This is a genomic window from Nitrosomonas sp., from assembly GCF_040256045.1.
In the GTDB taxonomy this organism is placed as follows: Bacteria; Pseudomonadota; Gammaproteobacteria; order Burkholderiales; family Nitrosomonadaceae; genus Nitrosomonas.
This window is the reverse complement of the sequence record NZ_JBDZWD010000011.1, coordinates 1-52,701: the sequence shown is the minus strand read 5'-3', so window position 1 is coordinate 52,701 and position 52,701 is coordinate 1. Positions and strand designations below refer to the sequence as shown.

Below are 52,701 nucleotides of genomic sequence, written 5' to 3'. Positions count from 1 at the left end.
CGTAACTACTTCACTAACTCCGGCTATGAATCTAACTAAACGAGAAATGCTCTAGTGGGATTGGTCTTTGGGGAGAACGTAGCCTGCGGGATACACCTTATTCGATCAGTGTTGTGCCCTCTGATCTTATAGAGAACGTCAACGCCCAAAATATGAGCCAGATCTTTAAAATGAACCCCTTAACTCAAGAGCCAATCGTTCAGAATTTTACTGGTGTACCTGAAGTCACCATACGTGGATTTCAATCATTCAACCCGATTTATGATAGTATACCCCTTGCTCTTGCGAACGGCTCAGCCATATCTGTCATCGAGATTGAACGGGTCGAGATTCTTAGCGGAACCTCGGGTTTTCTCTATGGTGGTGGACGAGTAGGGGGAGCAGTGAACTATGTCACTAAAAGCCCGACCAGTGTCCCACTCAGAAGGCTGACATTCGGTAATTACGGTGGTACCCAGTTTTATGGCCATGCCGATATCGGCGGGAAATTTGATGACCGGGATCGCTTTGGTTATCGGGCTAATCTGCTCTATCAGGGCGGAGATACGGCTATTGGTGAACCAGTCAACCAAAAAGTTGCCAACATTGTGCTGGATGGCCATCTTACTGATACCCTCTATGCTGACGTTAAATATACTTATAACGACTACAGCAAAGAGGCAACGCAACCCTGGTTTGCTCTGATGGAAAGAACTTCTATCGATACCAGTAAACGTCACTCCCCAAAATGGGCATCCAACGACCTGGAAAGCCATAAGGCTTATACTAGCTTACGCTGGGATCCCAGTAAGCATTTTACCCTCAGGAGTGCCTTTTTCTATCAGGATACTCGTATGAGAGTTAATCAAATAGGATTAATTGAACAGATGGATAGGACCTTTATTCCCAATATGTCCAACTCGCCTTGGAGTAAATTTGAAAATTATGGAGGGTATATTTACCTGGATACCCGATTTTCAACTTTTGCTATCGACCATAAGCTAACTTTCGGCTATTCCTCTACTTTTCATGAAATGTTTTTGCGTGGTAATGATACGGTTTATCAAGATGGTACAAATCTTCCGCTGAGTGAACTTAAAAACATGTCTGAGCCGGATTGGGGAGAATCTTTCGGGAAGGGGACGATGTCATCCGCCTGGGTTGGTCGATATGATAATGTCCTGATCGGAGATAACATTACCTTTAACAACCAATGGTCTGCGATGGTTGGATTCAACTATGCTACTACGGCAAATAAAACCGGTGGTGTTATCTATGGTGACAGTAACTATGAAAAATCTGAACTGACTCCCACCGTTTCACTGCTATACAAACCAATTGAAGAGGTAACCACTTATGCCTCCTATATGGAAGCGCTTGAAAGAGGTACAGTAGTGGGTAATACCTACGCCAATCGTGGAACAGTGTTGCCTCCATTGGTTAGCAAACAATATGAAGTTGGTCTGAAATATGATCTCAATCCTAATTTGTTATTAAGTACCGCGCTGTTCCGAATCGAGAAAGCTAATCAGTATTCGGATCGTGCAACACCAATTCCAAGTTATGTTCAGGATGGTTTACAGGTACACAATGGGGTAGAGCTGGTCTTAACTGGCAAGCTCACTGACAATCTGACCATCATGGGGGGGTAGCTTGATGGATATCAGCGTAGAAAAATCTAATAATCCTGCTCTGGAAGGCAAAAAACCAACTAATGCTGCGTCAAGGATGGGCAAGATTTATGCGGAATATACACTTCCATGGGTTGAAGGGCTGAGTCTGACCGGGGGTATTTACTATACCGGGGAGAAATATGGCAATGCTGCCAATACCGATAAGATTCCAAGCTATACCTTGTACGATATCGGAGCGCGTTACACCACCCGTGTACTCAATAAAGCACTGACCGTACGCTTGAATATTATCAATTTGACCGATAAAAACTACTGGCAAGATATCTATTATTTAGGTGTGCCGAGAACTGTTGCATTTTCCGCCAGTATGATGTTTTAACGCTTTAGTTTCATATCCCCACATCCGGGCTCTATTCTGAGCCCGGTATGTTTAATAACTCATAATCGCTACCTTTACCTGTCATCTCAGTATAGAAGCAGCTCGCGCTGGCATTAGCCTGAATGCCCCGGTATCGAAAAAGCTATCAGAAAATTTTCATACGTAAGAATGGGCTAATCAAGTCAATATAACAGCCAATTATTCCGTTTGATGTTTAACGTTTGACGTTATATCATTGTGTTTATGATCAAAACCTTCGCCACGAAAGAAACAGCTGCTTTATTTGCTAATGAAAAGATCAGGCGACTGCCACCAGAAATCCTCCAGGTTGCTCGTCGAAAAATGGCGCAGTTACATCGTGTTTCATCAATTGAGGAACTGCGTATCCCACCTGGAAACAGGCTTGAAAAATTGTCTGGTAACCGGAATGAACAATGGAGCATCCGCATCAATGATCAATGGCGAATTTGTTTCCGATTCGAAGCAGGCGATGTATTTGATGTCGAGATTACCGATTATCATTGAAAAATTATATTTATGACTATCCATATCGAAGAGTTGGAAAACATGGATTTCAGTGATGTGGCTGAAGGTGGAAAATTGCACCCTATTCACCCTGGCGAGATTCTGCGCGAAGAATTTCTGATGCCGTTAAAAATCACTCCTCATGCACTTTCTTTGGCATTGCAAATTCCGGCCACCCGTATCAACGATATCGTACGGGAGCGTCGTGCAATTACTACCGATACCGCCCTCAGACTGGCGCGGTATTTTGGTAATACCGCTGAATTCTGGATAGGTCTTCAAATCGATTACGATATGACTATTACCCGCGATTCCTTACGTGGGGCATTGAATAGAATTCAACGATTTGAACCTACCCATATCAGTTAATCCCTGCCCCGCTCCATTCCCCACCCAATGCTTTGAACAGGTTGATGGCGTTCGATAAAGAAAGCTGCCTGAGCTGGACGAGTGCCTGTTCGGAATCAAACAGGCTGCGTTGCGCATCCAGTAGTTCCAGATAATTGGCTACTCCTTTTTCATAACGCCGGGTTACCAGTTTCAGGCGTTCACGATCTGCATCGGTTGCATTGGACTGAGCATCGATCTGTTTTTTGATCTGCTCTCTTGCCAGCAATGTATCGGCAACTTCCCGGAAGGCAGTCTGGATGGCTTTTTCATATTCAGCCACGGTAATTTCCATACGTGCACGGCTGACATTCAGATTAGCCTGGTTACGCTTGTGAGTAAAAATCGGAAATATGATTTGGGGCGTGAATGCCCAGGCATTGATGCCGTTACTGAGCAACTTGGTGAAATGCTCATTGACCAGACCGATATTGGTGGTCAACTGCAAGCGCGGAAACAAGGCAGCACGCGCAGCCCCGATATTAGCATTGGCAGCTTTCAGCTTGTGTTCAGCGGCACGAATGTCCGGGCGTCTTTCCAGCAAGTCGGAAGGCAGACCTGCCGGGATCGGTGAAAATGCCAGCGTATCGAGTGCAGCAGTGTTACCAGGTAAGGTGACTGACTGATCTCCCATTAATAACAGTAAAGTATTGATGGCTCGGGTATGTTCCCGATCCAGTGCCGACACACTTGCACGTGCGTTTTCCATCTGCATTTTGGCTGATTTCAGATCTACAGCCGTATCGATACCGGCATCGAAACGGCGCCTGATGCGAGTATAGCTGGCTTCACGTGCAGCCAGCGTATTCTCTGCCAGTAATTGACGTTCTGATAAAGCACGCTCATCGACATAGGCCGCCGCTACTTCTGCAATCAAACTCGTTTGGGCTGTCTGCTGAGCTTCTCGGGTAGCCAGGTAATCTTCCAGTACCGCTTCAGAAAGACTTTTTATCCGGCCAAAGAAATCGATTTCAAAATTACTGATGCCGATACCGACACGATACATATCGACGTCGAAGGTTTCTCCCTTCGCAAAAATCAGGCGACTGCGGTCATAGCTGCCAGTGGCATCGATTGTGGGTAATTTCGCCGATCGTTGAATATCATATTGGGCACGCGCTTCTTCGATACGTAATGCTGCGATACGTAAATCACGGTTCTGTTCCAGCGCGATATTGATCAGGTTCTGCAAAACCGGGTCAGTGAAATACTGTTGCCAGCTTTCGGGCGCAGCATCCGTTGTATTCGTATCATCAGCGGTATAACTGGCGGGAAGTGGTGCTGGCGGCCGGCTGTATTCAGGGATCAGCGAACAGCCGCTGAGCAACAGAACTGCTGCCGAAACAGGCAGCTTCATAGCTGACTTGAAAAAGCTACCATTTTTCATGACTAAGAAACCTCTGATTGAATCAATAAATGTCATTATGAATACCGGCACCGTCATTGCCGTCTTTGCGAACACCGAAGGGGTGAAGCAATCCAGCAGCGATGATGAAAACACTGGATCGCCACGGCCCCGAGGGCCTTGTGATGACGGAATAAATCCGAAGTTGCCTGACAGATATTTTTACGAATGATGTCACGAATGCCTGATATAACGACCTATCACGGCAAAAAACAGGGGCACCAGAAATATTGCCAGTGCAGTTGCCATGACATTCCCTCCGAATACACTGGTGCCGATCGCAGTCTGGGCACCCGATGCTGCACCGGTTGCCAGTGCCAGTGGCAGTACCCCGGCACCGAAGGCCAGTGAAGTCATGATGATCGGGCGTAAGCGTAAACGGGCGGCTTCCAGCGTTGCATCGATCAGGCTCATACCATTGGCGTAAAGTTCTTTTGCCACTTCGACGATCAGAATGGCGTTCTTCGCAGAAAGCCCGATCATTGCGATCAGGCCAACCTTGAAATAAATATCATTCGGCATGTCGCGCAGCGTTACCCCCAGCACAGCACCTAGCACGCCCAGTGGTACGACCAGAATGACCGCTAAGGGAATCAGCCAGCTTTCATACAAGGCAGCCAGCGCCAGAAATACGATCAGCACGGATAGCCCGAACAGGAACGGGGCCTGATCGCCGGAAAGCCGTTCTTCCAGTGACTGGCCAGACCAGTCGAAGCCTATCCCGTTCGGCAACTTGGCTACGATGCGCTCGATTTCCTGCATGGCATCCCCACTGCTTTTGCCGGCTGCCGCATTACCATTGATAGTAAAGGAAGGAAAACCGTTGTAGCGTGTGAGTTGCGGTAAACCCATCCCCCACTCCAGTGAAACAAAGGAGGACAGCGGCACCAGCTTACCCGCAGCATTTCTTACCCGCAGTTTACGAATATCATCGAGTTCGATACGGTTCTTGCCGTCGGCCTGAACAATGACGCGCCTGACCTGATTCCCGTGCATGAAGTCACCGATATAATCCGAGCCGAACATGACAGCGAGTGTGGTATTGATTTCATCCATCGTGACACCCAGCGCTTGTGCCTTGCGCCGGTCGATATCCAGGTTGACGACCGGTGCTTCTGTCAGGCCGGCGAACATCAGATTGGTCAGTATCGGATGTTGTCCGCCTTCGGCCAGTAACTGGTCGCGTGCCGCTGCCAGTGTTTTATATCCGACATTCCCGCGATCCTGCAGCCGCAGATCAAAACCATTGGATGAACCCAGTTCAGGTAATGGTGGGGTATTCAACGCAAATACCGTCAGATTGGGCCGTCCATAAAAATGCATATTGACACGTTCGACGATCGATCGCACGTGCTGGTCGGCCTGTTTGCGCTCTTCCCAGTCCTGTAATGTCGCAAAAATCATACCGCTGCTGGCCCCCGTGCCATAGAAACTGAAGCCACCGACTTCATAGACATATTTCACCGGTTCGTTTTCCTGCAGATACCGGCTCACTTCGCCAAGAGTATTCATGGTTTCATGCATCGTGGCACCTTGCGGCAGCATGACCATGATCATGAAATCTCCCTGATCTTCTTCGGGCAGGAAAGCAGTCGGCAAACGGGCGAACAGCAAGGCTACAGCAGCAATGATGATGCCGTACACAACCAGCCAGCGCACAGGATGCTTGAGTATCTGCCCGACACGATGCTGGTACCGATTGGTCAGAGAAATAAATGTCCGGTTGAACCAGCCGAAAAATCCACGTTTCTTTTCATGGTGTTCTTTGTCGACGGGTTTGAGCAGAGTGGTACACAAGGTGGGCGTCAGGGAAAGTGCCAGAAAGGCGGAAAAGGCAATGGAAGTCGCCAGTGACAGGGAAAACTGCCGGTAAATGTTGCCGACTGCACCACTGAAAAACGCCATGGGCAGAAATACGGAAGTCAGAACGACGGTGATCCCGATAATTGCGCTACTGATCTGCTGCATCGCTTTCACGGTGGCTTCATAGGGAGATAAGCCTTCTTCGACGATGATACGCTCAGCATTTTCCACCACGACGATAGCGTCATCCACGACGATACCGATCGCCAGTACCATGCCGAACATGGTCAGTACATTGATGGAAAACCCCAGGGCATACATGACCGCGAAGGTACCGAGAAGCGCAATCGGGACGACCAGGGTGGGAATGAGCGTTACCCGGATGCTCTGCATGAACAGGAACATCACCAGAAACACGAGGACTACTGCTTCGACCAGGGTATTCACTACTTTCTGGATGGAGACTTCGACAAACGCCGACGTATCATAGGGTATCTGGTAGCTGACCCCTGGCGGGAAATATCTGGACAGTTCATCCATGGTATTGCGTATACGTTCTACCGTAGCCACAGCGTTGGATCCCGGTGCCATTTTCACTGCCATCCCCGCGGCATTCTTGCCATTGACACGGGAAAAGAACGAATAATCGCTTCCACCATATTCCACTCTGGCGACATCACGCAGCAGGATGGCGCCTCCGTCTGCTTTTGTCCGTAACGTAATGTTCTTGAAATCTTCCGGCGTAACGAGTGCCTTATCTGCCGCAATATTGGCGCTGATAGGTGCATATTCCGGCACTGCCTTATCACCGATATAACCGACGACCACACGGGCATTATGGCTGCGTATCGCCGAAGCGAGATCGGATGCCGTCAGATCGAGAGAAGTCATTTTTGCCGGGTCCGGCCATATACGCATGGCATATTCCGGACTGAATGACTGTACCTTGCCGACACCCTCGACCCGGCGCAATGCCTGCAATATATTGGCAGATGCCAGTTCTCCCAGCTCGATTTCCGTCAAACGGTTATCGTCAGAAGTAATGGAAACCACCAGCTGTATGTTATCCGCAGATTTTTCAATGAAAATACCGTTGCGGCGCACGACTTCCGGTAAACGTGCTTCCACCATTTTTAAACGATTCTGTACTTCTACGGCAGCCAGATCAGGATCCGTGCCTTGTCTGAATGTGAGGTTAATGTTGGCAGAACCCGGATTGCTGGTGGCTGAGGTATACATCAATCTCGGCGCACCATTCATTTCACGTTCGATAATCGCTGTGACCGATTCTTCGACAATTCTGGCGGAAGCGCCGGGATAAGTGGCTGTTACGTTGATCACAGGTGGTGCAATATCCGGATATTGTGCTACCGGCAAACCACGAATGGAGAGTAACCCGGCAAGAATGATCAGTAATGAGATGACCCAGGCGAATACCGGGCGGTCGATAAAAAATCGCGCCATAAATTCCTGTATGGATTTTTATTGTTTGGAATGATCTGTCTGATCGTCGGTAACGACGGGCCTTACCCGAGTACCGGGTATCATCATGGCCGGGTTACTGATAATCACTTTCTCGCCACCCTGCAACCCGCTGGTGACTAGCCAGTGGTTACCTTCCAGTGTATTCGTCTCAACTTCGACCCTTTGTACTGTGTCTTCAGTATCGACAATCATGACGCTGGATACACCGGAAGCACGAACCAGTGCATCACGTGGAACAGGAATGGCATGGTTGATGATGGCCTGTTCCAGTCGCACCTGCACATAAGCACCGGGTAACAGTTCATATTCAGGGTTATCGAATAATGCGCGCATCGCTACGGTATCGGTCGATATATCCACTGCGAGATCTGAAAAAAACAGTTTGCCGGTATGGTCGTACTCGCTGCCATCCGAAAAAATCAGATGAACCTGGATATCTTTCTGCTCGATGCCCCGAATTTTTCCTGATTTGATGGCACGCTGCATGGCCATGACTTCGGCAGCCGGTTGTGAAAAATTGACATAAATCGGATCGATCTGTTCGACCGTGGTCAATGGTGTCGGCGCATCCTGCCCGACCAGCGCACCCTCCGTTACCAATGCACGGCGTGCCCGGCCATCGATCGGTGAAACGACGGTTGCATAACCGAGATCGAGCCTGGCTTTTTCCAGCCGTGCTCTGGCAGAGAGCAATTCAGCTCTGGCCTGTTTTTCCTCGGCCACTACGGATTGATAATCACGCTCACTGATGGAATGGTCGCTGACCAGATCTTTGTAACGCTTGAGTTTGTCGGCTACATCATGGTAACTGGCTTCAACCTTGGCTAAAGCACCTGATGCTTCATCACGTGCCACTTTCAGCAGCTCGGGATTGATCAGGAAAAGCGGAGTCCCTTTACGCACATCCTGCCCTTCCTTATATAGCCGTTCTGTCACGATCCCGGCCACTCTGGCGCGTACCTCTGCCTGCCGGAAAGCTTCCAGCCTGCCAGGTAATTCAATGCTGACCGGAGAAGAAATCGTCCGGGTGATGATGACATCGACTTGCTGGAGAATTTCATCTGTTGCCGTCTGGTTCTGCTGACTGTTACACCCCGAGAGCCCATAGATCGAGAACAGAACCATCAGAATGTAAAACCGGTTTTGGTAACGAAGCATCGATTTCTCTTTATTGTTTTTGTCGCCGGATAATCCGGACATGATTATCATTCCGGCAATATAGCATATAATCAGTCATGATTGATTAATTAATGGTGACGTATAATGCTGACTATTGATAAGTAGTAGTATTTATCTGAATTTAATTGAGGAATGGTGTGTCAAGAAAAACGAGGGAAGATTCACAGCGTACGCGCGATACGATTCTTGATGCAGCGGAGCGAGTCATTTTGTGCAAAGGCATAGGACGCACGACCATCGGGGATATCGCCAATGCTGCCAATGTTTCGCGGGGAGCGGTTTACGGGCATTATAAAAACAAGATAGATCTATCGATCGCCATGTGTAAACGCGCATTCAGCTCAACGGAAATGCCTGCCCGGATCACAGGAGAATCCGCACTGCAGACACTGTACCGGGAAGGGATTTATTTGCTGCGCTTATATTCGGAACCGGGGCCGGTACAACGTGTACTGCACATCCTGTACGTCAAATGCGATGAAAGTGAAGATCATCTTGCTTTGCTCGATATTCGAAACGAGTGGGAAGCACAGCGTATGGCTGATACAGAAAAACTCATCATTAAAGCTGTTGCCAATGCCGAATTACCACAGACTACGGATATCAAACTGGCCAACCTGTATCTGCATTCTCTGTTTGATGGCATATACAGCACCTTATTCTGGACAAATCGTGTTCCTGAGCATAAATGGGAAATTGCCGAGAAACTTTATCAGGCAGGTTTCTCGGGACTCAGAACCGCTAAAGAATTAAGCTCCAGCAGTAACGTGTGAAAGTATGCCAGAAGCAGTGCAGTGCCTATGCTCGTACTTGCCCGCTTCCGCAGGACGATCAGTTTTATGGCATGATCAACAATGAAAAGGATTGATAGAACTCCGCCTGCCCAAGTACGACACTAAACATTCTGATCTTGCGAGAAGAGTGAAAAAGTACTAGCGGGCAGAGCCACGATCGTGGCTACTGCCCGATAACGATGAGATGTATTGCAGTTAAGATGAGACGACCTTGTATCAGTCAACTTTATTTTTGATTTCAGATGCTTTGTCTTTTGTCGCATCATAAGTTTCACTTGCCCTGTTTTTTGCTTTTTGCTTCAAACATTCAGCATCACTATCCGTGCAGGTGGCTTCCTGTGTGCGATTGATCGCTTTATTGGTTGCTCTTTCAGCATCATTTGTCTTTGTCTCCAGTTTCTCGGTGAGGGTTTCTCCTGCGATGACGGAAGATGACAGGAACATAAGAAATACAGCCGACAGCAGATAGGTTTTTTTCATTTTTCTTCTCCTTTGTTTAAAGTTAGAACATACAAACATCCGGTATAGAGATCTAGTAAGGATCAGATCCGTAAAGAACAGAATTTTGCTGCTTGTGTGAGTCTTACCTGTACTTGAAATCATCGATAAAATCAGAGAATGTTTTGCTGGCAGTATTCCATTTTTCTTCTGCCTCATCCTTTATGTCATCCCAGATACTGTCTGTTTTATCTGCCAGCTGCTCCAGATAAGATGAGAGTTCAGATCGTTTTTCTTCTGCTTCATCTAATTTTTTCTTAAATTCGATTTCGGCATCAACCGCCAGGTTTTCTCCCTTTGCTTTCAGAAGATCGATCTGAGCACTCCACTCTTTTAACTGAGCTTCAGCTTTCTTGATATAAGCTTCTCTATTACTCATGATTTACCACTCCTTTCAAGTTATGGTTGTAATGATTCGCAAGTGCAAACCGTTTTCTGAGTTAATGAATAGGCGCCTGTCACTTACTCTACTCCACAAATTACATACCCGTAAAGCAGAAACACTTAATACAGAAAAATAATCGAAATGGCATATACAGACGCTACTACATTTTTTTGAATCAGGTAAAATTTCAGATATAAAGTTCAATGAATTGATTATTATTTACTGTAACCTGATACAAATCAGCCCGTAGATTGGCCATTTCTGACCGGAAAATGGATGATGCCAGACGCTATTCGATATAAGGACTCAGGAATCATCGATCTGATTCAGAATCAGGGATACACGTTCCTGAAGTGCCGGGATAATTTCTTCCTCGAACCATGGATTACGCCTCAACCAAAGATTATTGCGCGGGCTTGGATGAGGAAGTGGCATGATGTCAGGCCAGAATTTCCGCCAGGATCGAACATTCTCAGTCAGCGTTATCACTGGTTTTCTACCCTGCCGGGTAAAATAGTAAACTTGGGCGTACTGGCCTATCAGCAGAGTCAGTCTGATATTTTTCAAATGCGACAACAATGCTGATCGCCATGCAGGCGCACATTCAGGTCGAGGGGGCAAATCACCGGATTTGCCCGTTCCCGGAAAACACAATCCCATGGGCAGAATTGCGATCTTGCTGGGATCGTAAAAGGTTGTACGAGTCACATTCAGCCACTCGCGCAATCTGTCACCGCTGGGATCATTGAACGGCAAGCCGGTTTCGTGTACTCGTCGGCCCGGCGCCTGGCTGGCAATCAGAATACGGGCAGTTTCATGCAGTTGAAATACCGGCCTCGGGCCCAGCGGTAAATGTTCAGCGCACAAGGTACAGCGGCGTACCTGACTGATCAGAGATTCGAGATCACTCACATTTATCCTGTTATCCACAAAATCGTTCATCATGCATTCCAGAACGGGAAATAACACAGAAAATCACACTGGATCGCTGCTTTGAGAAATATAAAAAATCCTGATTTTTCAAATGTCATCAGAATTTTTTCTTGCCACATATAAAAATATCCACATCTTGCTCTCAGGGATATTGACAACCCCGCAAACCCGCACCAGTATTGATATATAATATAAGTAGTTGTTTTTAAAAAATAAAATTTGTGTATAAAATTTTAGCAGACTTGAGAATCTTGTTTGAAAAGACAACCTTAAGTGACTCATTCCCAAATTGTACACAAACTTATCCACAGGAATTGTGGATAAATAAGAACGACAATTTTGGCTTGAGATGACTTCAGTTTCTTGCAAGAGCAATGGTCATCATTGCTACAATCCCGGCAGTAGTCACTTTGAAAATGAATCATAAATATGTTGCGTAAATCCCTGTTTTTCCTGTCCACATTTGCGATAGTTATATTATTTACAGTCTGGCTGCTTTTAAAAGGCAGCCTGCCTGTTTATGAAGGAGAACAATCCATTCCCGGACTGAGTGATATCGTAACAGTCGAACGGGATGCTCTCGGCACAGTGACGCTGAATGGTGGAAATAGGCTTGATCTGGCGCGTGGACTGGGTTTTATCCACGCACAGGAACGTTTCCTGGAAATGGATCTGATGCGCCGCAAGGCTGCCGGAGAGCTGGCAGAATTATTTGGTACGGTAGCACTGCCGGCCGATCGCAAAGCGCGATTGCACCGTATGCGTGCTCGGGCACAGACCATGCTGCAGACGCTGCCACAAGATCAGCTTCGTTTGCTCGAAGCTTATCGGGATGGCGTCAATAAGGGACTGGACAGTCTCAGAATCAGCCAGTTTGGCTATCTGCTTACACAAACTACACCTCGTGCCTGGCAAAGTGAAGACAGTCTGCTGATCGTACTTGCCATGTACATGACGCTGCAGGGGAACAACTTTGATCGTGAACTGGGATTGTCGATGATGCATGCTTCCCTGCCGGAATCCGCCTATCGGTTCCTGACGGCCAGTGGAGGTGAGTGGGATGCCCCGCTGGATGGCAGTCATTTTGAATGGCCGCCCTACCCCTCTGCTGCCGACCTTGATTTACGTTCTATCAGCAAACCGATTTTATCGGATAACGGTTTCCAGGAATCTCCCTCGGTTGGCAGCAACGGATTTGCCGTGGGAGGACACCTGACGAATGGCGGCGCGCTGGTGGCTAATGACATGCATCTGGCCCTGCGAGCACCTAATTTATGGTTTCGTACCCGGCTGATTTACCCGGATTCCAGACAAGAAAACCAAAAGATCGATGTGATCGGCGTCAGTCTTCCAGGCACGCCGGCTATTGTTGTCGGTTCCAATCGTCATATCGCCTGGGGATTCACCAATTCCTACGGTGATTTTGCCGATTGGGTCAGAGTGAATCTCGATCCGGAGAATTCTGCCCGCTATGTCAGTCATGATGAATGGAAATCTGTAAAAATATGGCGTGAAACATTGCATGTGCGAGGTGCGCCCGATGAAATCCTGGAAATCCGCGAAACCGAATGGGGACCGATCCTTGCGCAGGATTTTGATGGCACTCCCCTGGCACTGGTCTGGGCTGCACACCAGTCTGATGCGGTCAATTTCGATATTATCGATCTGGAACAGGCTGACAACCTGGAAAAAGCGGTAGATATTGTCCGGAACACGGGCATTCCGGCACAAAACTTCATTACCGGAAACAAAAATGGTGATATCGCCTGGACAATCGCCGGCCGTATTCCTCAACGTACGGGCAGCTATGATCCGAGCTTACCAGCAGACTGGAGCAAGCAGTCTGCTGGCTGGAATGGCTGGCTTGCACCTGCTGATTACCCGCTGGTTATTAATCCGCCGGATATGCGCCTTTGGAATGGCAACTCAAGAATGATCGATGGCACCATGTTGAACAAACTGGGAGATGGCGGGTATGAACTCGGCGCCCGCAGCCGGCAGATCCGGGATGAATTATATGCACATCATTACTTCTCACCATCAGATCTACTTGGCATCCAGCTGGACGATCGTGCACTGCTTCTCGCTCGCTGGAAGCAACTATTGGATGAAATATTGCAGAAAATACCATCCACCGTATGGCGCAATGAAATGCAACAAGTGCTGCTTGACTGGAATGGGCATGCTTCTGTGCAATCGGTTGCCTACCGGATCGTACGCAGTTTTCGTCTTGAAGTCATGAAACATGTACTCAGCAGTTTAACTGCCAAAGTAAAATCTGATTACCCCGAATTTGAAATACCGCGCCTGAGCCAGGCCGAACATGCAATATGGAAACTGATAGAACAACGGCCGCTTCATTTATTATCCGCTGATGATAGTGATTGGGACAGCCTGCTGGCAGCATGTGCACGCCGGATAGCAGAACAGATGCAAGCTCAGCCTGGTGGCATGGCGGCACGTACTTGGGGAGAGGAAAATACAGCCGATATCCGACATCCGTTCAGCCGCGCTCTGCCATCATGGATTGCCGCATGGCTGAACATGCCTGCCGACCAGTTACCCGGCGATCATCATATGCCACGTATTCAGGCACCCGATTTTGGTGCTTCGCTGCGTTTCGTCGTCGCACCCGGAGAGGAAGAACAGGGTTATTTCGAAATGCCAGGAGGCCAGAGTGGCCATCCACTTTCTCCTTACTACGGCAGCGGTCATTCCGATTGGGTGACAGGAAGGCAAGTATCGTTCATGCCTGGCGCAGCACAACAGATTTTGTATCTCCGCCCGACTGAATTCAAAGCAGATCATTGACGAGTCACTGCTTTCTTCCTGACTGATCCGGTTTGGCTTAATATCTGCAAAAAAGTGTCGATAAAACTTACATTATCTTTATCTATTTCATTGTCAACTTGCTTGTAAAGGATCAAAGCCTTGAAATACAAAAGATCTCCCCGATTGTTCAGCCAATAACAAACGACCGGTTTAGGTTTCAATATCCCTGGGAGTATTCAATGCAGCAAGATAATTCATTATCCACCCAGAACCTTTAGCAGCGATGACATGAACGCAAACCAGACACAAAAAAAACTGCTCGTAATAGAAGATGATCCAGGGCTTCAAAAACAGCTGCGCTGGAGTTTCGATGATTGCAATGTGGCTGTCGCTTCAGATCGTGAAAGTGCTCTTGCACAAATCCGCCGGCACGAGCCCGCTGTCGTCACCATGGATTTGGGATTACCGCCCGATCCAGATGGTGCAACGGAAGGGCTGGCAACTTTGCAGCAGATTCTTGCCGTAGCGCCTGATACCAAGGTAATCGTACTGACGGGCAATCAGAATCATGAAAATGCACTGAAAGCAATCAATATGGGTGCGTATGATTTCCATCAGAAACCTCTCGATGCTAATGTGCTCAGCTTGATCGTGAACCGGGCCTTTTATTTGCACCGGCTGCAGCGTGAAAATCGTGATTTGTTGAAATCCTCTTCAAGTACAGTCATTCCCGGGCTCATTACCAGTGATCCCGGTATGGTCAAAATATGCCAGCAAATCGAGCGTATCGCGTCTTCCGATGTTACGGTCACTCTGCTGGGCGAAAGCGGAACCGGGAAAGAAGTATTGGCCAAAGCACTTCACCAGTTGAGCAACCGGAACCATAAACGCATGGTTGCAGTCAACTGCGCAGCAATTCCTGAATCTCTGCTGGAAGCAGAGTTGTTTGGCTATGAGAAAGGTGCTTTCTCTGGGGCTGTCAAACAGACACCGGGCAAAATCGAATTGGCACAGGGAGGTACATTTTTCCTGGATGAAATCGGTGATTTGCCGTTGTCATTGCAGGCAAAGCTGCTGAGATTTTTGCAGGAACGTGTCATCGAACGTATCGGCGGCAGAGAACTGATCCCGGTAGATGTACGAATCATCTGTGCAACCCACCAGAATCTGAAAGAAATGATCGAGGCCGGTACCTTTCGTGAAGACTTGTACTATCGCCTGTGTGAAATCAGTATCCATATCCCGGCACTTCGCGATCGTATCGGGGATGCCGTTTTGCTTGCCCACCACTTCAAGAACCAGTTTCGGGCGAAAGAAAAACGTCAATCTCTCAATTTCAGCCAGGATGCACTGGATGCAATCAGCAGCCATCCCTGGCCAGGGAATATCCGCGAAATCGAGAATTGCATCAAGCGTGCAGTCATCATGGCAGAAGGTCCGCAAATCACTGCTGCGGATCTCGGGCTGCAACCGGCAGCTGATACTTTTATGCCCGTTACTCTCCGCGAAGTCAGAGACAAAGCAGAACATGAAATGCTCATCAAAGTGCTGGCACGGGTAAATGGCAATGTTGCCAGGGCAGCAGAACTTCTCGGTGTCACTCGTCCTACTCTTTACGACCTGATGAATCGTCATGGGCTCAAATAGGTTGTAGAATTCAGTTATTTTATGACTTGTACTATATACCTAATTGATGCCTAGCCTTTTTCATGAACTGATTTATCAGTCAGCCGCCCGCAATCCCGATTCTACTGCGTTGATCGATCAGAAGCGGCATCTCTCCTATATTGCATTATCTGAAGCAGTGCAATCGATTGCCAGTGCCTTGCATACACTTGGGCTTGGTCGCGGGGAGCGTGTGGCTGTCTATCTCGAGAAACGACTCGAAACGGTCATCGCACTGTCTGGCGCATCTGCTGCAGGGGGAGCATTCGTTCCTGTCAATCCGCTACTCAAAGCCGAGCAGGTTGCCTATATCCTCAAAGATTGCAATGTGCGGATATTGATTACTTCCATTGAGAGACTTGATCTGCTCAAGCCGGTATTATCGCAATGCCATGATCTGCATACCGTGATTATCACCGGCGATTTGCAAGAAGCACCCCTTCCCGGATTGAATGTAGTTTCATGGCAACAGATACAAACATTTTCAGGTGTTACCCGGCTATCTTGCTGCATCGATAGCGATATGGCTGCAATTCTGTATACTTCGGGAAGTACCGGCAAGCCCAAAGGAGTGGTGCTTTCTCATCGCAATCTGGTAACTGGAGCTGTGAGTGTTTCCCAATATCTGAATAACCGGCCTGATGATCGGATACTGGCAGTATTGCCACTTAGCTTCGACTATGGATTGAACCAACTGAATACTGCGTTTTATACCGGAGCCACCGCTATTCTGATGAATTATCTGCTGCCACGCGATATTCTCACCACAATCAGGCAGGAACAGATAACCGGACTGGCCGCAGTACCGCCATTGTGGTCACAATTGGCACAACTGGACTGGAAAGATGCGCAGAGTCTGCGCTATATTACTAATTCAGGCGGCGCAATGCCCCGTATTACCTTGGCACGTCTGCGCGGTGCACTACCCGATACACAAATCTTTCTGATGTATGGTCTGACCGAAGCTTTTCGCTCGACCTATCTCCCTCCCGAGCAAGTGGACAAACGACCGGATTCCATGGGTAAAGCAATTCCCAATGCTGAAGTCATGGTGCTGCGCGAAGATGGTTCCCATTGCGCGCCGGGTGAACCGGGTGAACTGGTGCACCGAGGGCCGCTCGTTTCACTGGGTTACTGGAACGATGCAGATAAAACAGCAGCACGCTTCCGGCCGCTGACTCCCCGTCAATCCGGATTGACCATTCCCGAACTTGCGGTCTGGTCGGGTGATACGGTACGCATAGATGATGAGGGTTATCTGTATTTCATTGGCCGAAGCGATGATATGATCAAAACCTCCGGCTACCGTGTCAGCCCGACTGAAGTGGAAGAAGTTGTTTATGCAACTGAAAAAGTTGCCGAAGCAGCTGCTTTCGGGGTACCCCACCCCACCCTCGGCCAGGCTATCGTGGTCGTAGCCGTTCCCAGAACCGGATTCGAACTCGACCGGGATATGCTGCAATCAGCTTGCAAACAACATTTGCCTGCTTTCATGCAACCGGGCTTGATCGAATTGAGGCAGACTGGTTTACCCCGTAATCCGAACGGAAAAATCGACCGAAAAATGCTGGCCGGTGAATTTCAGCAGGCTTTTCAGGTAGAAGAATCATGACGCATCCAAAACATGTACCGATGACCCAGTTTCCGATACGCGACCACTGTCTCGTCATCGGTGATATTCCGCTCACGCGCCTGGCGCAACGTATCGGAAGTACGCCTTTCTATGCTTACGATCGCAAACTGATTTCTGCACGCATTCAATTTCTCAGGCAGCATTTGCCGGCGGGTATTCATCTGCATTACGCCATGAAAGCCAATCCTATGCCCGCCGTAGTACAGCATTTGGCCGGGCTGGTGGATGGCATGGATGTAGCTTCGATTGGCGAAATGAAAGTGGCACTGGATGCTGGCATTACCCCCGAAAACATCAGTTTTGCGGGGCCGGGTAAAAGTCGTCAGGAGCTGATGTGCGCCATTGCAGCAGGCATTGTCATCAATGTGGAATCCGAGCATGAGTTGGAAACGATCGCACAACTGACAGAAGAGACCGGTTTCCAGCCCAAAATCGCGGTACGGGTCAACCCTGATTTCGAGCTGAAATCCTCCGGCATGAAAATGGGGGGAGGTTCCAAACAGTTTGGTATCGATGCCGAACGTGTTCCGGCGGTCCTGCAACGTATCGCACAGCTCAGGTTCGATTTTGAGGGGTTGCATATTTTCAGCGGATCACAGAATCTCCGGGTCGAAGCCCTGCGGGAAGCTCATGAAAAAACACTGCAACTGGGCTTACAGCTTGCTTCTACCTCACCCGTACCTGTTCGTACCATCAATATCGGAGGCGGATTTGGCGTACCTTATTTTCCCGGTGAAAACCCGCTGGACTTGAATGCTGTGGGAACCAATCTGCAGCAGTTGCTGGCAAAGATCCCCTCTCAATTCTCAGCCATCCGGTTCGTGGTCGAACTGGGGCGCTATATCGTGGCTGAAGCAGGTATTTATGTTTGCCAAGTGTTGGAAAAAAAAATATCGAGAGGGCAGATTTTCCTTGTCACCAATGGCGGGCTGCACCATCATCTGGCAGCATCCGGAAATTTCGGCCAGGTCATTCGCAAAAATTATCCGGTTGCCATTGGCAATAAAATGAAAACTGATGAAACCGAAATCGTTTCAGTAGTAGGTCCTCTCTGCACACCACTGGATCTGCTCGCTGACCGGATGGAATTATCCAAGGCTGAACTCAGAGATCTGGTCGTCGTGTTCCAGTCGGGAGCTTACGGACTGACTGCCAGCCCAACTGCTTTTCTCAGCCATCCTGCTCCACTGGAAGTTCTGATCTGAGAAAATTTACCAAATTGGTATCTGCTGCGGTGGATGATCCGGTTAATTACCTGAGAACAGCTATCTACCGGTATATTGCGGGTAATGATCAATCGCACGATATATTTGGCAAATGATGATTCGCAACAGCGTAATAGAACAACTGTGTTGAAATCGTATCCGGGGATTGCATGAATTCAACATTGAATAAGGAATGATATGAGTGGAATATGTGGCTGGCTGGGAACAGATCACTCGGCAATCGAGAATCAGCAGATCATTGATCGCATGACTCGTTTGCTGATCCGATTTGATGATACCCCTGTACAGGCAGCGGCACGAGGCAATGCTGCCCTCTCCGTTTCTGCAAAAGCAAGCTATGCACATCTGTATGAAAAAGAAGGGTTGCTGGTTGGGATCTGGGGAAGGATAAAATCCCGAAATGCAGATCTTCAGGCAGCCATCAATGCTAAAGGGATGGCTGCGGCACTTGCAGACCGGTGGCGGCAGAAAAGCAGGCAAGCCTTCTCTGATCTTGCTGGCGAATTTGTTTGTTGTATCGTAGACAATCATGCATGTGAAGTTGCTCTGGCCATCGATCCACTGGGTACACACGTACTTTATTATCAGTCGCTGGGTGACGACGGAATTCTATTTGGTACTTCTGCCGATGCTCTGCTCACTCATCCTCAAGCCAGCGCTGAAATTGATCCGCAAGGGTTGTTCAACTACCTTTACTTTCACATGATACCGGGTCCGGGTACTATTTATCTGACTCAGAAACGCCTGCTTCCCGGCGAGTATCTTTATTTCCATGATGGCTGTACGGAAACCGGCCGTTATACACAGATTCGGTTTGATGAAGATATCAAACGTCCTTTTCCGGAACTTCAACAGGAATTTCTTGCCTTGCTCAGAAAGAGTGTCAGTGAAGTGGTACAGGGCCAGAAAGCAGGTACATTCCTGAGTGGCGGGACAGACAGTTCCACTCTGGCGGGAATACTGACAGAAATTACTGGCGAACCTGCCAAAACCTATTCGATTGGCTTTGAAGCTACTGGCTACGATGAAATGTATTACGCACGTATTGCCGCTCAACATTTCTCAACCGACCATCACGAATACTATGTCACACCAGACGATGTTGTAGAAACAATCCCATTGATTGCTTCGATTTTCGATCAGCCTTTTGGTAATGCATCAGCGCTTCCAGCCTATTACTGCGGACGCATGGCCAAAAATGACGGACTCGATTTGCTGCTCGGTGGCGATGGGGGTGATGAACTGTTCGGTGGTAATGTACGTTATGCAAAACAATACATTTTTTCACTTTATGACAAAATCCCGGCAGCTCTGAGAAATTATCTGCTTTCTCCCCTTATTTTATCTCTTCCAGAAGACAAAGGGCCTAAACTGCTGCGCAAGGCACGAAGCTATGTTGCGCAGGCAATGGTTCCCATGCCTCATCGTATGGAAACTTACAATCTATTAACATACTACGGATTTGAAGCTGTATTTTCACCGGAATTACTGGAAAAGATCGATACGGCATATCCTACTCTGCTGATTGAGCGCGCCTATCAGGATGTATCTCATGCACGCAGCCTGATTAACCGCATGCTTGCCTTTGATTGGAAATTCACGCTGGCAGATAATGATTTCCCCAAGGTTGTCCAGGCCTGTCATCTGGCTGGCGTGGAAGTAGCTTTCCCGTTCGCCAATGATGAAATGCTCGCTTTTTCTCTTGCACTTGCTCCCGAACAAAAACTGAGAGGAACGCAGCTGCGCTATTTCTTTAAACAGGCGCTGCGCGGCTTCCTGCCGGATGAGATCATTACCAAACAAAAACAGGGATTTGGTTTACCATTTGGTGTCTGGCTCCAGGCACATAAACCTTTACGGGAAATTGCTGCGGACAGCCTGAATGATCTCAAATCACGCAACATCATACGCAAAGATTTCATTGACCGGTTGCTTGACCGTCATCTTCATGAGCATGCCAGCTATCATGGCACGATGGTATGGCTGCTGATGATGCTGGAGTACTGGTTCAAGCAGCATCATCCGATAAAAGTTTAATTTTTATCTGATTCTAAACACTTCGCAGCTCATGATTCCTTATCAGTTCCGGCCGTAAATAAAAAGAAGATTAATCCTGATAAAAAGTAGCGATCATTCAATAAATGGGCTCCCGACATTGAAAACAGCCAACCATTAGCTTGTCATATTTTGGCGACACCAGTATAGTAAAGTACGTTTTATTTTAACGACATGTTTATCTGAATTCAGGCCGGATAACATGTAAATATATGAAAGAAATGCAATAAGTAACAATAATGCTGGTCCCAGGAAAAAATATAAAGTCATATCGTTCATATATTCCCTGAATTGGAAACTAATTCCAGTAATAAAATCTGATTTGAATCTCAGACCTTCTTAAATACAGCCTGACCAAGGAAAAGTATGAACGATATCGAAGCAGCTTTTCATCAGTATTTTGAAATCATTGAAGCTAACACACCGGAATTACTTAAAACGGTGTTCGATTTACGCTATCGGATTTTGTGTGTTCACAATGTCATTCCCGGGTTTGACACTAACAATTATCCAAACGAGTTGGAGAGTGATCAATATGACAGTCACTCAATCCATTTTTTATTGCGCCATCGGCCAACCAATACTTTCATTGGCACAACCAGGTTGATCCTGCCCAATCCGCTCGATCCTATGGATAAATTTCCGACAGAGCTCAACACTCATTTTTATCCTGGCTTTGTTCTGGATTCATCGTCTCGGAAACATACTACTGAAGTATCGCGCTTTGCTATTCTCAGCGATTTTTTCAAACGAAAAGGCGAGCGCCATATGCTATCACAATCTACTGAAATAGGATGCAAAGCACAGGAACGCCGTCGCTTTCCGCATCCGATGCTCGGGCTTGTTGTCGGACTTATACAATTATGTGCACGAAATAATATCTACCATTTAATTTCGGCCATGGAGCCAGCTTTAAATAAATTACTAGGTTTTTACAGCTTACAAATGAATCCAATCGGCCCACCAGCCGATTATCATGGTCTTCGTACTCCTTATTATCTTTATCTGCCTGATTTACTTGATCGAATGTATCAGGATCATCGTTCACTCTGGGAGCTTATTACCGATCATGGAAAAATCTGGCCCATGAACTTGACTGGCATACATAAAAAAGAACTTAAATCGACTCATATCAATAATATTTATATATCCGGAAACTGTCGGCATCGATAGTATTCATTATTGTGATGGGATTTTTGGGTTATTGGTTCCGGGGTATTTTTTTTCTCACTTTGTTGGTCACATTTTCGTTCGCAGGTAACGCTCAATCCTTTAACGACTCAGTCGAAGTCATTACCCATCCCGGCATCAACTCGAATTATCTTTCTAAAAATCTGTTACGTTCTATTTTTGGTATGCGTCTCAGAGCTTGGCAGAATGGTCTACCTGTCAGAGTTTTTGTCTTACCGGATGATGCACCGTTACATAGTGTCTTCACAAAACAAAAACTAAATCTTTTTCCTTATCAATTGAGATCGGCGTGGGATCGCATGGTCTATTCCGGAACCGGACAAGCACCGTTTGTCGTACATACTGAAGAAGAAATGCGTGCCAGAATTGCATCAACACCGGGTGCAATTGGTTATTTGAGTGGAAGTATGATTAATGATAGTGTCCAGGTCGTTCATATCGATGAGTAACAGCAGATTTTCAACTATAGCTTTCTTTTTAGGCAGCTCAGCCCTGTCACTGATTTTTCTGGCCAGATCCGTTCTGGCGGAAGAGCTGCCTAAATTACAAAACCTGGATCTTTTCAAACTGAATGGTTTTCTGAGCCAGGGCTACATCAAGACGAATAAGAACAATTTTTTTGGTCACAGTAACGATTCTGGCAGTCTCGATTTCCGGGAAATTGGCCTGACGGCTTCTTTGCGTCCCTCACCAAAACTGCAATTATCCGGTCAATTACTCCATCGCAGAGCTGGAGAAGGCAGCAACGGTGGCATCCACATTGATTTCGGTTTTCTAGATTATAATTTCGCCAATACACCTGCAGCTGAAATCGGCATACGTCTGGGCAGGATGAAGAATCCATTCGGGTTTTATAACGATACACGCGATGTACCATTTACTCGCCCGAGCATACTGCTGCCTCAGTCAATCTATTTCGATCGTACTCGCAATCTTGCACTAGCTTCAGATGGGATTCAGGTATACGGAGAATCGCGCGCGGACTGGGGAAATATTACCGTACAATTTGGAGCTGCTTTTCCCCAAGTAGACGGTCGTGATACTGAGATATCGGTGTTACGATCATTACAACGCCGTGGAGATCTTAAAACAAAGTTATCATATATTGGTCGGATACTTTATGAGCAGGCAGATGGAAAACTCCGTTTGGCAATAAGTGGGGCTCAGGCTAATGTGGGGTATAGCCCAGGCTATAACGATATTCTTCTTAATGGCTCATTCAGATTCTCGCCTCTAATTTTGTCCGCGCAATATAATGCAGAACGTTGGAGCATAACATCCGAATATGCGCTACGCCATCTTTCCTGGAAAGATTTTGGCAATGACGCAGCTTTCCAGCAAAGTTTTACAGGTGAGAGTTTTTATCTGCAAGGTGTCTATCGGTTTTATCCAAACTGGGAAGCAGTACTACGTTATGATTTGCTCTTCACTAACAGAAAAGATCGTAGTGGTAAAAAATTTGCTGCCAGTACCGGTTATCTGTATCCGGCCCACAATCAATATGCCAAGGATCTCACAATAGGATTGCGCTGGAATATTACGCCTGCCATCATGTTGAGTACAGAATATCATCGGATCAACGGAACGGCTTGGCTATCTCCGCTAGATAATCCCGATATGTCCCATACTGGGAAAAACTGGAATCTGTTCGCTGTACAGGCTTCCTACCGTTTCTGAATCATCACTTAATCAAATCCGTTGCCTTCGTGGATTCAGATATTCAAAAAAAAGCCGGTAAAAAAGCTTCAAAAATATTTATCGGATTAAACTGGAAAATTTCACTTCTGAGCAGTCTGATTCTACTGCTTGTGGTAACAATTTTCAGTGTCATCAATTATCAAAGTCTGATTGACAGTATCGATCAGGAAAGAGAAGCAAAGTATCGGCGCTATGCCAGAGAAATAGAAAGCCTGATTGGTCGTAATTCTGAAAATTTGCACGGACTGGTCAGGATCATTCCCTACCTGAAGGATATGGAACCGAGTCTTCTATCAGGAATGGCGGATAAAGTATTCGATACATTTGATCGGTACTGGACGTTGTTTCAGATTCAAAATGATATTGAAGATGTGCGCTTTTATGATTCATCTGATTCGCTCCTGGCAAAGTGGGGTAATTTCGAAGCCAACAACTATCGCGATAACCTCATTCTTGATCATATACGTGAAGTCAACCTGCATGAACAGCCTGCCACTCTGATGATATGTGTGGAGAGCTGCACTCAGTACATAATCGAGCCTTTACTGGTTGAAAGTACACGTGTCGGCACTATCGTCATCGGATCATCCCTGGTCGACGTATTCCTAAATTTCAAACGTGCATCGGGCTCGGATATCGGATTGTTTGTCAAGAACACGCTTATTCCCGCACATGAAGGTGAATCATTCAATAATGGCAGCATGAGTATCCCCGAATGGGATGTTTATATCGCAGCCATGACGGACAGCAAAAAAAATTTTGCTATTCTGAAAAAAGCAGCCATGACCTACCCCGATTTGAAAATCATCGGTCAAGGTATTCAGAATAAATGGAGCAGCCGGTATCATCAGATAAAGCTGCTGCCTCTGCAGGGTATTCGTATAGCTGACCAAGCACAGCTGGTTATTATCACTGAAGTAACCGATACCGTTCGGGCAATTCAGGATTCTATCTGGCGTATCATCGTCATTGGTCTGGGCAGTTTGTTACTTTCTGGAATCATCCTGTTCAGCATACTCACCACATCGTTATCACTGCTTAAGCATATCGCTTCCATCATGCCTCTGCTGGCCGGTGGCGGCTTCGGTAGTTTTCGCAGTACGCTTGCCTCTCGCTGGAAGAAACGTCTCTTCAAAGATGAAATTGATCTCATGCATGATGCATCATTGGCACTTTCTCATAAGCTTGAGAGCCTGGAAGAAAAAATTGCCTACCGCACCAAAATGCTGATCAGCCAGCGTGATGAACTCAGCAAAGAGAAAGATTTCATCGAAAATCTGCTTGATACTGCACAAGTTATCGTCCTGACACAGGATGCCAGTGGAAAGATAGTGATGCTCAATGCTTACGGGGAGATGCTGACTCGCTACAGCGAGAGTGAGCTGCAAGGCAGACATTTTCTGGAACTGCTTGCGTCCGATAGCGAGCAATATAATCTCGATCTGCATTTGCTGGAAATTCGCCAGGGACAGCGTGATCAATTACGACATGAAGCTGTCGTGATATGTAAAGATGATTCAAAACGGCACATTGCCTGGCTTCATTCACGCCTGACGTGGCAATCCAAGGATGATCCTTCGGCAATTCTGTCGGTTGGGCTGGACATTACCGAATACAAACGTGTGGAAGGCCATCTGGCGTGGCTAGCAGATCACGATCCATTGACAAATCTGTATAACCGTCGTCGATTCAGCGAAGAACTGGAGCAGATACTCGGCTGGGCAGAAAGATACCAGCACCCCGGAGCACTGCTGTTTTTCGATCTGGATCGGTTTAAGTTCGTAAATGATACCAGCGGCCATCAGGCGGGTGATACCATGTTGAAAATGGTCGCTGGCATGCTATCTCGCACGATTCGCACCGCTGATATCGCGGGACGGCTGGGTGGAGATGAATTTGCTGTCATCTTGCCGGAAATCACCCCTGAAGCAGCCATCGAAGTTGCAAAAAAGATTCTTGCCCGCCTGGGAGAAACGCAACTGTCATTCAATGGCAGAACCCACAGCATCTCAGCCAGTATCGGGATCGTAATTTTTCCCGAACATGGAAATAATGTCCACGATTTACTGGCAGCTGCTGACCTTGCCATGTACCAGGCCAAAGAAACAGGGCGTGGAACCTGGCATGTGTACTCCAGTATCGATCAGGCACGAGAACGGGTGCACACGCTAGTTTACTGGAAAGAGAAAATTGAATATGCTCATACGAATGACCAGTATCTGCTTTATCTGCAACCTATCCAATCCCTGAGCAGCAGATCGATTCATTATTATGAGGTCTTGCTGCGCATGCGGGATGAAGACGGAACGATCCATTCTCCGGCTGCATTCATCCATGCAGCAGAGCATACCGGACTTATCCACAGGATCGATCATCTGGTACTCCGCAAGGCAATTGCCCTTGCTGCCAGAATCAATCAAGGAACCAGTCGGATCAGCTTGTCTATCAATTTGTCGGCACATGCCTTTAACGATCCGGAACTATTACCCGCCATCAACCAGGCTCTCTCTACCTGCCATATCGATCCAAGTTTGTTGATATTCGAAATAACGGAAACTGCTGCACTGGATAATCTCCCCGGGACACGCAGCCTTTTGCGCGATCTGAAGCAACTGGGTTGTGGATTTGTCCTGGATGATTTTGGCGTAGGTTTCTCTTCTTTCTACTATCTGCGCGAATTACCGGTTGATGCAGTCAAGATCGACGGCACATTCATCCGCAATCTTGCCAGCAACCCGGATGATCAAATACTCGTCAGCGCTCTGTGTACCGTAGCAAAGGGATTTGGTAAAAAGATCACCGCAGAATTCGTTGAAAGCAAAGAAATATTGAGTATCTTAGATAAGATGGACATCGATTTTGCTCAGGGATATTACATAGGCACGCCAGCGCCGGCTGAATATTTCTTTCCTGATCAAACTGATTGAGTGAGAAAAAGAAATACCGGATAAAAAAACCGCCCGGAAGGGCGGTTAGAAAATTTGAATCATATCTCTCTCAGTTTTTGTTGTCTTTTTCTGCCTTGTCTACATTATCGGGCATGGAATCGCGTTCCATTGACATGCTTGGTGGATACTGTGCAGGTTTAGGATCCATACAGGCAGTCAGAAAAGTTGTTATAGCCAGTGCAGCAGCCAATACAAGTGAAAGCTTCATTTTTCGTCTCCCATAAAGTTAAGAATATATAGTCTTTCTATAAGTCACTTGCTGCCTGGCTTCCATTTTTGAAAAACCAGCGCCTGCTATTTTTATCAGAATCAAATTTTATTGTCCAGCAGATTCGAAACCAGCCTGATATCTATTTTCCCGGTGGTATGGGATTACCCCGGGGAAACTCTGCAAAATTATAATTCTGGCTTGTCGCGCTGTATCCTTGCAGGGGCCTGCTTATCCAACAATAATTTCATAATCATGCGTGATCTCCACTGTTGCTTTCAGCATCATGGAAGCAGAACAGTATTTCTCGGCAGAAAGATTGATCGCCCGTTCCACCTGCCGGGGGTCGAGATCTTTTCCCGTAATAATGAAATGCAGGTGAATACGGGTAAACACTTTGGGATCTTCTGTTGCACGCTGTGCCTCCATCCCGACCCGGCAGTCGGTAATTGCCTGTCGACCCTTACGCAGAATATGCACTACATCGAAAGCGGTACAACCACCCAAACCCAGTAATATCATTTCCATGGGACGCGGCCCTAAGTTCTTTCCGCCTGCTTCCAGTGCACCGTCCATTAGTACAGAGTGCCCGCTCCCGGCTTGTCCGAGAAAACTAACTCCTTCCTGCCACACAATATTTGCTTTCATTTACTTTAAAGATAAGTTGATAATGGATGGAAAACCATTTCTTCCAGCAGCCTTGAAGCTGTCATCAGCAGCAAAACAGATTCCGAGATTCAACAATTCCTCCCAGATATCTCCTTGCACTACTCCCTTGATGATCCGATCGATGGCCGCTGCCTGCAACAGTGCTTGTACCAGTAAGGGATAGCGTATGCGCTGAACCGCCCCCGTCATCAGTTTTTGTTTGGCAGGCCATATCCGTAATGCCGTCATGGCCTGTTCGATTGTCATACCCCGGCTGGAGTTTTTAAGCACGTGAATTTTTATCAGCAAACGAATCTGTTCTGACAAAATAGACAGAATCAATGGAGGTGCCGCCCCTTCCCCTTGCAATCCTTCCAGAATGTGGCGATAACGCACCATATCAGCCGCTAGCATGGCTTCTGGTAACTGCAACACATCAAAGCGGGTGACGTCGAAAATAGCATTCTTGACCTGTTCGAAAGTCAGTTGGCCAGGTGGATAGAGTAGCCCAAGTTTATGGATTTCCTGGTGGGCTGCCAGCAGATTACCTTCAATTTTGCTCGCAAAGAATTGCAGCGTATCCCGATCAATCCTCTGGTTCTGCCGGTCGAGGCGCTGTTTTATCCAGTGTGCCAGCCGGTCACGCCCAACCGGTTTTACTTCAATTATCTGACCTGTATGTTCAAGCGCCTTGAACCACTTGCTTGCACGTCCCTGTTTGTCGATTTCCGGTAAAGTAACGATAGTCACAGTATCATGCGGTAACTCCCGGCAGAATGTTTCGATCGCTATGCTACCTTCTCTGCCCGGTTTTCCGGAAGGAATACGTAAATCAAGCATACGCCTTTCACTGAACAGTGAGGATTGCCATCCCCACTGGGACAGATTCCCCCAGTCAAAACGCTGATCGGTAGTCAAGATGGTACGTTCGGTGTAGCCTTGCTCCCTGGCATACGCACGGATCCTGTCGACGGTTTCCATTACCAACAGCAACTCATCCCCGAGTACCCCATACAACGGTGCGATACTTCCATCAAGCTGTCTGGCAAGATGCTCAGGATCCAATCGCATACGCTACCGCTTTATCTGGCAGATGTGACTGCTGAAACCTGACGAAGAATCTGTTGCACGGCATCTTTCTGCATATCCTTGTACAGCATCTCCTCCTCTGCCGCCTTTGCCAGCTCTTGTGCATCCAGGAAAGGAAGAATGCGGGTCAGTCTGATTTCCTGCAGAGATGCCAGTTCAGCATTGTGCGCATCGAGCAGCCGGGCAGCTACCCGATAGATCAGCTCAAACTCACGCACTCTTCCACTCTCCGACAGCGACAGGATTCTTTTTTCCTTGGTTGCATGAACGATCTGAATGATTGCTTCGGATTTCTCAGCTTTATTGACGACCTTGACCCGGGTATGCGTACTGATCACCCGTTCCAGATCGGAACCAATGGTCTGTCCTGCAGGTGCCCTGATGTAAACCCGTTCAAAAGGAAGTTCGGAAACCTGTCCCCGCAGTTTGAAACCGCAAGCAGCCAGCCCGAGTACAAGCGAAACAGCCATCAGAGTTCGGAATGTCGTCATATATAAAACCTCTTTCGCTAAACAACGATATTGACCAATTTTCCCGGCACAACGACGATTCTCTTGACGGGCCGGCCGGCCATACTTTTTTGTATATGTTCGTCTTCCAGAGCCGCTCGTTCAACAGCAGGCCGGTCTGCTTCTCTGGCAATACGTATCTGTCCACGCAATTTGCCATTGATCTGGACGACAATTTCAATTTCATCCTGGATCAATGCCTGATCATCTGCCTGTGGCCAGGGTTGATCGAGCAGTTCAGTACCCGGTCTGAGCTCACGCCACAGTGCATGGCAGATATGTGGAACGATGGGTGAAAGCAGCAATACGATATTTTCCAAAGCTTCCTGCATTAATTGGCGTGCAGCTGGATGAGTACCTTGCACATCGGACAGCTCGTTCATCAGCTCCATGATGGCCGCAATCGCGGTATTGAAAGTATGACGCCGTTCAAGATCATCCGTCACCTTAACGATCGTCTGGTGCAACTGGCAACGCAAATCCCGCAGATCAGCCGGATATTCCTGATACGGTACCGGGGTAGTAGTCGCAGCAGCTTCGCCACCCTGCTGTTTGTGCAGATAAACCTGTCTCCACAACCGCTTGAGAAAACGGAAAGCACCTTCGACACCCGCATCGGACCACTCCAGCGTTTGTGTCGGTGGGCTGGCAAACATCATGAACAGTCGTGCAGTATCTGCCCCATATTGCTCGATGATTTCCTGCGGATCGATCCCGTTGTTTTTCGATTTTGACATGGTGCCGATACCTCCGGATTCAACCGGCTGACCATCCGCCCGCAAAATAGCACCGCTTCTTTTTCCTTCTGCGTCATGCTGTACATCCACTTCTGCCGGATTGAAATACTGGATACGCCCACTGCCGGTTTTACGAAAAAATATCTCATTCAGCACCATGCCTTGAGTCAACAGATTGGCAAAAGGCTCATCGAACGACACCAGTTCCAGATCGCGCATGACCTTGCTCCAGAAACGCGAATACAGCAAATGCAGAATGGCATGCTCGATTCCGCCGATATACTGATTGACCGGCAACCAGTAATTTGCCCGCTGGTCGGTCATGGCAGCAGGCTGATCCGAACAGGCATAACGGATGAAATACCATGAGGAATCGACGAATGTATCCATGGTATCGGTTTCTCGGCGTGCCTGCCGCCCGCAACATGGACAGGTACATTCATAGAAGGAGGGTGTTTTTGCCAGTGGATTGCCCGAACCATCCGGTACCAGATCTTCCGGGAGTACAACGGGTAACTGATCGTCCGCTATCGGCACCACGCCGCAATTATCACAATGGATCAGCGGAATCGGACAGCCCCAGTAACGCTGACGTGAAACTCCCCAATCGCGCAAGCGATACCGCACCCGTTTCTCACCCAGCGCTTTCTGCCCCAGTTCCACTGCAATTGCATCGATCGCCTCCGATGATTTCAAGTCTGAAAACCGAGCTGAATTGAATGTCACCCCATATTCGGTAAAGGCCTGAATGAGCGGTACGGATAACTCGCCATTTTCCGGCCTGATAACTGGTTTGATCGGTAGAGAATGCTGGCGGGCAAAATCAAAATCACGTTCGTCATGTGCAGGTACCGCCATGACAGCACCTTCACCATAGCTCATCAGTACATAGTTGGTGACCCATACCGGCAGGCGCTCACCGGTCAGTGGATGCAGGACATACAATCCAGTGGCCATCCCTTTTTTTTCCTGGACAGCCAGCTCTGCTTCCATCGTGGCACCTTGCCGGCAGGATTCAATGAAGGCTGCCAGATCAGGCTGACTGCGTGCTGCATGCAAGGCGACCGCGTGTTCTGCCGCAACCGCCACATAGGTCACCCCCATCAGTGTATCTGCCCGGGTGGTGAATACCTTCAACGCTTGTGGCATGCCGGAAGCAGTATCAGGTGGGAATGTAATGTCCACACCAAAGCTTTTACCAATCCAGTTAGCCTGCATAGTTTTTACGCGCTCCGGCCAACCTGGCAATTTTTCCAGATCGGCCAGCAATTCATCTGCGTAGCGGGTTATGGCCAGGTAATAACCGGGAATTTCCCGTTTTTCCACCACTGCACCGGTACGCCAGCCACACCCATCAATCACCTGCTCATTGGCCAGCACCGTCTGATCGACCGGATCCCAGTTGACCACCTGTGTTTTCTGGTAGGCAATACCCTTCTCCAGCATGCGCAGGAACAACCACTGATTCCAGCGATAATATTGTGGATCGCAAGTGGCCAGTTCCCGCTGCCAATCGATGGCAAACCCCAGGCTTTGCAACTGGCTGCGCATGTAGGCGATATTGTCATAAGTCCATTTTGCAGGCGGCACCCCTTTCTGGATCGCAGCGTTCTCGGCCGGCAGTCCGAATGCATCCCAACCCATCGGCTGCATGACGTTATACCCTTGCATACGGCGATAACGCGACAATACATCCCCGATCGTATAGTTACGCACATGCCCCATGTGCAGTTTTCCGGAAGGATAAGGAAACATAGAAAGACAGTAATATTTCGGTTTGTCCGGTATTTCAGTCGCATTGAAAATGCCTGTTTCCTGCCAGCTCTGCCGAGCTTGTCGTTCTATTTCCTGGGGGTGGTATTTTTCTTGCATGGATGAATGAGTTTCTGCGGGAATGATAAAATTGCGATTATACCTTTAAGGAACCTCTGATTAAGTTCTCCATGAACTGCTTGCAGGCAAAGTGAAGAGGCAAGTCATTCAGATCTGACAGAAGGCTTCTGGTGAGAAATCTCTTGCCGCCGTGTATTCTTCCCTCAAAAGATAGGGCTACCTTGCTTGCCATCGGTATAATCCGCAGCATGAAAACCGATGATTTCGATTTCCACCTTCCCGATGAGCTGATTGCACAGTTTCCGCTTGCAAACCGGGCAGACAGCCGGATGCTGTATGTAAACGGCAAGCACGCTGATTTGCGTGATGCCACTTTCAGAAATCTGCCTGATTACCTCAAACGAGGCGATGTCATCGTGCTCAACAATACCCGTGTCATCAAAGCCCGTCTGTCAGGCATCAAATCCACTGGCGGTAAAGTTGAAGTCATGGTTGAGCGCATTCTGGACACGCATCGGGCACGGGTACTGATCCGTGCCAGTCACGCACCGGTGATTGGCTCCACACTGCTGCTGGAAGACAAGATAACCGCACAGGTAGAAGCACGCGAGCAGGATATTTATACCCTGCGTTTCATGCATTCGCAGCCGCTGATCGAATTGCTCGATCAATTTGGACATACGCCGCTACCGCCTTATATCGGGCGAAATGCGACTGTTTCCGATGAAAGCCGCTATCAGACCGTTTTCGCGCAGGAAAGCGGAGCCGTTGCAGCCCCTACTGCCGGCTTGCATTTTGATGAAACCATACTGCAAACATTACGTACTCTGGGAGTGAAAATCGCCTATATCACATTGCATGTCGGAGCAGGAACCTTTCAGCCGGTACGCGTGGAAAATATCGATCAGCATGTTATGCATGCCGAGCCATACCATATCCCGACAGAAACGGTGGAGACTATTCGGATGTGCAAATCTGCCGGTGGCAGCGTACTTGCCGTAGGTACCACCAGTCTGCGCGCACTGGAAGCCTGTATGCTGGCTAACGATGGAACACTGGTTGCCGGTACCGGTGAAACCAGTCTGTTCATCACGCCTGGTTTCCGCTTTCGCATCGTGGACCGATTACTGACCAATTTTCATCTGCCTCGCTCCACGTTGTTGATGCTGGTATCAGCTTTCGCCGGGATGGAAACCATCCGCCGCTCCTACCGGCATGCCATTGATCATCATTATCGTTTTTTCAGTTATGGTGACGCCATGCTGATCGACAGCCAGCCATGAAATTTCAACTTCACTGCCGTGACCAGGGAGCCCGCCGAGGAACTTTGACACTTGCCCATGGCGCGATGGAAACTCCGGCCTTCATGCCGGTAGGTACCTACGGTGCAGTCAAAGGCTTATCTCCGGATGAGCTGCACACCCTGGGTGCCGGGATCATTCTGGGTAACACTTTCCATTTATGGCTGCGCCCCGGTCTGGAAGTGATTGAAGCGCATGGAGGGTTGCACCGGTTCATGCACTGGGACGGTCCGATCCTGACCGACTCGGGTGGGTTCCAGGTATTCAGCCTGGGAGCACTGCGCAAAATCAGTGAAGAAGGTGTGCGTTTCCGTTCACCGGTCAACGGGGATACCTGTTTTCTGACACCGGAAGAATCCATGCGGATCCAGCGGATACTGAATTCGGATATCGTCATGATATTTGACGAATGTACCCCCTACCCGGTCGATATGCAGACTGCCGAATCTTCCATGCAACTGAGCCTGCGCTGGGCGGAACGTTCAAAAGCAGCCCACGCCAGTAACCCGAATGCACTGTTCGGTATCGTGCAGGGAGGCATGTATGAATCACTGCGCGATCGTTCCGCGGCCGGGCTGTGTGCTATCGGTTTCGACGGCTACGCCCTCGGCGGATTATCCGTGGGTGAACCCAAAGCCGATATGCAGCGTATCCTCAGACACACTGCACCCCAACTGCCTGCAGACAAACCGCGCTATCTGATGGGCGTGGGAACACCCGAGGATATCGTCCACGCTGTAGCGCAGGGTATCGATCTGTTCGACTGCGTGCTGCCCACCCGCAATGCACGCAATGGCTGGCTTTACACCAGCCAAGGCATTCTCAGGCTGCGTAACAGCCGCTACCGGTTGGATACCTCTCCACCGGATGAACATTGTGATTGCTACACCTGCCGTCATTTCACACGTGCTTACCTGCACCATCTGCAGCGTACTGGCGAAATGCTGGGTGCCCGGCTCAACTCGCTGCATAACCTGCATTACTACCAGCGACTTATGGCTGATATCCGTAAAGCAATCGAAACCGGTCAGTTTGAACAGTTTGCACGCAAATTTTCTGATCAGGACTTCATGCTAAAATGTGCTTCAGTTTAATTTGTATCCCTACCAAATCGAAGGAGAAGATCATATGCTCATAACAGAAGCTTTTGCCCAGACTGCCAATGGTGCAGCTCAGACTTCCGAACCCACCCTGATGAGCTTTCTGCCCATGATTGGTATTCTGGTCATTTTCTATTTTCTGTTGATCCGCCCGCAAACAAAACGAGCCAAAGAACAGAAAGAAATGCAGAATAGATTACAGAAGGGAGATGAAATTGTCATCAGTGGCGGTGAACTGGGGCGAGTCGTCAGTGCTGGCGATAGCTACATCACCATGGAAATTGCGACTGGTGTCGAAATCATCGTTCTCAAATCCTCTGTTCAGACACTGTTACCCAAAGGAACACTGAAAAGTGTCGAAACCGGTAAAAGCAATCGAGCACTGAAAAACAACAGACAGAAAGCTGGCGAATCCCGCCAGGATGAACTTGAAGACAACATAACGGAAACCAGTGAAGTTGAATCTTCCTCAGCACCCTCCAAACAGGATAGCGAAAAAAATTAGTTTAGCAGCACCGGTCTCTATGAGATTGCTGCAGCATTTCCGCCCCTTTTTCTTCTGAAACACTGGTTATCATGAATCGCTATCCCCTTTGGAAATATATCGTTATCGCCGTTTCAATACTGCTTGGATTGCTATATACCCTGCCCAACTTTTTTGGTGAATCTCCTGCTGTTCAGATTTCACCTTTGCGGACCGGCATTCAAACTGATACGGCCCTTCTGCAGCGTACTGAACAAGTACTCAAACAGCATGGCCTACCCTACAACGGAACGATACTCGAATCCACCGGAATCAAGATCCGGTTTTCCGATACCGATACCCAAATCAAAGCACGCGATATTCTGGATACTGAAGTGGGTAGTGATTACGTCGTTGCCTTGAACCTGCTGCCAAATTCCCCTCAATGGATGCGCCATATTGGTGCACTGCCTATGTATCTGGGCCTCGATCTGCGGGGTGGCGTCCACTTTATGCTGCAGGTAGACATGGCAGGTGCATTGACTAAAGCACTTGACCGTTACAACGCGGATCTGCGCAGCACCTTGCGCGAACAGAGAATTCCTTCAGCCGGGATCGACCGGGATCGTTCAAGAATCATCATCAAATTCCGTGATGAACAGGCACGTGAAAAAGCAATTTCTGAACTCGGAAAAACCTTTGAAGATCTCACTTTCCGATCGGAAGATGTCAACGGAGAGCGACGCCTGATTGCCTCGATCAAGCCTGAAGCACTGACACGTATGCAAAATACTGCAGTCCAGCGCAATATCACCACTCTGCGCAACCGGGTGAACGAACTGGGCGTGGCAGAACCGATCATCCAGCAGGCAGGCGCCGACCGGGTAATCGTGCAGTTGCCGGGTGTGCAGGATACCGCCAAGGCTAAGGATATTCTGGGCAGAACCGCCACACTGGAAGTACGCATGGTCGACGAGGATGGTGATATCGATGCTGCATTGCGCGGATCAGTACCTTCCGGGAATGAGCTGCTTTCCGAGCGCGGAGGAGGACATCTGCTGGTCAAAAAGCAGGTATTACTCACCGGTGATCGCATCACGGATGCTCAACCCGGTTTCGATCAGGACAGACAGGCTGCTGTTCACGTTACCCTGGATAACAACGGCTCACGAATTTTCAAACAGCTGACACGTAATAACGTGGGTAAGCGTATGGCCATCCTGCTGGTAGAGAAAAATGTGACTGAAGTCGTTACCGCCCCGGTCATCCGGGAAGAAATCGGTGGCGGGCGTGTACAGATCAGCGGGCAGATGAACAGTATCGAAGCGCGTGATGTAGCCCTGCTGTTGCGTGCCGGTGCTCTGGCCGCTCCCATGGAAATCATTGAGGAACGTACTGTCGGGCCAAGTCTCGGCGCTGAAAATATAGAAAGAGGATTTAATTCGACTCTGTACGGCTTCCTGATCGTATCCGTATTCATCATGATTTATTACTCGGCTATCGGCATAATCTCTGTCGTGGCACTCGCTACCAACCTGTTGTTTCTAATTGGATTGCTTTCAATCTTACAAGCTACATTGACACTCCCTGGAATGGCCGGAATGGCTCTGACCGTGGGTATGGCAATCGATGCCAATGTACTGATCAACGAACGGATCCGTGATGAATTGCGGCATGGCGCCACACCCCAGGCTGCTATCCATGCCGGGTATGAGCGTGCATGGGATGCAATCATCGATACGAACCTCACCACATTACTTGCCGGCCTCGGTCTGATGATGTTCGGCAGTGGACCGATAAAAGGTTTTGCCGTCGTATTGTGCCTGGGAATTCTGACTACACTTTTCAGTGCTGTCACTGTTTCGCGTGCAATGGTCAATCTGTTTTACGGAAATCGTAAACTGACGCATGTCCCAATCGGAACCATCAAAATGCTGAAAAAAAGCAGCAGCAAACGTTAAATATTTACTGAAACCGGATAATCATGGATTTTTTCAGATTCGAACGCGATATTCCCTTTACCCGCTGGGGAAAGTTTTCAATGACTTTTTCCCTGATTATCTCCATCCTGGCGATTTATTCCCTTGCCACAAAAGGGCTGAATCTCGCAGTAGATTTCACTGGTGGTACTGTGATGGAGGTCAGCTACCAGCAACCTGCCGATCTCGATAAGACGCGTAAGATCCTCGCTGGCATCGGAATGTCTGATGCAATCGTACAGAATTTCGGAACATCCCGTGACGTCATGATCAGGCTTCCCGTCAAGCTGGAACACGCCGGAGGTAATCTGTCCGAAACCGTCATGACTGCGCTTAAGGCAGATGATCCTTCAGTCGAGATGAAGCGGGTAGAGTTCGTGGGTCCACAAGTAGGTGATGAACTGCTGGAAAATGCCTTACTGGCAATGCTGTTCGTTTCCATTGGTATCGTTGCCTATCTGGCTTTCCGATTCGAATGGAAATTCGGTGTCGCCTGTATCATTGCCAATCTGCATGATGTGTTGGTTATCTTAGGCTGTTTCTCCTTCTTTCAATGGGAATTCGATCTGACCGTTCTGGCTGCCGTGCTCGCGATACTGGGCTACTCCGTCAATGAATCCGTGGTTATCTCCGACCGGATCCGGGAAAATTTTCGCAAGCTGCGTAAGGCAACCGTAACAAAAGTCATTGATAATGCCATTACTGAAACCATGTCACGCACGATCATCACGCATGGTAGTACACAAATGGTCGTTATTTCCATGTTCCTGTTCGGAGGAGAAGCACTGCACAACTTTGCACTGGCACTGACGATTGGTATTCTGTTCGGTATTTATTCATCGATCATGATTGCCAGCCCAATACTGTTATTACTGGGCGCCAAGCGGGAAGATCTGGTCAAAGCCGATCGTAAACCGCAGGAAGAAGCTTTACCATAAAACTGTTTATGGTTTTCCAGTTGAATAATCTTTTTGTACTCATAGGATGACATCCGTGGCAGGACTCAATCCACAGACGCCTGTTCCAACAGAATTGAAACTGCACCGTAAATCGGGTGTATTAAGCGTGGTATTCAACGATGGCAAGGCATTCAACTTTCCGTGTGAATTTTTGCGTGTCTACTCACCTTCTGCAGAAGTTCGCGGCCATGAGCCCGGCCAGGAAATTCTGCAAACCGGCAAGAAAAATGTAACCATAACCCATATCGAACCGGTTGGCCGATATGCCGTCAGGCTGGATTTTTCTGATGGTCATAATACCGGTCTGTATTCCTGGGATCTGCTCTATGATTACGGACTGAATCAGGAAACTATGTGGCAGGATTACCTGCAGCGACTGCAGGCTGCCGGTGGCAGTCGCGAAACAGGATAATCCTGTTTGCCAGATATCGATCAACCCCTCAGTACAACATACCTCCAGAATGACGAATACCACACACTTTGGTTTCACAACCGTCTCGGAAACGGAAAAAGCTCGCAAGGTTGCAGAAGTCTTTCACTCTGTAGCAGCACGCTACAATCTGATGAACGATCTCATGTCCATGGGATTGCACCGCTTGTGGAAAAAGTTTGCGATTGATGTCAGCGGTGCCAAACCTGGGGATAAAGTACTCGATATCGCGGGCGGAACCGCTGATCTGACCCGGCTTTTTCTTGAAAAAACAGGCAACACGGGTGAAGTCTGGTTGACGGATATCAATAACTCCATGCTGTCAATCGGTCGTGATCGTATGCTGAATGACGGTAAAAGCATACCCGTTGCACAATGTGATGCTGAAAAGCTGCCCTTTCCGGATAATTATTTTGATCGAGTATGTGTCGCTTTCGGTTTGAGAAACATGACGCATAAAGATGCAGCTCTTCGGGAAATGTGGCGGGTACTGTCCCCTGGAGGGTCGCTCATCGTACTGGAATTTTCCAAGGTATGGAAACCTTTGCAGCCCCTATATGACACCTATTCGTTCAAGGCACTACCTTTCATGGGAAAAATCGTTGCCCGTGACGATACCAGCTACCGCTACCTTGCCGAATCCATCCGTATGCACCCCTCTCAGGAAGAACTGAAACAGCTCATGCAGCAGGTTGGTTTTGAACGGGTCGAGTATTTCAATCTCACTGCGGGAGTCGTTGCACTCCATCGCGGCTATAAATTCTAAATCGTACGTTCTTGCAACCTGCCGGTCAGCCTTCTCCCGCAAATTAGGATCCGTCAGACTACGCAGATCCTATAACAGCTCGTCAGCCTTGCGCTTTGCCAGAAGACAGATCAGATCACAGGCGATATGGGCTGCAGCAAGCGCCGTTATCTGGCTGTGATCATAAGGAGGCGATACTTCTACGATATCCATGCCGATCAGGTTAATTGCCGTAAGGCCACGAATGATTGCCAAGGCTTGTGCAGTAGATAATCCTCCACAAACTGGCGTACCGGTCCCAGGCGCATAGGCTGGATCAAGGCAGTCGATATCAAAGGTAAGATATGCCGGTTGAGTTCCGACGATACGCCCGATTTCTGCAACGACCGCATCCGTGCCCTGCCGGTGTATCCGATCGGCGTCCAGAATATTGATCCCCATGAAATCATCATTCCAGGTGCGAATACCAATCTGAACGGAGCGTTTGACATCGATCAGCCCCTCCCGCACCGCTTTGTAGAACATAGAGCCATGGTTCAGCGAAGCAGGTGAATCATCCGGCCAGGTATCACAATGCGCATCGAAATGAATCAATGATAGTGGGGTACCTGTCTTTTCCACATGCGCCTGCAACAGTGGATAGGAAATCGAGTGATCACCACCGAGTGTCAGCATACGTGCACCAGAGGCCAGAATACGCCGTGCATGGTCAACAATTGCACCATGGATCGTCAGCGGATTATGCACATCGAGAAAACAATCGCCAGAATCAATCACGGCAAGATGTTCGAATGGATCGAATCCCCATGGATAAGGCTTTAGTGAAGCAACTTCGGCAGAAGCCTGGCGAATTCCCAGCGGGCCAAAACGTGCACCGGAACGATAAGATACCGCCAGATCCAGCGGAATACCACTGATTACCAGTTCGGCACCCGTCAGATCTTTGCGGAAATTGCAGCGCATAAAAGAAAGCATGCCCGAGAAAGTGGGTTCACGCAGCATGCCATAAGGTGTTTTACGCGCTATCGCACCATCGATTATCCGATCGTCAGACATGATGCGGCTCCGTTCTCATTTCAAATTTTTCATTGAATTCAAAAAGCAGGAAACAGCCTTGCAGAATCTGACAGATTGAAAATAATTTCATCCTTCCCGAACGGAATCATTGCGCCCATTCCGGATGCTGTCCAGAATCAACAGGAACGCACCGCAAAATATGGCTGAGTCAGCAAGATTGAATGCGGGCCAATGATAGCCACTCAAATGGAAATCCAGAAAATCGACGACATGTCCGAGCATGATACGATCCCAGAGATTGCCCAGCGCCCCTCCCAGAATAAGGCTCAGTGCTAGGCAGAATAACCGGTTGGTCGTATTCTTATACAACAGATAGACGATCAGGACAGATACGAGAACAGCGATGGTACTCAAGAACCATCGCTGCCATCCGGAAGCATCACTCAGGAAACTGAAGGCAGCACCGGCGTTATAGGTAAGTACGAGATTGAAGAATTCCGTAATCATAATCTGCTGACCATATGTCAGATTAAGTTCCACCCAGCGTTTGGTGAGCAGATCCATCACCAGAACGATTACCGCCAGAGTCAGGCTGAAATAAAGTTTCATCGTACGCCCTTCTATATTTTTTTGATGATTGTTCCCGAATAATCAGGCAAAACGGCGATATTCACCAGAGCCTGCCAAATTGCTTACACAACGGCTGCACAGCGAAGGATGTTCGGGAACTGAGCCCACATCCTGTCGGTAATGCCAGCAACGTTCACATTTCGTATGTGGACTGGCTTTCACCCGGATAACTTCCCCGGCCACATCATCTGTACGCTGCAAATAAACTTCGGACGTAATCAGCACGAACCGGAGATCATCTCCCAATGAATCAAGCAATACGAAATCTTCACCTATTGCATGGATTTCAACGATGGCAGCCAGTGAAGAACCGATTTGACCTTGAATACGCGCATCTTCGAGCTGCTTCAGTACCTTGGCACGCAGTTCACGCAGCCGATGCCAGCGCTGTATCAATATCTGTGCATCGGACAGTATTTCTGATTGATCGGGAAAGCGATGCCAGGTATGCAGAAATACGCTATCTTCTGCCGATTTACCCAGCTCCCGCCAGACTTCTTCTGCAGTAAAGCTCAGCACCGGCGCAAACAGGCGTACCAGACTATGCACGATATGGTAGAGCGCATTCTGAGCCGAACGTCGCGGGATTCCATTTGCCATAGAGGTATAAAGGCGATCCTTGAGAATATCCAGATAGAACCCGCCCAGATCTTCGGAACAGAAGTGATGCAACCGGGCAACTGCCTGATGAAATTCATAACGTTCGTAAAACCCAAGCAGATCGTTTTGCAGTGTCGCCGTATAAGCGAGCATATAGCGGTCGATTTCCACCCATTCTGTCGGTGGCAATGCATCTGCAGCAGGATTGAAATCTGTCAAATTGGCCAGCAGAAAGCGTAAGGTATTGCGGATACGTCGGTAGGTCTCGACTGTACGCTTAAGAATTTCATCGGAGATGGACAGTTCACCGGCATAATCCGTAGAAGCCACCCAGAGCCGCAAAATATCGGCACCGAGTGTATCGGCAATTTTCTGCGGGGCAATGACATTGCCCTTCGATTTGCTCATTTTGTAGCCCTGTCCGTCTACCACGAAACCATGCGTGAGCAAAGCGGCATAAGGCGCATATCCATCGATCGCACATCCCGTCAGCAGTGATGACTGGAACCAGCCACGGTGCTGATCGGAACCTTCCAGATAAAGATCGGCCGGGTGCCGTAACTGTGCATTCTGCTTTAATACGGTCTCATGAGTGGTACCGGAATCAAACCAGACATCGAGCGTATCCGTCAGTTTCTGGTAATGCAGTGCTTCCTCTCCCAGTAATTCGGTCGCATCGAGGCTGAACCATGCCTCGATCCCCTGTTGTTCGACCAGGCTGGCTACTTTCTCCAGCAACTCAGGTGTACGCGGATGCAGTGCATGAGTTTCCTTATGGATAAAAAAAGTCATTGGAACGCCCCAGTTACGCTGGCGTGAAATACACCAGTCAGGCCGGTTTCCGATCATGGCTTCCAGCCGCGCCCTGCCCCACGCTGGATAAAAGCACGTAAGCTCTACCGCACGGAGAGCGAGATCCCGCAGCGATTCTCCGGCAGATTGTGATTCAGCAGTCTGCTGCTGCATGCCAATGAACCATTGGGGTGTTGCGCGAAAAATGATCGGGGTTTTGTGTCGCCAGCAATGTGGGTAGCTATGCTCGATCTCTTCGGCATGCAGCAGATGCCCACTGCTGCGCAAGGTATCGATCACAACATCATTGGCCTTCCAGACGAACATCCCGCCAACCAGTGGAGTTTGCTCCGAAAATTTACCATCACCTTTGACCGGGCTGTCACTGGGCAGACCATACTGTTGACCAATAAAGTAATCATCCAGCCCGTGAGCCGGTGCGGTATGGACGAGGCCGGTACCCGCCTCCAGGGTTACGTGTCGCCCACAGATCACTTTGACGGTACGATCGGCAAAAGGATGTTGCAAGGATAGCCCTTCCAGTGCCTGGCCTTTGCAAGTCGCCACTACCTGCCCTTCGATCTGGTAACGGGTAAGACAGGCATTCGTCAACTCGGAGGCCAACAGTAACCAGCCGCGAGAAGTGCTGACCAGACTGTAATCGAACTCGGGATGCACACATACCGCCTGATTAGCCGGGAGCGTCCACGGCGTCGTCGTCCAGATCACGGCAGAAATACGAGTACCTGCCGGAATTTCTGCTGCCATGACGCCGGCAAGCGAATGGCAGGTATCCTTCCCTCCGGTTACTTCAAACCCGACATCGATCGCCGGTGAGCGCTTGTTTTCATATTCCACTTCGGCTTCTGCCAGAGCCGAGCCACAGTCGATACACCAATTAACCGGTTTCTGTCCCTGATAAAGGTAGCCATTGCGAAAAATTTTCCCGAGTGCACGGATGATGCCTGCCTCGATCGCATAATTCATCGTGAGATAGGGATGTTCCCAGTCGCCCAGTACTCCCAGCCGCATGAAATCGGCCTTTTGCCGATCTACTTGTTCCTGCGCAAAGGCTCGGCACAGTTTGCGCACCTGGTCGGCCGGCAGATGCTTGCCATACTTTTTTTCAATCTGATGCTCGATCGGCAGACCATGACAATCCCATCCCGGCACGTACGGGGCATCAAAACCTGACAGCGTTTTGCTCTTGATAATGATGTCCTTGAGGATTTTATTGACGGCATGGCCGATATGAATGTCACCATTGGCATAAGGCGGGCCATCATGCAGAATGAACTTCGGCCGTCCCTGGCTGATTGCACGGATTTTCCGGTAAAGGTTCTTTTCCTGCCAGGCTTTGAGCATGGCAGGTTCGCGCCGGGCCAGATCTCCGCGCATGGGGAAAGAGGTATCCAGCAGATTGAGCGTTTTCTTGTAATCAATCGTCATTTCAGCAATCCAGGCAGATCGTTTGGTGCATGGCAGCATCCATTCGGGAAAAATAGGCCCTGGCGCGATCCACGTCCCGTTCTATTTGTTTTACGAGTGTTTCCATATCAGGAAATTTTTCTTCATCTCGGAGTTTTTGTAAAAAATCGACTCGCAAACGCTGCCCATAGATTTGTTCATCAAAATCAAACAAATGTACTTCCAGCAGCAGTTGTGCGTGTTCGAAAATGGTTGGCCGGACACCCACGCTGGCTACTCCTCGGATTCGCCGTGTATGGCCTGAATCATTACACCAGCTTGCTTCCACCACGAAAATACCGCTTAGTGGAAGATGATGATGCTTCAATCGTATATTGGCCGTTGGGAAACCCAGTTTTTTGCCCAGTTTGATGCCATCCACTACTCGTCCGCTGATACTGTAAGGGCGTCCCAGAAGATCTGCAGCCAGATCAAGGTTGCCTGATACCAAGGCATCGCGCACTGCGGTACTTGACACCCTCAATTCATCCATGGTAACAGGAGGCATTACCTCCAGCTCATCTGGTTCCGAAAAGAACTTTTGCAGTAAGGCAAGATCTCCCGAACGCCGGGCACCAAAGCGAAAATCCTCCCCTACCAGCAACCAGCGAACATTCATTTCCTGTAGCAGGATACGCGTGATGAACGATTCTGCACTGATTCCGGCAAATTCATGATCGAAACGACAGATCTGCACGCGACCCACACCATACCCCGCCAGCAGTTCCAGTTTCTCGCGCAAATCTGTCAACCGTGCTGGAGCCTGCTCCGGCATCAGGCATTCTCGCGGATGCGGCTCAAACGTCATGACACATGATGTAATCCCTAAGCGACTGGTGACCCGTTTCAGGCGGGCAATCATTGCCTGATGACCAAGATGCACACCGTCGAAATTGCCTATGGTCAGGGCAACAGGTTCTCCCCTGCCAATCCGCCGGGTTATGCGCATACCGTTAAACCAGGCATCAACTGATCGAGAATATAATCCGGTCGCACGCCGGCCTCATGCTGACCAATGACGCACACAGGGTTGCAGGCAGCACAGATCCATTGCTTCTTATACTTCGGAAGTATTGAGATCAGCCGGTTCACGATGCGGGAAATGGCTCATCTGATAGCCCATCCAGAGGCGTCCGGCAATAAATTCTGCGACGGTATCTGCATGCTGCTTCAGTAACGGATTGCCCAGTTCGAGTGTCGTTTGCCGGAAAAGCTGCAACCAGCGCTTGAAAAGCGTTTCATTCAGTTCTGGCAATGCAATGTGTTTAGGCATGGGAGCACCACGAAAACGGCTGGTACCACGTAATTGGGCTGACCAGAAATTGATCATTTGTACGAAATGCGCATCCCAGTCGATCACATGTTCTTCGAAAATAGGGCCTAATGCGGCATCTTTTCTCGCTTTGGCATAAAATTCATGGACCAGTTTTGAAACTTCTTCTTCGGTGTACAGATCGGGGCTGGGTTCAGGTATGGGGCGGGGTATCATAGGTTTGTATCAAATATATTCATATAGGTTAAAGTGTACGCGTGCCGGAATGACTCGGGTCATAATCCAACTGTTTACAATACCAATTTTCTCATATTTGCAATACTCCTTCGAGTCTCTTTGTATAAGGTCTGAATGTTGTTCAAAACCAATCGATCGTTCATGGAAAAAATCCGGTTACAGGCTGTCTGTGCAGACTACTTCCTCGTATTGACCAGTCTGTTGTTATTGAGCCTGATATTGTCCGGTTGTGCCGATATCTGGAACAATCCCTATCCAGCTTCGGATTCCGGTAAAAATATTCTTTATAATGCTTTTGCCGAGCGTCCGAAGCATCTTGATCCGGTGCAATCATACAGTTCAAATGAAATCCAGCTCACTTCTCAGATCTATCAGCCGCCGCTGCAATATCACTTTCTGAAACGTCCTCTTACCCTGATTCCGCAAACTGCCAGCAGCATGCCCACGGTAAGCTACTTTGACAGTAACGGCGCCCGATTGCCTGTCGATTCAGCAGATACCCGTATTGCTTACTCCGTTTATGAAATTTCGATCAGGCCAGATATTTTTTACCAGCCCCATCCGGCCTTCGCCAAAGATAAAAAAGGCCACCTGCGTTATCACGAGCTAACTGTACAGGACATGCAGCCTGTCCACAAAATAAGTGATTTTGAATACACTGGCACTCGGGAACTGGTAGCCGATGACTATATCTACCAGATCAAACGACTTGCCCACCCCGGGTTGCATTCCCCGATATTTGGCTTGATGGCAGATTACATTACAGGATTGCGTGAATATGCTGATACCCTGAGAGATCAAGCCAAGACCCGACCCAGGAATAGTTTTCTGGATTTGCGTGACTTTCCTCTGGACGGTGTGGAGCGAGTGGATGACTACACCTATCGCATCCGGATCAAAGGAAAATATCCTCAGTTTATCTACTGGCTGACCATGGCATTTTTCGCACCGATTCCGTGGGAAGCAGATCGTTTCTTCTCGCAACCCGGCATGGCCGAGAAAAATTTCTCACTCGACTGGTATCCGGTAGGAACCGGCCCGTATATGCTGGCCGAAAACAATCCGAACCGAGTCATGGTACTGGAACGCAATCCCAATTTTCAGGGAGAGTATTACCCGGATGAAGGCATGCCGGAAGATATACAAAAAGGCCTGTTGCGCGATGCCGGGAAATCATTACCCTTCATTGATAAAATTGTGTACAGCCGTGAAAAGGAGAGTATCCCTTACTGGAATAAATTTCTGCAGGGGTACTACGATGCATCCGGCATCGGCTCGGACAGTTTCGACCAGGCAGTACAGATAACCGGTCAGGGTGAGGCAACGATCACTGATGAAATGGAAGCACAAGGTATTCGCCTTGAAACGGCCGTCGCCCCATCAACGTATTATATGGGGTTTAATATGCTTGATCCGGTAGTGGGTGGCCGCACCGTAGCGGAAAAGGCTGCAGCACGCAAGCTGCGCCAGGCTATTTCCATTGCCGTAAATTACGAGGAGTATCTATCCATATTTGCAAACGGGCGCGGTATTGCTGCACAAAGCCCGATCCCTCCCGGAATCGAGGGTTATCATGAAGGCAAAGAAGGGATGAATCCAATCGTTTACGAATGGCATAACGGCGAAGCCCGGCGCAAATCGATCAAACAGGCGCGGGCACTACTCGCTGAAGCAGGCTATCCTGATGGTATCAGTCGCAAGACCGGTAAACCGCTGGTGCTGTATTACGATGTCACTGCACGCAGCGCAGACGACAGATCCATTCTCGACTGGATGCGAATGCAGTTCCGCAGGCTCAATATCCAGCTGGTTGTGCGCAGCACTGATTACAACCGCTTCCAGGACAAGATACGCAAGGGAAATGCACAGATTTTCGAATGGGGCTGGAACGCGGATTACCCTGATCCGGAAAATTTTCTGTTTCTGCTATATGGTCCACAGCGCAAAGTGGGTAACAGTGGTGAAAACGCCGCGAACTATGACAACGCCGAATACAATCACCTGTTCGAACAGATGAAAGACATGGGACACGGCCCGCAGCGTGTACAGATCATCGACAAAATGATCACTATTCTGCGGGAAGATGCCCCGTGGCTGTGGGGCTACCACCCGAAGGAATTTGCCTTGTACCATGCCTGGTATCAGAATGTGAAACCCAACAGAATGGCATATAACACAGTCAAGTATTACCGGGTCGATCCTGCATTACGCGATCAGAAACGAGATGAATGGAATAAACCCGTACTATGGCCGATCGGGGCGGGTACGGCCCTGCTGGCCATCATTCTTTTGCCAGCATGGACCGTATACCGTCGCAGACAGCAACAGCAGAGCATTACTGAACAGGCAGCCTGATCCAATTTTATGCATTTATGCTAAATTACATCATCCGCCGGATACTTTACGCACTTCCGATTCTCGCCGGCGTCAATCTCATCACTTTTGTACTCTTTTTTGTGGTCAATACCCCAGATGATATGGCACGTATGCATCTCGGTACAAAACACGTCACGGAAGAAGCCATCTGGAAATGGAAGGAAGAACATGGCTACAATAAAGCTCTGCTCTATAACGAGGCGGCTCCCGGGTTTGGAAAATTCACTGATACCATTTTTTTTGAAAAATCGGTCTCGATGTTTGCGTTCGATTTTGGTCGTGCCGATGATGGCCGTGATATTGCCTACGAGATCCAGTCACGCATGTGGCCCAGTCTGGCGATTGCATTACCCGTATTTCTGCTGGGTCTGCTGACCTACATCACGTTTGCCCTGGTGATGATTTTCTTTCGTGCCACTTACATCGATTTCTGGGGAGTCATCCTGTGTGTGATGCTTATGTCCGTTTCCAGCCTGTTTTACATTATCGGCGGCCAGTTCCTGATCGGTAAGTTATGGCATCTGGTTCCCATCTCCGGCTACGGCAGCGGACTGGATATCGGCCGGTTTCTGCTACTTCCGATCCTTATCGGTGTGATCAGCAGTGCCGGCGCCAATACACGCTGGTACCGCACTCTTTTTCTGGAGGAAATCAACAAGGAATATGTGCGCACAGCCCGGGCCAAAGGATTAGCAGAAAGCGTGGTGCTGTTCAGACACGTACTCAAGAACGCGATGATTCCTATACTGACCGGGGCTGTCGTCATCATTCCGCTACTATTTCTCGGGGGGTTGATTACTGAATCGTTCTTTGGCATCCCGGGTCTGGGCAGCTATACCATCGATGCCATTCAATCCCAGGACTTTGCTGTGGTGCGTGCGATGGTATTTCTGGGGTCATTACTGTATATCGCCGGGCTGGTGCTGACCGATATTTCCTATACTCTGGCAGATCCGAGAGTACGACTGGAATGATCATTCGTTTTTGCAACCAACCAGACCTTTCTATGCAAAGCCGGATACGGTTTGCTTCAGTATGTCATTCTGTGATCGAGCATTCAGATGATACAGATTTTTCATCGCTCCATTCGAGGTTCAGTCTGTTTTGAAGCCGGTTCTGTATAGTATAAAAAGCAAAATCGTGATTTTTGCCGTGATTGCCACTTTGCTGCCCACGGCCGGTCTTGGTCTGTTGTCATTCAAACAAAACGAAGCACTGATCATCGATAGTGTTACCCGCGAATTACGCATACTTGCAGATAATATTAACCGCCAGCTCAATCTCTGGATGGATGAGAATACACTTACCATTCGTGCGTTATCGACATCCAACTCCGTCATTGACGGATTGACCATCCTGAAAAATCAGACGGACAATACGCACGGGAATACTGCAAAACAGGCACAATCCGTTATATCCGGTTACCTGAGCGCGGTACGGGATAAACTGGATGATGTACTGGAGCTGACCGTTTTCGACAATACCCGGAAAATTGTGGCAAGCAGCGCCAGTACCCCTGAAGTGCTTGAATCTCCTGATCGCTGGACACATGCCTCTCTTACCAGAGGATTTATTGCCGTTATGCCCCACTGGAACGATCGTTACGATACCGCAGCGTTCAGTGTCATTTATCCGGTTCTCTCATACGACAATCAGCTCATCGGCGCTATCGCAGCCACGCTGGATTTAGGGATGTTCAGAAACAAGCTGATGGAAACCAGAAAATTTTCATCGGGCGAAATCACCTTGCTGGATCAGAATGGCAAAGTGTTATTGAGCAGCGCCTCTGGCATTGATCATCTGGTAGTACCGAATCCGCATTATCTGGAGTCGTTGCAAATACTTGAAGAATCAATCACACATGATGGATTATCTTATCCTAAAGCAATCGGCTTGCTGTATGCATCGGAAAACGTTTCGGTAACGATTCTGGTGGAACAGGATCAGAGTGCCATACAAGCTTCATGGATGAAATTGCGTAACCGTTTTCTCGAATTTGTCGCAATCCTGATCGTCATCGTAGCTTTGGTGGCTTTGTATATGGGACATTCTATCGTCACCCCTCTCAAGCAGCTGATCGGTGCAGTCAGGGGAATTGTAGAGGGAAATCTGGATATTTATCTGCCAGTCAAACGCAAGGATGAAGTTGGACAACTGACGACCATCTTTAATCAGATGACCGATGCCTTGCGTAACAAACATACGGAGATCATGGCTGTCAATCAGGCCATGCAGCAGCAAAACCAGCTTTTGCAGAAACTTTCGATCACGGATGGTCTGACAGGCCTGTACAATCGGGCAAAACTCAACACCACCCTGATCGAGCAACTTGCCAGATTCAAACGCAACGATCGTACCTTCTGCCTGCTGATGATCGACGTGGATCATTTCAAAACCATAAATGATAAACTGGGGCATATCACAGGCGATAAGATTCTGATTACCGTAGCTTCCGTCCTGCTGAAGTCGATCAGAACGATAGACTACGCTGCGCGCTACGGTGGTGACGAATTCATGGCTATCCTGACTGAAACCAATTCCAGTGCTGCAATCAAAACAGCAGAGCGAGTTCGCTCCGAAGTAAGTGCTGCTTGTTCTGCACTCGAAGAGTACCCGGTCCAAATCACTCTGAGTATTGGCATCACTCAGAGTGACCATAACGATACCGTTCCGGGTGATCTGATCGCACGCGCGGATGTGGCACTGTATGAAGCCAAGAAACGGGGACGCAACCGGGTACACTGCGTTGATGTGGCACATCCCGATACATAGGGTCATCATCGGTTCCAGTGTGCTTTACTCTATCCGGATATAACAAAAATGGAATATAAGGACTATTATCAGATCATCGGTGTTTCGCGAGATGCGACTCAGGATGATATTAAACGTGCTTATCGCAAACTGGCACGTAAATACCATCCCGATGTCAGCAAGGAACCGGAAGCCGAGACCCGTTTCAAGGAAATCGGCGAAGCCTATGAAGTGCTCAAGGATCCGGAGAAAAGAACTGCGTACGACCGATTGGGAACTCGCTGGAAGAGTGGACAGGAATTTCAGCCTCCCCCAGGATGGGATCAGGGATTTGAATTTCATGGTGGTGGATTCACTGAGGCCACTTCTCAATTCAGCAGCTTTTTTGAATCGTTATTTGGACGAAGTCAGCAGAGTCACCGTTATCGCGGTCGGGAGTTCAATCTGCGTGGAGAAGATTCCCACGCGAAAATTTCAATAACCTTGGAAGATTCTTTTCAGGGGAGCATCCGCAATCTGACCTTGCAACATACGGAACCTGGACAGGATGGACGACCTCTTGCCAAAGAACGCACATTAAAAGTCCGGATACCTAAAGGCATTCAGCAAGGACAGCATATCCGGTTGGCCGGCCAAGGAAGCCCCGGAGCCAGAGGTGGAAAAGCAGGTGATCTTTACCTTGAAATCGTATTCAAGCCACACCCTCTTTTCAGAGTGGAAGGTAAAGATATTTTCCTGGAACTGCCTGTAGCCCCTTGGGAAGCAGCACTGGGCGCCACAGTCGCAATTCCCACCCCGGCAGGAACAGTAGATCTCAAAATCCCTGCCGGCTCGCGATCAGGACAAAAACTGCGTCTGAAAGAACGGGGTATTCCGGGCGCATCTTCGGGAGATTTGTATGTCATTTTACAAATTGTATTGCCTGCAGCCGATAGTGAGGAGACACGTGCGTTTTATCGCGAAATGGAACAGAAGTTTACATTTAATCCTCGTGCCGGAATGAGTACCCGATAAAATGGGCCACGATATTTTGCATGGCATTGTAATCGAAGAAAGTGAGGCACTTTCACTTTCTGAACTCTGCCGGATCTGTAACGTTGAGGTCGAGTGGATCATCGCACTGGTAAACGAAGGAATTCTCGAACCTGCGGGAACCCGGCCAGAAGACTGGTTCTTCAGTGGAATAGTTTTGCAGCGTGTACTGGTCGTGAGACGTTTGCAACGAGATCTGGATATCAATCTTGCTGGTGCTGCATTAGTGCTGGAGCTGCTGGAAGAGAGGAATGCATCGTTTGTAAAAACAAATTTTTATTGATTCTAAATGAATTTCCATTTAGGACCTGTTCCAGAAATATTGAATGGCAAGCTGGATGACAATCCACTCCAAATCGGTATCCGATCACTATGAATCAGACACAATTAAAAATTCGTATCCACCTGGATCAGGCAGCTGATCATCCGGAGGTTGAACAAAATTTACCGGAACTGCCGGAAGAGTCTGTATTTCCCCCACCTCCCCCAGTATATGAATATAACTGGCCAAGGATCATTGTTGCCGGGCTGGTACTGTTGCTTGTACTGATAGCCGGTATCGGGATCGCTGCAGGTTGGTTGTCTAATGACAAGGAATTCGAAACGAGTTCCACAGAAATATCGTTGGCAACTGTACCCCCGGCCGATCCCGAAACATCCTCCACTGAAGCGGCACCACTACTGCCCTCTACCGGATCCTCGTCAGATCAGCCGTCTGAAAACAATCTGGCAATTGAGAGTGTACCTGATGGAGATATAGAACCTGATCAGGCCGCACAAATGCTTGATCCACAGCCACAATGGGTTGCTCCAGCTGCATCAGCTCCTCCAGTCAAACCTGGAATCAAACCGAACATTGCCATTCCTCAGGCAAAAACGAAAAACGTCTCACAAGGAAGCAATCATTCTTCCGGCCTGGTCAAAGCACAACTGACTTCAAATATCCAGCAACGACAACCGGTCGATGACATCAATCAGATTTCACTGGGTGATAAGTTGAGCAAACCAATCTTTCTTTTTTTACATCTGAACAATTTCAGAGGTGAGAAAATATTGATCAATTGGTACTATCGCGACCAGTCCGTTGCCAGAATCACTCTGCCGGTTGGGAATAATGACTGGCGCACCTATTCCAGCAAGGTGCTCAACCGTCACAGACTGGGGCCGTGGCGTGTCACTGCCTCGGATCAGGCAGGAAACCTGGTGACTGAATTTAAATTCAGCGTAACTCGTTAATTTAATCTTTCCAGGTATGAAATTTTGCAGTCAATGTGGCGGTAAAGTTATTTTACGTATCCCGGAAGGTGACACACTACCTCGGTATATATGCCCGGAATGCCATACTATTCATTATCAGAACCCCAAAGTAATCGTTGGCTGTATTCCTGAATGGGAAAACAAAATTCTGTTATGTAAACGCGCCATTGCACCTCATCAAGGTAAATGGACATTGCCTGCAGGGTTTATGGAAAACAATGAAACACTAATACAAGGTGCGGCAAGAGAAACGCTGGAAGAAGCCAATGCCAGAGTGGAAATTCGTGAACTGTACGCGGTTTACAGCCTGCCACACATCAGCCAAGTCTACATGCTGTTCCGGGCAAAATTACTGGATCTCGATTTCTTTCCAGGCGTTGAAAGTCTAGAAGTCAGGCTTTTTGGAGAACAGGAAATCCCTTGGAATGATATTGCTTTCCGTGTAATACATGATCCGTTGAAACGTTATATGGAAGAACGGCACTACGGACAACCTGTTTTCCATCTGGGCATCATCAATAAACACTGGGCAGCTGGTGATGTGAATGAATAAATCACCGATAACGTTTCTTATAATTGATGCTGTTCCTTACGCAGCACTTTTACAGAAAAAATTTTAATTTTTGTATGGCCAACGGTAATGCAGAAATTTACCATTTGACTGGAAACAGCGCTTTCTTTATAATGCTTGGCT

Annotated in this window: 44 protein-coding genes; 28 read left to right on the top strand and 16 right to left on the bottom strand. The window is 48.4% G+C overall.

What is annotated here, in order from left to right; genetic code table 11:
- The first annotated feature begins 113 nt into the window (after positions 1–113).
- The 4 genes from ABUL11_RS03710 (at position 114) to ABUL11_RS03695 (ending at position 2,886) form a co-directional block, all read left to right on the top strand.
- Positions 114–1,631 carry a TonB-dependent siderophore receptor gene (locus tag ABUL11_RS03710; RefSeq protein ID WP_350282515.1) on the top strand — a complete coding sequence of 506 codons (1,518 nt, stop codon included), beginning with the start codon at positions 114–116 and terminating at the stop codon, positions 1,629–1,631.
- Positions 1,632–1,635: 4 nt separating this feature from the next.
- Positions 1,636–1,992: a TonB-dependent receptor domain-containing protein gene (locus tag ABUL11_RS03705; protein ID WP_350282514.1), complete on the top strand. Its 357-nt coding sequence runs from the start codon at positions 1,636–1,638 to the stop codon at positions 1,990–1,992.
- A 243-nt stretch (positions 1,993–2,235) separates the two neighbouring features.
- The gene (locus tag ABUL11_RS03700) at positions 2,236–2,517 is read left to right on the top strand and encodes a type II toxin-antitoxin system RelE/ParE family toxin (protein ID WP_276678843.1); all 282 of its coding nucleotides are present in this window, start codon (positions 2,236–2,238) and stop codon (positions 2,515–2,517) included.
- Between the two features lie 12 nt (positions 2,518–2,529).
- Positions 2,530–2,886: a HigA family addiction module antitoxin gene (locus ABUL11_RS03695; RefSeq protein ID WP_350282513.1), complete on the top strand. Its 357-nt coding sequence runs from the start codon at positions 2,530–2,532 to the stop codon at positions 2,884–2,886.
- Here ABUL11_RS03695 and ABUL11_RS03690 read toward each other — a convergent pair.
- From ABUL11_RS03690 to ABUL11_RS03680, 3 genes are all read right to left on the bottom strand, one after another.
- Complete coding sequence (locus ABUL11_RS03690) at positions 2,879–4,261, bottom strand: efflux transporter outer membrane subunit (RefSeq protein ID WP_350282512.1); 1,383 nt, start codon at positions 4,259–4,261, stop codon at positions 2,879–2,881. The two genes, ABUL11_RS03695 and ABUL11_RS03690, sit on opposite strands and share 8 nt — an antisense overlap.
- Before the next feature lie 222 nt (positions 4,262–4,483).
- A complete protein-coding gene (locus tag ABUL11_RS03685) occupies positions 4,484–7,576 on the bottom strand; it encodes a multidrug efflux RND transporter permease subunit (protein ID WP_350282511.1) in 3,093 nt (1,030 codons plus the stop codon).
- An 18-nt stretch (positions 7,577–7,594) separates the two neighbouring features.
- Positions 7,595–8,797 carry a MexX/AxyX family multidrug efflux RND transporter periplasmic adaptor subunit gene (locus ABUL11_RS03680; RefSeq protein WP_350282510.1) on the bottom strand — a complete coding sequence of 401 codons (1,203 nt, stop codon included), beginning with the start codon at positions 8,795–8,797 and terminating at the stop codon, positions 7,595–7,597.
- Positions 8,798–8,913: 116 nt separating this feature from the next.
- Between ABUL11_RS03680 and ABUL11_RS03675 the strand changes: the two genes are divergently transcribed.
- Positions 8,914–9,549, top strand: a complete 636-nt coding sequence (locus ABUL11_RS03675) for a TetR family transcriptional regulator (protein WP_350282509.1) — start codon at positions 8,914–8,916, stop codon at positions 9,547–9,549.
- Positions 9,550–9,786: 237 nt separating this feature from the next.
- On the opposite strand, the gene ABUL11_RS03670 is transcribed toward ABUL11_RS03675, so the two are convergent.
- The 3 genes from ABUL11_RS03670 to ABUL11_RS03660 form a co-directional block, all read right to left on the bottom strand.
- On the bottom strand, positions 9,787–10,050 hold the full coding sequence (locus tag ABUL11_RS03670; RefSeq protein ID WP_350282508.1) for a hypothetical protein: 264 nt from the start codon (positions 10,048–10,050) through the stop codon (positions 9,787–9,789).
- Between the two features lie 103 nt (positions 10,051–10,153).
- Positions 10,154–10,447, bottom strand: a complete 294-nt coding sequence (locus tag ABUL11_RS03665) for a sll1863 family stress response protein (protein ID WP_350282507.1) — start codon at positions 10,445–10,447, stop codon at positions 10,154–10,156.
- 312 nt (positions 10,448–10,759) lie between these two features.
- Positions 10,760–11,365 (bottom strand): uracil-DNA glycosylase family protein, encoded by a 606-nt coding sequence (locus ABUL11_RS03660; protein ID WP_350282506.1) that lies wholly within the window; start codon positions 11,363–11,365, stop codon positions 10,760–10,762.
- Positions 11,366–11,815: 450 nt separating this feature from the next.
- Here ABUL11_RS03660 and ABUL11_RS03655 point away from each other — a divergent pair, with 450 nt between their 5' ends.
- From ABUL11_RS03655 to ABUL11_RS03615, 9 genes are all read left to right on the top strand, one after another.
- Positions 11,816–14,197 (top strand): penicillin acylase family protein, encoded by a 2,382-nt coding sequence (locus ABUL11_RS03655; protein WP_350282505.1) that lies wholly within the window; start codon positions 11,816–11,818, stop codon positions 14,195–14,197.
- Between the two features lie 249 nt (positions 14,198–14,446).
- Complete coding sequence (gene prsR, locus ABUL11_RS03650; protein WP_350282504.1) at positions 14,447–15,805, top strand: PEP-CTERM-box response regulator transcription factor; 1,359 nt, start codon at positions 14,447–14,449, stop codon at positions 15,803–15,805.
- A 46-nt stretch (positions 15,806–15,851) separates the two neighbouring features.
- Positions 15,852–17,435: an acyl-CoA ligase (AMP-forming), exosortase A system-associated gene (locus ABUL11_RS03645; RefSeq protein ID WP_350282503.1), complete on the top strand. Its 1,584-nt coding sequence runs from the start codon at positions 15,852–15,854 to the stop codon at positions 17,433–17,435.
- On the top strand, positions 17,432–18,661 hold the full coding sequence (locus ABUL11_RS03640; protein ID WP_350282502.1) for a pyridoxal-dependent decarboxylase, exosortase A system-associated: 1,230 nt from the start codon (positions 17,432–17,434) through the stop codon (positions 18,659–18,661). The genes ABUL11_RS03645 and ABUL11_RS03640 overlap by 4 nt, the downstream gene beginning before the upstream one ends.
- Positions 18,662–18,859: 198 nt before the next feature.
- Positions 18,860–20,719: an asparagine synthetase B family protein gene (locus ABUL11_RS03635; RefSeq protein ID WP_350282501.1), complete on the top strand. Its 1,860-nt coding sequence runs from the start codon at positions 18,860–18,862 to the stop codon at positions 20,717–20,719.
- 384 nt (positions 20,720–21,103) lie between these two features.
- On the top strand, positions 21,104–21,910 hold the full coding sequence (locus ABUL11_RS03630) for a PEP-CTERM/exosortase system-associated acyltransferase (RefSeq protein ID WP_350282500.1): 807 nt from the start codon (positions 21,104–21,106) through the stop codon (positions 21,908–21,910).
- A gap of 14 nt (positions 21,911–21,924) precedes the next feature.
- Positions 21,925–22,377: a type 2 periplasmic-binding domain-containing protein gene (locus ABUL11_RS03625; protein WP_350282517.1), complete on the top strand. Its 453-nt coding sequence runs from the start codon at positions 21,925–21,927 to the stop codon at positions 22,375–22,377.
- Complete coding sequence (locus ABUL11_RS03620; protein ID WP_350282499.1) at positions 22,370–23,605, top strand: hypothetical protein; 1,236 nt, start codon at positions 22,370–22,372, stop codon at positions 23,603–23,605. The genes ABUL11_RS03625 and ABUL11_RS03620 overlap by 8 nt, the downstream gene beginning before the upstream one ends.
- A gap of 131 nt (positions 23,606–23,736) precedes the next feature.
- A complete protein-coding gene (locus tag ABUL11_RS03615) occupies positions 23,737–26,553 on the top strand; it encodes a bifunctional diguanylate cyclase/phosphodiesterase (RefSeq protein ID WP_350282498.1) in 2,817 nt (938 codons plus the stop codon).
- 70 nt (positions 26,554–26,623) lie between these two features.
- Here ABUL11_RS03615 and ABUL11_RS03610 read toward each other — a convergent pair whose 3' ends face one another.
- The 5 genes from ABUL11_RS03610 to leuS form a co-directional block, all read right to left on the bottom strand.
- Positions 26,624–26,782 (bottom strand): hypothetical protein, encoded by a 159-nt coding sequence (locus tag ABUL11_RS03610; protein WP_350282497.1) that lies wholly within the window; start codon positions 26,780–26,782, stop codon positions 26,624–26,626.
- A gap of 231 nt (positions 26,783–27,013) precedes the next feature.
- Positions 27,014–27,430 carry an OsmC family protein gene (locus tag ABUL11_RS03605; RefSeq protein ID WP_350282496.1) on the bottom strand — a complete coding sequence of 139 codons (417 nt, stop codon included), beginning with the start codon at positions 27,428–27,430 and terminating at the stop codon, positions 27,014–27,016.
- Positions 27,431–28,501 (bottom strand): DNA polymerase III subunit delta, encoded by a 1,071-nt coding sequence (gene holA, locus ABUL11_RS03600; RefSeq protein ID WP_350282495.1) that lies wholly within the window; start codon positions 28,499–28,501, stop codon positions 27,431–27,433.
- Positions 28,502–28,512: 11 nt separating this feature from the next.
- Positions 28,513–29,010, bottom strand: a complete 498-nt coding sequence (locus ABUL11_RS03595; protein WP_350282494.1) for an LPS-assembly lipoprotein LptE — start codon at positions 29,008–29,010, stop codon at positions 28,513–28,515.
- 17 nt (positions 29,011–29,027) lie between these two features.
- Positions 29,028–31,637 (bottom strand): leucine--tRNA ligase, encoded by a 2,610-nt coding sequence (gene leuS, locus ABUL11_RS03590; RefSeq protein ID WP_350282493.1) that lies wholly within the window; start codon positions 31,635–31,637, stop codon positions 29,028–29,030.
- Between the two features lie 209 nt (positions 31,638–31,846).
- On the opposite strand from leuS, the gene queA reads away from it, so the two are divergent.
- The 7 genes from queA to ubiE all read left to right on the top strand — a co-directional run bounded on the left by queA (position 31,847) and on the right by ubiE (position 38,596).
- Positions 31,847–32,881 carry a tRNA preQ1(34) S-adenosylmethionine ribosyltransferase-isomerase QueA gene (queA, locus tag ABUL11_RS03585; protein WP_350282492.1) on the top strand — a complete coding sequence of 345 codons (1,035 nt, stop codon included), beginning with the start codon at positions 31,847–31,849 and terminating at the stop codon, positions 32,879–32,881.
- On the top strand, positions 32,878–33,993 hold the full coding sequence (tgt, locus tag ABUL11_RS03580) for a tRNA guanosine(34) transglycosylase Tgt (protein WP_350282491.1): 1,116 nt from the start codon (positions 32,878–32,880) through the stop codon (positions 33,991–33,993). Before queA ends, tgt begins: the two co-directional genes overlap by 4 nt.
- Before the next feature lie 34 nt (positions 33,994–34,027).
- Complete coding sequence (gene yajC / locus ABUL11_RS03575) at positions 34,028–34,504, top strand: preprotein translocase subunit YajC (protein ID WP_350282490.1); 477 nt, start codon at positions 34,028–34,030, stop codon at positions 34,502–34,504.
- 71 nt (positions 34,505–34,575) lie between these two features.
- The gene (gene secD / locus ABUL11_RS03570) at positions 34,576–36,423 is read left to right on the top strand and encodes a protein translocase subunit SecD (protein ID WP_350282489.1); all 1,848 of its coding nucleotides are present in this window, start codon (positions 34,576–34,578) and stop codon (positions 36,421–36,423) included.
- A gap of 23 nt (positions 36,424–36,446) precedes the next feature.
- The gene (gene secF / locus ABUL11_RS03565) at positions 36,447–37,379 is read left to right on the top strand and encodes a protein translocase subunit SecF (protein WP_350282488.1); all 933 of its coding nucleotides are present in this window, start codon (positions 36,447–36,449) and stop codon (positions 37,377–37,379) included.
- A gap of 55 nt (positions 37,380–37,434) precedes the next feature.
- Positions 37,435–37,812, top strand: a complete 378-nt coding sequence (locus ABUL11_RS03560; RefSeq protein ID WP_350282516.1) for a gamma-butyrobetaine hydroxylase family protein — start codon at positions 37,435–37,437, stop codon at positions 37,810–37,812.
- Between the two features lie 49 nt (positions 37,813–37,861).
- On the top strand, positions 37,862–38,596 hold the full coding sequence (gene ubiE / locus ABUL11_RS03555; RefSeq protein ID WP_350282487.1) for a bifunctional demethylmenaquinone methyltransferase/2-methoxy-6-polyprenyl-1,4-benzoquinol methylase UbiE: 735 nt from the start codon (positions 37,862–37,864) through the stop codon (positions 38,594–38,596).
- Between the two features lie 69 nt (positions 38,597–38,665).
- Here the strand turns inward: ubiE and speB are convergent, their stop codons facing one another.
- From speB to ABUL11_RS03530, 5 genes are all read right to left on the bottom strand, one after another.
- Positions 38,666–39,631: an agmatinase gene (speB, locus tag ABUL11_RS03550; protein ID WP_350282486.1), complete on the bottom strand. Its 966-nt coding sequence runs from the start codon at positions 39,629–39,631 to the stop codon at positions 38,666–38,668.
- 87 nt (positions 39,632–39,718) lie between these two features.
- On the bottom strand, positions 39,719–40,201 hold the full coding sequence (gene lspA, locus ABUL11_RS03545) for a signal peptidase II (RefSeq protein WP_350282485.1): 483 nt from the start codon (positions 40,199–40,201) through the stop codon (positions 39,719–39,721).
- 42 nt (positions 40,202–40,243) lie between these two features.
- Positions 40,244–43,063 (bottom strand): isoleucine--tRNA ligase, encoded by a 2,820-nt coding sequence (ileS, locus tag ABUL11_RS03540; protein ID WP_350282484.1) that lies wholly within the window; start codon positions 43,061–43,063, stop codon positions 40,244–40,246.
- A gap of 1 nt (position 43,064) precedes the next feature.
- Positions 43,065–44,030, bottom strand: coding sequence for a bifunctional riboflavin kinase/FAD synthetase (locus tag ABUL11_RS03535; RefSeq protein ID WP_350282483.1), 966 nt, complete (start codon positions 44,028–44,030; stop codon positions 43,065–43,067).
- Positions 44,031–44,138: 108 nt separating this feature from the next.
- The gene (locus ABUL11_RS03530; RefSeq protein ID WP_350282482.1) at positions 44,139–44,570 is read right to left on the bottom strand and encodes a group III truncated hemoglobin; all 432 of its coding nucleotides are present in this window, start codon (positions 44,568–44,570) and stop codon (positions 44,139–44,141) included.
- A 135-nt stretch (positions 44,571–44,705) separates the two neighbouring features.
- On the opposite strand from ABUL11_RS03530, the gene ABUL11_RS03525 reads away from it, so the two are divergent.
- The 7 genes from ABUL11_RS03525 (at position 44,706) to ABUL11_RS03495 (ending at position 52,560) form a co-directional block, all read left to right on the top strand.
- Entirely contained in the window at positions 44,706–46,946 is a 2,241-nt protein-coding gene (locus ABUL11_RS03525) for an ABC transporter substrate-binding protein (RefSeq protein WP_350282481.1), read from the top strand.
- Positions 46,947–46,963: 17 nt separating this feature from the next.
- Positions 46,964–47,941 (top strand): ABC transporter permease, encoded by a 978-nt coding sequence (locus ABUL11_RS03520; RefSeq protein WP_350282480.1) that lies wholly within the window; start codon positions 46,964–46,966, stop codon positions 47,939–47,941.
- Positions 47,942–48,107: 166 nt separating this feature from the next.
- Complete coding sequence (locus ABUL11_RS03515; protein ID WP_350282479.1) at positions 48,108–49,739, top strand: diguanylate cyclase; 1,632 nt, start codon at positions 48,108–48,110, stop codon at positions 49,737–49,739.
- Between the two features lie 48 nt (positions 49,740–49,787).
- Positions 49,788–50,732 carry a DnaJ C-terminal domain-containing protein gene (locus tag ABUL11_RS03510; protein ID WP_350282478.1) on the top strand — a complete coding sequence of 315 codons (945 nt, stop codon included), beginning with the start codon at positions 49,788–49,790 and terminating at the stop codon, positions 50,730–50,732.
- A gap of 1 nt (position 50,733) precedes the next feature.
- Entirely contained in the window at positions 50,734–51,033 is a 300-nt protein-coding gene (locus ABUL11_RS03505; RefSeq protein ID WP_350282477.1) for a chaperone modulator CbpM, read from the top strand.
- An 89-nt stretch (positions 51,034–51,122) separates the two neighbouring features.
- Entirely contained in the window at positions 51,123–51,986 is an 864-nt protein-coding gene (locus tag ABUL11_RS03500) for a DUF2914 domain-containing protein (protein ID WP_350282476.1), read from the top strand.
- 16 nt (positions 51,987–52,002) lie between these two features.
- Positions 52,003–52,560 carry an NUDIX hydrolase gene (locus tag ABUL11_RS03495; protein ID WP_350282475.1) on the top strand — a complete coding sequence of 186 codons (558 nt, stop codon included), beginning with the start codon at positions 52,003–52,005 and terminating at the stop codon, positions 52,558–52,560.
- Positions 52,561–52,701: the final 141 nt, after the last annotated feature.

What these genes read in the sequence shown, in the direction of transcription:
- prsR (WP_350282504.1), top strand. Translation starts at nt 14,447, where the DNA reads ATGAACGCAAACCAGACACAAAAAAAACTGCTCGTAATAGAAGATGAT.
- ABUL11_RS03500 (WP_350282476.1), top strand. Translation starts at nt 51,123, where the DNA reads ATGAATCAGACACAATTAAAAATTCGTATCCACCTGGATCAGGCAGCT.
- ABUL11_RS03665 (WP_350282507.1), bottom strand. Translation starts at nt 10,447, where the DNA reads ATGAGTAATAGAGAAGCTTATATCAAGAAAGCTGAAGCTCAGTTAAAA.
- holA (WP_350282495.1), bottom strand. Translation starts at nt 28,501, where the DNA reads ATGCGATTGGATCCTGAGCATCTTGCCAGACAGCTTGATGGAAGTATC.
- ABUL11_RS03595 (WP_350282494.1), bottom strand. Translation starts at nt 29,010, where the DNA reads ATGACGACATTCCGAACTCTGATGGCTGTTTCGCTTGTACTCGGGCTG.
- secD (WP_350282489.1), top strand. Translation starts at nt 34,576, where the DNA reads ATGAATCGCTATCCCCTTTGGAAATATATCGTTATCGCCGTTTCAATA.
- ABUL11_RS03700 (WP_276678843.1), top strand. Translation starts at nt 2,236, where the DNA reads ATGATCAAAACCTTCGCCACGAAAGAAACAGCTGCTTTATTTGCTAAT.
- leuS (WP_350282493.1), bottom strand. Translation starts at nt 31,637, where the DNA reads ATGCAAGAAAAATACCACCCCCAGGAAATAGAACGACAAGCTCGGCAG.
- ABUL11_RS03505 (WP_350282477.1), top strand. Translation starts at nt 50,734, where the DNA reads ATGGGCCACGATATTTTGCATGGCATTGTAATCGAAGAAAGTGAGGCA.
- ABUL11_RS03670 (WP_350282508.1), bottom strand. Translation starts at nt 10,050, where the DNA reads ATGAAAAAAACCTATCTGCTGTCGGCTGTATTTCTTATGTTCCTGTCA.
- ABUL11_RS03520 (WP_350282480.1), top strand. Translation starts at nt 46,964, where the DNA reads ATGCTAAATTACATCATCCGCCGGATACTTTACGCACTTCCGATTCTC.
- ABUL11_RS03685 (WP_350282511.1), bottom strand. Translation starts at nt 7,576, where the DNA reads ATGGCGCGATTTTTTATCGACCGCCCGGTATTCGCCTGGGTCATCTCA.
- lspA (WP_350282485.1), bottom strand. Translation starts at nt 40,201, where the DNA reads ATGAAACTTTATTTCAGCCTGACTCTGGCGGTAATCGTTCTGGTGATG.
- ABUL11_RS03635 (WP_350282501.1), top strand. Translation starts at nt 18,860, where the DNA reads ATGAGTGGAATATGTGGCTGGCTGGGAACAGATCACTCGGCAATCGAG.
- queA (WP_350282492.1), top strand. Translation starts at nt 31,847, where the DNA reads ATGAAAACCGATGATTTCGATTTCCACCTTCCCGATGAGCTGATTGCA.
- ABUL11_RS03695 (WP_350282513.1), top strand. Translation starts at nt 2,530, where the DNA reads ATGACTATCCATATCGAAGAGTTGGAAAACATGGATTTCAGTGATGTG.
- ABUL11_RS03690 (WP_350282512.1), bottom strand. Translation starts at nt 4,261, where the DNA reads ATGAAGCTGCCTGTTTCGGCAGCAGTTCTGTTGCTCAGCGGCTGTTCG.
- ABUL11_RS03620 (WP_350282499.1), top strand. Translation starts at nt 22,370, where the DNA reads ATGAGTAACAGCAGATTTTCAACTATAGCTTTCTTTTTAGGCAGCTCA.
- ABUL11_RS03605 (WP_350282496.1), bottom strand. Translation starts at nt 27,430, where the DNA reads ATGAAAGCAAATATTGTGTGGCAGGAAGGAGTTAGTTTTCTCGGACAA.
- ABUL11_RS03640 (WP_350282502.1), top strand. Translation starts at nt 17,432, where the DNA reads ATGACGCATCCAAAACATGTACCGATGACCCAGTTTCCGATACGCGAC.
- ubiE (WP_350282487.1), top strand. Translation starts at nt 37,862, where the DNA reads ATGACGAATACCACACACTTTGGTTTCACAACCGTCTCGGAAACGGAA.
- ABUL11_RS03625 (WP_350282517.1), top strand. Translation starts at nt 21,925, where the DNA reads ATGGGATTTTTGGGTTATTGGTTCCGGGGTATTTTTTTTCTCACTTTG.
- ABUL11_RS03680 (WP_350282510.1), bottom strand. Translation starts at nt 8,797, where the DNA reads ATGTCCGGATTATCCGGCGACAAAAACAATAAAGAGAAATCGATGCTT.
- secF (WP_350282488.1), top strand. Translation starts at nt 36,447, where the DNA reads ATGGATTTTTTCAGATTCGAACGCGATATTCCCTTTACCCGCTGGGGA.
- ABUL11_RS03495 (WP_350282475.1), top strand. Translation starts at nt 52,003, where the DNA reads ATGAAATTTTGCAGTCAATGTGGCGGTAAAGTTATTTTACGTATCCCG.
- ABUL11_RS03525 (WP_350282481.1), top strand. Translation starts at nt 44,706, where the DNA reads ATGTTGTTCAAAACCAATCGATCGTTCATGGAAAAAATCCGGTTACAG.
- tgt (WP_350282491.1), top strand. Translation starts at nt 32,878, where the DNA reads ATGAAATTTCAACTTCACTGCCGTGACCAGGGAGCCCGCCGAGGAACT.
- ABUL11_RS03530 (WP_350282482.1), bottom strand. Translation starts at nt 44,570, where the DNA reads ATGATACCCCGCCCCATACCTGAACCCAGCCCCGATCTGTACACCGAA.
- ABUL11_RS03645 (WP_350282503.1), top strand. Translation starts at nt 15,852, where the DNA reads ATGCCTAGCCTTTTTCATGAACTGATTTATCAGTCAGCCGCCCGCAAT.
- ABUL11_RS03630 (WP_350282500.1), top strand. Translation starts at nt 21,104, where the DNA reads ATGAACGATATCGAAGCAGCTTTTCATCAGTATTTTGAAATCATTGAA.
- ABUL11_RS03655 (WP_350282505.1), top strand. Translation starts at nt 11,816, where the DNA reads ATGTTGCGTAAATCCCTGTTTTTCCTGTCCACATTTGCGATAGTTATA.
- ABUL11_RS03705 (WP_350282514.1), top strand. Translation starts at nt 1,636, where the DNA reads ATGGATATCAGCGTAGAAAAATCTAATAATCCTGCTCTGGAAGGCAAA.
- ABUL11_RS03510 (WP_350282478.1), top strand. Translation starts at nt 49,788, where the DNA reads ATGGAATATAAGGACTATTATCAGATCATCGGTGTTTCGCGAGATGCG.
- yajC (WP_350282490.1), top strand. Translation starts at nt 34,028, where the DNA reads ATGCTCATAACAGAAGCTTTTGCCCAGACTGCCAATGGTGCAGCTCAG.
- ABUL11_RS03610 (WP_350282497.1), bottom strand. Translation starts at nt 26,782, where the DNA reads ATGAAGCTTTCACTTGTATTGGCTGCTGCACTGGCTATAACAACTTTT.
- speB (WP_350282486.1), bottom strand. Translation starts at nt 39,631, where the DNA reads ATGTCTGACGATCGGATAATCGATGGTGCGATAGCGCGTAAAACACCT.
- ileS (WP_350282484.1), bottom strand. Translation starts at nt 43,063, where the DNA reads ATGACGATTGATTACAAGAAAACGCTCAATCTGCTGGATACCTCTTTC.
- ABUL11_RS03535 (WP_350282483.1), bottom strand. Translation starts at nt 44,030, where the DNA reads ATGCGCATAACCCGGCGGATTGGCAGGGGAGAACCTGTTGCCCTGACC.